Source organism: Arthrobacter sp. CAN_A212 (genome assembly GCF_015752345.1).
Classification (GTDB): Bacteria; Actinomycetota; Actinomycetes; order Actinomycetales; family Micrococcaceae; genus Arthrobacter_D.
On record NZ_JADOUT010000006.1, the window covers coordinates 1 to 57,671 of the forward strand.

Consider the following 57,671-nt stretch of genomic DNA (forward strand, 5'->3'; position numbering starts at 1 on the left):
TCCCCGTCACGCAATTCCAAAGCCCTCGCCAGATAAACCATGGATCAAGTCTGACAAAGATCAGACACAAAGGAACCAACGACACGCTACACTAGCTGCAGCCGTCCGGTCCGCAGGCTTCGCCGTCGGCGGATTGTGCGCCGGCGCGGGCAGGACTCACCAGAGTCAACGGGTTGGCTTCCTTCCACGCGGTGTCGAGCGCCTCGGCGAACAGGTCCGTCGGCTGCGCACCGGAGATCCCGTACTTCCGGTCAATGACGAAGAACGGGACGCCGCTGATGCCGAGGGTCTGAGCCTCGGCGACGTCGTGACGCACGTCGTCCGCGAACCGGTCGGAGCCCAGCGTGTCGCGCACGTCCTGCTCGGCGAGGCCGATCCCGGCTCCCAGCTGCACCAGGAACTCGGTGTCGGAGGTGTCCTTGCCCTGTTCGAAGTGTGCGGACAGGATGGCTTCCTTCGCCTGGTCACCCAGACCCTGGGACTTGGCCAGGTGCAGGAACCGGTGCGCCGTGAAGCTGTTGCCCACCACCACGTCCTCGAAACGGAAATCCAGCCCCTCGCCCGCCGCCGACGCGGACAGGCTGTCCCACATCGCGCGGACCTGATCTTCGGGGATGCCTTTGCGCTCGGCGAGGTACTGCTGTTCGGTCCCGTCATAGTGGTCCGGGAGGTTCGGGTCCAGCTGGAAGCTCTTCCAGGTCACGGTGACCTGTTCCCTGTGCTCAAACCCCTCGAGGGCCTTCTCGAACCGGCGTTTCCCTACGAAACACCACGGGCACTTCAAATCTGACCAAATTTCAATCTGCATATCCGGCACAACGCGGGGGTGGCTCCGGGGTATTCCCGGGACCACCCCCGCAGCCAGCTGGGACTAGACGGCCGCCAGTTCCCGGCTCTCGTGCAGGTAACGGGCGTAGGCCGGAACGGTGAGGAAGGTGGGGAACTCCTCGCCGAGGGCCACCTCCTCGAAGATGGCGCGGGCGTCGTCGAACCGGTCCCCGTCGAAGCGCTCCACCGCCTCGAACTCTTCCTCCAGGAGTTCAGCGACCCAGTTGTGGGTGATCATTTCGCCCTCATCGGTGACGGCGCCCGAGTAGATCCACTGCCAGATCTGCGACCGGGAGATCTCGGCCGTCGCCGCGTCCTCCATCAGGGAATTGATGGCCGCAGCCCCGATGCCGCGCAGCCACGACTCGATGTACCGAACCCCCACCTCCAGGTTTTCGCGGATCCCGGCCTCGGTGATGACCCCCGGGGTGCCGGCGATGTTCAACAGCGCCTTGGCATCGGGTACGACGTCGTCGCGCAGCTTCCCCAACTGGTTCGGCTGCTTGCCCAGGACGGCGTCGAACACCCCCATGGCCACCGGAACCAGGTCCGGGTGCGCCACCCAGGAGCCGTCGAAGCCGTCGTTCGCCTCCCGGGTCTTGTCGGCCCGCACCTTCTGAAGCGCGACGGCGTTGGCCGCTTCGTCCCGCCGGTTCGGGATGTTCGCTGCCATGCCGCCGATCGCATGGGCTCCACGACGGTGGCAGATCCGGACCAGCTGCTCGGTGTAGGACCGCATGAACGGGGCGGTCATGGTCACCATTGACCGGTCGGGCAGGACGAAGCGCGGTCCCCGGGTCCTGAAGTTCTTGATCACCGAGAAGATGTAGTCCCAGCGGCCGGCGTTCAGGCCCGCGGCGTGTTCGCGCAATTCGTAGAGGATCTCCTCCATCTCGAACGCCGCGGTGATGGTCTCGATCAGGACGGTCGCCCGGATGGTGCCCTGGGGGAGTCCCAGGAGTTGCTGGGCCTGGACGAAGATGTCGTTCCACAGCCTCGCTTCCAGGTGGTTCTCGATTTTCGGCAGATAGAAGTACGGTCCCCGCCCCTGGCTGATCAGGGTGCGCGCGTTGTGGAAGAAGTACAGGCCGAAGTCCACCAGGCCGCCGGCAATCGGCGTGTTGTTGATCAAGAGGTGTTTCTCGGGCAGGTGCCAGCCGCGGGGGCGGACAACGATTGTCGGCCGGTCAGCACCGAGCCGGTACTCCTTGCCCTCCGGGGAGGTGAAGTCGATCCGCCCGGCCAGCGCATCGCGCAGGTTGAGCTGCCCGTTGATGACGTTGGACCAGCTGGGGGTGGACGAATCCTCCATATCGGCGAGCCACACCCTGGCGCCCGAATTCAGGGCATTGATGGTCATCTTGCGGTCCACCGGCCCGGTGATTTCCACCCGGCGGTCCTCCAGACCGGGAGCGATCGGCGCCACCTTCCAGCCGTCGTCGTCCCTGATGTGTTTGGTCTCCGGGAGGAAACGCGGGTCGGTGCCGTTGGAGATCCTGGCACGGGACTGCTGCCGCAGTTGCAGCAGCTCCTGCCTGCGGCTGGCGGTCGACTGATGCAGCCGGCGCAGGAATTCGAGGGCCTCAGGGGTGAGGATTTCGTCCTGGCGGCGCACGGCCGGCGCCGTCAGGGTAACGCCGTTGAGGGTGATCAATTCGTTCATGGTGTGCCTCCTGGAAGAGTGGGGCCCAACGATCGAGTCAACAGAAGGAGCAGGTATCCGGGTGGAAGGTGGCCACTTCTGTTGACTCGATGCAAGGCAGGGGTGAGACGGTTAGTGGAACTGCTGTGCCTCGGTGGATCCGGCCAATGCAAGGGTGCTGCCGGTCGGGTTCAGTGCGGTGGCGATCTGGTCGAAGTAGCCCGTTCCCACCTCACGCTGGTGTTTTGTCGCGGTGTACCCGCGGGACTCGGCAGCGAACTCCCGCTCCTGCAGTTCGACGTACGCGCTCATGCCGTTGCGGGCGTACCCCTCGGCGAGGTCGAACATCGAGTAGTTCAGGGCGTGGAAGCCAGCCAGGGTGATGAACTGGAAGGTGAAGCCCATCGCTCCGAGCTCCCGCTGGAACTTGGCGATGGTCGAGTCGTCGAGGTGCTTCTTCCAGTTGAACGACGGCGAGCAGTTGTAGGCGAGCATCTGGTTGGGGTGCTCCGATTTGATACCCTCCGCGAACCGGCGCGCCAGGTCGAGGTCCGGGGTCCCGGTCTCCATCCACAGCAGGTCAGCGTACGGGGCGTAGGCCCGGCCCCGGGCGATGCAGGCGTCAAGGCCGTTGCGCACCTTGTAGAAGCCTTCGGGGGTGCGCTCGCCGGTGATGAACGGCTGGTCCCGCTCATCCACGTCCGAGGTGATGAGGGTTGCGGCCTCCGCGTCGGTACGGGCCACCACCACCGATGGCGTGCCCGCCACGTCGGCGGCCAACCGGGCAGCGTTGAGGGTGCGTACGTGCTGCTGCGTCGGGATGAGCACCTTTCCGCCGAGGTGCCCGCACTTCTTCTCGGAGGCCAACTGATCCTCCCAGTGAACGCCAGCAGCGCCAGCCTGAATCATCGACTTCATCAGCTCATAGGCGTTGAGTGGTCCGCCGAAGCCGGCCTCGGCGTCGGCGATGATGGGAACCAGATAGTCCTCCACCGTCTGGACGCCCTCCGCGAAGTCGATCTGGTCGGCGCGGAGCAGCGCATTGTTGATGCGACGCACCACAGTGGGTACGGAGTTGGCGGGGTACAGAGACTGATCCGGGTAGGTGTGTCCGGAGTTGTTCGCGTCCGCCGCGACCTGCCACCCGGAGAGGTAGATGGCCTTGAGTCCGGCCTTGACCTGCTGCACCGCCTGGTTCCCGGTGAGGGCGCCCAGGGAGTGGGTGTAGTCCCCGGTGCGTGCTTGGGTAGTCAACTGGCTCCACAGCTTCTCGGCGCCGCGCCGGGCCAGGGTGTGCTCCTCCTGGACCCGGCCGCGGAGACGGACGACGTCGGCCGCGGAGTAGTCGCGACTGACGGACTCCCAGCGGGGGTTGGCTGCCCATTCGAGTTCCAGTTCCCGCTCCGTCGAACCCTCGGTGGCGGATGGTGTTCCCTGGTCCTGTGTCATTGCATTCTCCTTTGAATTCCCGGTGCCGTTGGTGTCTTGGGCTTCGTAAAACCAACCTTTCTCTCTTTTCAATCACCTTTCTAGAGAAAACCTGTGGCAAGAAACGCACTTCTTGGCGTAACCTCAATAAATGACGAAGATGAGGACCACGTCCACCTGGAACCGACCCGGCCCCGACGCTTCCGGTAGCAGTTCGCCGGTGGCGCCTGAGGAGCTGGACGTGATCAGTCTGGGGCGCCGGATCCGCCACCTCCGTAAAGCCAAGGGCATGACGCTCGACGATCTGGGGGCGCTGGTGGGGACGGTGGCGTCCCAGCTATCGCTGATCGAGAACGGCAAACGGGAACCCAAGCTGGGCATGTTGCAGGGTCTGGCCTCCGCCCTCGGGGTGGGTATCGACCAGCTGCTGGGTGCTGAACCGCCGACCAGGCGGGCCGCCCTGGAGATCGAGCTGGAAAGGGCCCAACGCGGGCCACTCTACGGGTCCCTGGGGTTGCCAAAGGTGCGGATCTCGTCCCGGCTGCCCATGGAGGTGCTCGAATCCCTGGTGGGCCTCCAGAGCGAATTGGAGCGGCGTCTCAACGAACAGGTCGCCACGCCGGAGGAAGCACGGAGGGCCAACGCCGAACTTCGGCGGGAAATGCGCCAGCAGAACAACTATTTCCCCGAGCTCGAGGCCGAAGCGCAGAAGGTCCTCGACTCGGTGGGACACACCACCGGGCCCATGTCGCAGCACCTGATCGCCGACATCGCTGCCCACCTGGGGTTCACACTGCACCATGTGGGGGACCTGCCGCACTCCACGCGGTCAGTCACCGATCTGAAGAACCGCAGGATCTACCTGACCCAGTCGCAGCGGACCGACCACGACCCGCGCTCCGTCCTGCTGCAGGCCCTCGGCCATTACGTGCTGGATCACCAGACGCCCGAAAGCTACCGCGAGTTCCTGCGGCAGCGGGTCGCGACCAACTATTTCGCTGCGGCACTGCTGCTCCCGGAGAAGCCAGCCGTGGAGTTCCTGCAGCGGTCCAAGGCAGCCAAGGAGATCGCCGTCGAGGACATCAGGGACGCCTTCGCGGTGTCCTACGAAACGGCGGCGCACCGGTTCACCAACCTTGCCACCGAGCATCTGGGTATTCCCACCCACTTTCAGAAGACCCATGAGAGCGGGATCATCTACAAGGCGTACGAGAACGACGGCGTCACCTTCCCCCAGGATCACACCGGAGCCATCGAGGGCCAACCGTCCTGTAAACGGTGGACCTCGCGGGTGGTGTTCGAGGTGGCCGACAAGTTCCGTGCCTACAACCAGTACACCGACACTCCCAGTGGCACCTACTGGTGCACGGCGCGCACCGAGCGGTCGGCGGCCGGCGAGTTCTCACTGAGCATCGGGGTGCCGTACGCGCACGTGAAGTGGTTCAGGGGCAGGGACACCCCCATGCGGGAGAAATCCTTCTGCCCCGACGAGGCGTGCTGCCGGCGGCCGCCGTCGTCGTTGGCGGAAAACTGGGCGGGCCACGCATGGCCCAGTGCCCGGGCACACTCGCACCTGTTGGCCGCGATGCCCCCCGGGGCATTCCCCGGCGTCGACGAAACCGAGGTCTACACCTTTCTCGAAGCCCACTCGGGCTAGATCGTCAGCACTATCCACACCTAGCGCAGGAGACACCATGGAAACAGCTACCGCAGACCTGTACGACGAGCTCGGAGAGACTCTCCAGTCGGTCCCCACCCAGTTCCAGGACCTGGGCCTGACGAAGGCTTTCAGCGGGCGGGTCAGGACCGTGAAGTGCCACCACGACAATGTGGTGCTCAAGGCGGTCCTCTCCACGCCCGGTGCGGGCGACGTCCTCGTCGTCGACGGCGGTGGCTCACTCGAGCGTGCGCTGATGGGCGATATGATCGCCAAAATCGCGCTGGAGAATGGGTGGCACGGGGTGATCATCAACGGAGCCGTTCGGGACCGGGCGGTCCTGGCCGGCCTCCCACTCGGAATCAAGGCGCTCGGCAGCAACCCCCGCAAGAGCGCCAAGGAGGGGGCCGGTGATGTTGATGTGCCCGTCACCATCGGCGGAGTTCTCTTCACCCCCGGCGTCACCGTCTACGCCGATGAGGATGGCATTCTCGTGGAGGAACCGACGCGGTAGCGCGCTCGCTGATGCAGCGGCCGGCCGGGACGCAAGAACGTCTGCAACAAAAAGTGGTGGCCACCCGTTCCCGGGTGGCCACCACTTTTTGGTGGCTAACTGTTTTAGCTGCTGCTAACCGTGGTTACGGGTTGCAACCGCCGTTGTTCTCGGTGTAGCCATCGAGACGCTGGATGAAGGCTGCCATCGCGTCACGGGCGACTGGCTGAAGGCGCTTGTACTCGCCGTCAGGGAAGCCGGTGGTGATTTCATTCTCAGCCATCCAGGAGATCTCCCGGTGGAACTGGTCGTTCACGGGAACATCCGGGAACGGTGCAACCTGGGGTGCCTCGTAGTCCTCGGCGTCCGCAATGCTGCAGTACTCGCCAGCGAAGCGGTTCATGAACGCGGCCATGGCGTCGCGGTTGACGGGTGCGAGCGGACGGAAGGTGCCGTCGCTGTAGCCGGTCGACAGGCCGGTTTCAGCCATCCATGCCATCTCCTTGTAGAACTGGGTTTCAGGAGTGATGTCAGCGAATGGTGAGGTGGTGGGCTCGGCGTAAGCCGGCTCACCGGCCAGGCGGTAGAGGAACGCCGCCATGGCATCGCGGTTGATCGAGGCGAGCGGGCGGTAGGTGCCGTCGCTGTAGCCGTTGGTCAGACCCTGGTCAGCAAGCCAGTTGATGGCATCTTCGTGAAGGTTGCCAGCAACATCAGGGAAACGGAGCTCGTCAACCTGCAGGTCGAGGATCTCATCCTTCAGACCCGTTGCGTTGTGGTGGTGCAGGAACAACGCGCGGGCGTCGGTGACGCCTTCCTGGCGGTTGACGCCAATCGTTGCACCCTCGGCGGCAATGAACACCGTGTCGGGGGTGACGCCTGCGAACCACAGCTCAGGCTCGGTAACGTTGAAATCGATCCATTCGGTTGAGTCAACCGGACCGTTCTCGCCTTCTTCGTCCACGTTGAATGGACTGAATGTCGACACCCGGTACTGAATCGGGGCTGAAGCTTCCAGATCCAGATCAAGCGCAGCAGCAGAAATTGGGAAGGTGACGACGTTGGTATCGAAGGTATTTGTGTCAACGTCACCAAAGACGCCATTGGCGAAGGTCTGAGCCAATGGCACCGGGTTACCCGCAGCATTCACGGGGCCAAGTGAACCGTCAGCGTTCAGGATGTAGACCTCAAACAGGATGAGGTCCAGGTCGTCGAGGCGGCGCGTGAAGCCCACGTAATCTGTTTCGCCGTCGCCATCGGTGTCGAATTCAACCTCGATGCTGCTATTGCCGCCAAGCTGTGCCCAGTTCTGCCAGGTGCTCACTCCGATGTTCAGGACGCCGTCGTCAGCCGAGCCTCCCGATGCAACCTCGGCGGGAACCGTTGAGGCAATCCCGACCGAACGCAGGTCAAGGGAGTACAAAGACTCCAGTGGACGCTCGTCGGCCCGAGGGCTTTCGGCGCCAAGAACCAGCGGGGTCACGAGGGAGAGGTAAGTTGAATCCGCGCCGCCCTGTGCGAGGCCGCGGCCCTCCATCGTTATTGTGGTCTCAAGCGTTGAAGCGTTCTCGAACAGGATCTGCGATCCAGCCGAGATTTCCGAGGTGGGCTTTGGGGCCGAGTAGACGGGAACGCGCAGGGTGTTCACTTCACTCGCGAACTGAACGCGGCCTGAAACGTCGGCCAAGTATTGACGGGGGACACCGAGCTGGGTTTCCTCAGCGGCCGGATCGATCGTCTTTGCCAGTGCGGCGGGATCATCGATGGTCAGTGTGACGTCGACTGTTGCCGTGCCGTTGGCTGGGACATCGAAGGCGTTGGTGAGGGTTCCCGGTGCGAGTACCTGTGGGGTCACAGTGATCTCGGCACCTGGCATCGTAGACGCCTCCAGGTAGGACGCGCTGTAGCGAATCACTTCGTCCGACTTGTTCTCGACGGTGATCTGCTTGGTCATGGTCGTGGCTTCGCTGCCCAGTTCCAGAACGCCGAAGTTCACCGAGGTCAGTGATGGCTGCTCTGTTGCGTAGGCGAGGACCGGGGTGTCGAGTGCCAGTACGGCGTCGACGCGTCCGGAACCCACGCGGTTGGGGGCGTACTCGACGCCTTCGTCAGTCACCAGATCGGCGATCGCCGTGTTCATGATCATTGACTTGATCTCGTACGGGTTGAAGTCGGTCTCTGCGTAGAGCAGGGCGGCGATGCCAGCCACGTGTGGGGCTGCCATCGAGGTGCCGCTCTTGACCGATGCGCCGGTTCCGGTGCCCACCTGGACTGAGCCAGTGGATACGCCGGGGGCCGCGACGTCGGGCTTGACTACTCCGTTTGAGCCGTGCAGGCCGCGGGAGGAGAAGGCTGCCAGCGTGTCGAGAGCCTCGGAGCTGCCACCGGCAGTCGCCTGGTACTCGGAATCCAAACGGATTTCCAGGGTGCCAGCTTCTGCGGCCGGTTCCAGCTGCTCGGAGAACTCGGCGTTGAACTGAACGCCGGGGATGGTGGCGTTGCCGCCGATACCTGATTCGAAGACCGAGCGAGGCGAGTCAAGGACCACACCTGCTCCGCCTGCGGCTTCAACGTTGTTGAAACGTGTGACGGAGCCACAGGGGAACGCGCCGTCCTCTTCCCACTGCAGCCACACCCATTCGCCATCGAAGGTGCCCGGCGCGAAGGGGGCGCAACCAAACGCATTGGCGGGGTCAGCCTTGACGACAGTACCGGTGAGCTCTTCCTCGGATGCGGTGGAGTAGTCGAAGTTGACGCTGTACTGGCCAGCGGCCTGTCCGACGACGTCGTCCGGAGCGAGCACATCGGCCCGGTCCAGGGTGATCTGCGAGCCGACGCTGGCAGCGACGGTCAGGGCTGACTCGGAGCTGCCGGGGGAGCCACCGATGTCGTAGACATCGCCGCTGTTGCCGGAGGAGACAACCGACAGGACGCCCTGAGCGGTGAGTGCGTTGACAATGTCGTTTTCGGGATCGTCATAGGCGGGGAATGCTGCGCCGAGTGACATGTTGACAACCTGTGCGCGGTCATCGAAGTTGCCGTCGCCGTTGGGGTCAAGCACGAAGTCGAGGGCCGATCCGACTACTGCGCTGGAGCCCGTGCAGCCGAAGACGCGGAGTGCGACCAGCTGGGACTCGGGAGCGGAGCCGGGGCCGATCCGCATGGCGTTGACGCCGTCGGCGTCGAGGGTGCCGTAGTCGCCCTCGAAGGTGGATCCGTCATCGTTTACGCCGTAGCCGGAGGAGGTGCCGGCGACGTGGGAGCCGTGGCTCTGGCAGTCGAGGGGGTTGAGGTCTGGCTGAGGAATGTCATTATCGGGGTCGCCAGCGTTGTAGTCGTCGCCCACCAGGTCGTAGCCGCCAACGTACTTGGCAGCGTCGAAGAGTGCGGGGTCAGGAACCAGATCCGCCTGTGCCTGCTCGAAGGCCTCGATGGTTCCCGGTCCGCCGAAGCCGGCGTGGGTGTAGTCGAGTCCGGTGTCGAGGACGGCGACGGTGATGCCGTCGCCGGTCTGATCGCGTGTGGTCCAGGCATCAAGTGCACGGGTGTCGATGTCCGCGCCCTTGTTGGTGACGGTCTTCGGCACGATACCGGTGATTTTCACGACGTCGGGGCGGGCAGCAAGTGCCTTGATGGCCTCGGCGTCACCCTGGATGGCAACACCCGGGATGGTGTTGGTGGTGGTGTAGAGCTGAGAGGCTGATGCCTCGGCCGCTACGTCGTCAGCCTGAGCCTGGATGCCGGCCCTGATGTTCAGCACATCGCTGGTCCGATTGACCGGGGACTGGATTCCGTCGCGCACCTCGACGGGCTGCGTTTGTTCGAAGGCGCCTTTTCCGGCGAACTGGACGTAGGCAGCCGTTGGGCCCGTCCGGTCCGCCAGTTCGCTACTGACCTTCAGTTTTTCGGGGACCGCCTGGAGCTCGATTCCCTCAGCTGTGGGCTCACCCGATGACGGTGATTCCAGAGCTGAAGCAGGCGCCCACATGCTGGAAGCCAGGACAAGCCCTGTTAGCGAAGCCAACACAGCCTTTCCCGTATTCCGGTGGTATGACTTGCTCATACTTCTCCTTAGTGAGGCTCAGTCATGGCCACCCGCTGAGATCTTTGATTAGCTCCCCGCAAGTACTGCTGACACGGCCGTGACAGATGTGAGTGACATTCCTGGTGTGAACAAGTTGCGTCAGCAGTAGTTGATCTGTGGATGCCGGACACCCGGCCCCCTCCACCCACACCACTTTTCTGTGTAGTGGGTCACAAGTCAACGGGTAGCACACAAAAAACTTAGTTAAGTTAGGCAATTTCCTGATAATTGCCTGAGAACAGCATCGCGTCACACAATTGGTGACCAGAATCGGGGGTCTAGCGGCGGAGCGCGCGGTCTTTCAATCGACGGTATCGGCGCCGTAGCAGGGCAACCAGGCTGGCGTCGCTGATCGACTGCTCGAGGACCTGCACGCGGTCGACGAGGTGACGATTCGTCTCGAGGATCTGCCGTAGCAAGTCCTCCGAGTAGTTCTGGCGTTCGTGCAGATGGTCAAATTCCCGCTGCTGGTAGGCCGTCTGATAGAGCACCGCGCCCAGGCCTGACTGGCTGACGTGCTCCTTGAGGTGGTGTTCGCGGACACTCTGGTCCAGTCGTTTGTGCTCGGAGTCCTCGACGATGACACTGTTGCCCAGATCTCCGATCGCCTCCCGGCGTTGGTTCCAGTAGGCCAGCGGGACCTCGTCGATGAATCCCAGCGTGTGCTGCTGCAACAGGCGGAGCTGGAATTCCCAGTCACCGACTACCGAGAGGGATTCGTTGTAATAGCCGATCTGATCGTGAATCGCGCGGCGATACAGCACCGAAATGGGGACGCAGCGGTTGTGCCGGATGGTGTCGAAAAGGGTGACCGCCTTGAGCGCTGGCTGGAAAATCTCCCGGCTGACCTCCTCGATGGTCCCGTCGGTGATCCGCTCGAACACGATCTCGGTGCGCACAGCAACGCCGGCGTCGTCGTGCTGGGCCAGGTACGCGAGGGTGCGTTCGAGGAACGTCGGGTGCCACTCGTCGTCGTCGTCGTGGATGGCGATGTACTCGGAATCCGACGCCCGGATTCCGGCGTTGGAGGCGGCCTCCATCCCCAGGGAGGTGTCGTGATGGATGACCTGTACCCGGTCGCCCAGACGTGCGCGGTGACGCTCCACGACCGGGTCCACTTCGGCGCGGTCGCCGCCGTCATTGACGACGACGACGGTCCAGTCCGTGACCGTCTGCTGGAGAACGTCCCGGAGGGCTCTGTCCAGTAGCAGCGAACGGTTCCGGGACCGCATGATGATGGCTACTGACGGTGTGGGTGCAGTCGGCACGGGCAGTCCTTAGGGGTTTCGGCGCGGGCGCAGCCGCGATCGTAATGAGGCAAGCTTGCGAACCAGCGTGAAGCTGCTGGAGTTGAACCATCCATGCAGCTCGGCGCGGGCGGCGGACGCCTGGCCCTCGAGATCCTCGCGGACCTTGCGCAGCTCGCCGAGCTCGGCGGACATGGGCAGGAAGACCACCCTCGCTGCTCCGGCGTCGGAGGCCCAGGACCCCTCCACCTCCAGCCGGTGCGCCGGGTCCGGTGTCGGGGCTTCCACTGGCTGCCCCTGCAGGGCCCGGACCACCAGGTCCCACCAGGCGGCGGATTCCGCGACCTTCCGGGGGCGAATGGAGTGCACGTGGGCGGCTATCTCGTCGCGGCGCTGCCAGGCTTCGCGGATGGCGGCTCCGACCGATCCGGCCAGGAGGGATGGCAAAGGCAGCGCGAAGTCGGCGAGCCCCCAGTTGGCCATTGCCCCGCGCAGTCGGACATCGCTGTACTCATCGAGGGACAGAGCGACCGTCGGGACACCGCCGTCGAGCGCAAACACCACCGGGTGATAGCGCGAGGTGATCACAAGTGCTGCCCGTGCGGTCAGGGCCGCTGTGTCGCGGGCGGACGCGATGTGACGTGACTCGACCCGGGCGGTCATCGCCGCCGCAATCTCGGCGTGGAGCGTTTCGTCGACACCACCCTCGCCTTCCACCGCCATATGGGGCAGGAGGAGGACGGGCACTCCGGATAGCTCCGCGGCGTCGTTCAGGATCTTCGCGGCCGCGGCCACGAACTGACCGCGGGGGCAGGCGCCGGTGCTTCCCGAAAAGGTCCCCACCAGGTAGGAGCCCGCTGGCGGTGCGGTGTCTGCCGTTGCTGCGTCTGGGGTGGTGGTGGCGAGGAACGATGCGTCGTCGAGGCAGGGGGCCACCGTGGCACCCGCCAGCGCACGGCCCAGGGTCAGCGAACTGTCCTCCCGCGCACCCACCAGTGCGGCGCGGGGGAGCATGCGTGCTGCGACATCGCGGTCGGCGCCGTAGAGAAGGGGGCCGATGGTCTGGCCGGCAATCACCACGGTCTTGCCGAGGTGGTGGGCAATCTCAACTACTGCCGCCCGCTCGTACAGCAGCCAGCCGTACACGGAGTTCATGTTGCCCCCGCCAGCGATCAGCACCGCATCGCAGCCGCCGAGCGTGTCGATCAGGCGGTGGACCTGGTCATCCGGTGCGAGCCCGTGCGGCTCGCCGGCCAGGAAAGACCGAATGTCGGTCAGGTACCGCTGGTAGTCGGCGTACGGCCACGGGAATTCGATCGTCGGGGCGGCGTCCGTGCCGAACCGCACGGTGGTGTCCTCAACGTTCCGGCTCAGCAGCACGACGTCGTTGACGCCCCGTGCAGCGAGCTCATCGACAGCGGCATGGGTCATCGCGTCATCGCCCACGTGGTAGACGTGCTGCCCGATGTCACCCAGGATGGCTACCCTCATGCGGAGGTCCCGGCGGCGCCGCCCTGCCAGACGGCGTCGAACGGTGCGTGCGAGGAAAGCCGGTTCTGGATAGCCCTGGTGACAAACGCTTTGGCGGTGCGGGCCGCGTCCAGCGGGGTCGCGCCCTTGGACAGTTCGGCGGCGATGGCCGCAGCGAGGGTGCAGCCCGCGCCGCTCACCGCCACGTCGCCCACCTTCGGGGCGCTCAGCAGCTCAAGGGTGGTGCCGTCGTAGTACACGTCGACGGCGTTCTCGCCCTCCAGCCGGATTCCGCCCTTGGCGACGACGACGGCGCCGCTGAGCTCGTGAATCCGTTTCGCCGCCTCCTGCAGATCCTCAATGGTGTTGATGGACATGCCGGAGAGCGATTCGGCTTCGAAGTGGTTGGGAGTGACGACACTCGCCAGCGGAAGGATGTGCGCCTTCAGCGCCTGATCGGTGTCGAGCGCGGCGCCAGGTTCCTGCCCCTTGCAGATCAGCACTGGGTCCAGCACGATATTCCGCCACGGCTGCGACTTCAGCGCCGTAGCGACGGTGTCGATGGTGGCGGGGGTGCCGAGCATCCCGATCTTGACGGTTTCCAGCGGGTAGCAGGTCTGCACCGCTTCCAGTTGGTCGGCGATGACCTGTGGCTCCACCGGGACGAAACGGTGATTCCAGTTGTCCTTCGGGTTGAACGACACAATGCAGGTCAGGGCCGCAACTCCGTATACCCCCAACTCCTGGAAGGTCTTCAGATCCGCCTGGGCACCGGCGCCGCCGGTGGCTTCGGATCCGGCGATGGTGAGCGTCACGACTGGGGCAGGGTTAGTTTGCGACATTTGTACAGTCTGCCCATTTTCTGTCGGGGCGGCCAGTTCAGGCTCCGCCCGCCGACCGTGGCAGAATTGAACTGCCCGGGGGCAGCCGGGCATCAGTGCTAATACAGCGGACCAAAAGCGTTCGCGAACCACTTCGATGAATGAGATGACGTTGACTCAACTGCAGGAAAAGACCCGCGCCAAATTTGCCTCCTCCGGGAGTACCTACTTCGCCATCATGCTGGCGACCCTCGCCGTCGTCGTCCTGCTGTCCAACATTGGTGCCTCCAAGGGTGTGGTGATCGGACCGCTCTTCGACGGCTTCAGCATCATCACCGATGGTGGGTTCTTCCTCTTCCCGCTCGCCTACATCCTGGGTGACGTGATCAGCGAGGTGTACGGGTTCAAGGCCGCACGCCTCGCCATCGTGGTGACGTTCCTGTTGTCGGCCTTCGCATCGCTCTGCTACCTGATCATCATCGCGCTCCCCGGATTCGACGACGACTTCGGTACGTCAAAGCAGGCAGCGCTCGAGGGGGCGCTCGGGCCGGTGCCACTAATTGTCCTGGCCTCGCTGCTCGCCTTCGCCGTGGGTCAGACCCTCAACGCCTGGGTGCTGGTCAGGCTGAAGGGCCGGTTCGGTGAGCGTGGCCTGGTGGGCCGCCTGCTCGGTTCCACGGTGGTCGGTGAGTTCGCCGACACCCTGATCTTCTGCGCCATCGCCGCATCGGTCATCGGCATCACCACCTTCGGTGGGTTCCTGAACTACCTGCTGTTCGGGTTCCTCTACAAGACCTTGATCGAGGTCCTGTTTGTGCCAGTCACCGCGATGGTCATCCGCTGGATCAAACAACGCGAGCCAAGCTACGCCGCTTCCTAGGAGCGCCCGCGGAGCCGCGAACGAACCGCCGGAAAAGTGCCGAAGCCGCAGACGAGTGGTGGGGCGGCCACTCGTCTGCGGGTCAAGCACTTTTCCGGCGGAGCAGGCTGGCCCGGTGCAGGGCGTTGGCGATCCGTCGCCTCAGTTCGGCCTCCCGAAACAGGTCTGCCCATTCAAGACGAACGAACTGCCAGCCGTCCTCCATCAGCGCCTTCTCCCGCCGGCGCTCTTCGAAGAGCACCTCGTCGGTCGGCGCATACGCGAAGTACTTGATCCGTCCGTCAAACTCCAGGGCCAGCCGCAGCTCCCGCCAGGCGAAGTCCAGCCGATGATCACCGTGCCTGGTCCTCACCTGTACCTGCTGCTCGGGCATCGGCAGTCTCATCTTGCTGATGAAGTGCCTCGTCAGGGTCTCACCAGGCGACTCTGCCAGTGCGCTGGCCTGACCGATCACCTTCCTCGCCCTGGCAATGCCCTGATGGCCGCTGAGTTGAGGGGCTATGTCCTGCATGTCCTGCCGGTCTCCGCCAAGCCTCAGGGCATGATCGGCAATGATGAGCGCCTGCCGGTAGGGAAGGATCCGGGCACAGTCCACCACGGTTCGTTCCAACGATGTGATGTGGAGACCTTTCCGGCTGGACACAGCCTGGGGCGGCAGCGGCGAGTGGTGGGCCCGGATGTCTGGGCCATGCCCGTGCTGTGAGGTGGGGAAGCCCTGGGTGAGGTGGATGAGGTCATCCACGTTCCAGAGGTACAGGCCATGGATGCGGGCCGCGGAGGTGTGGCTGTACACCGGCGGTGCTGAAGCGACCCCCAATAGCGCATGATGATGGGCGTAGATGCGGTGCAGCGCCCGCGTCTCGGCTGACTGCTGCTCCCAGAAGTGGCCGGGGACGTAGCATCCGCGACGCAACCTGATCAGGTCCCCCGACTGGACTAGCCGGGCCACCTGCCGACCGCTGATCAGCCGGTCAGCGAGTTCCTCGGTGGTCCAGGGAGTCGTGGAGGCCCGCAGCCAGGGTGGGCACTGGGTGTTCATGCAGCCAGCATGCGCCGATCCTGGTCCGCGTGGTCCGACCGGTCCGGAAATGTGGACAACTCCGAGGGATCGGTGGCTGGGTAGGGGCAGTGAGTCGAATTGCGGGGCGCTGGAGTCTCATAGGGGGCAGGTGTCTGAGAGAAAAGTGCTGACCGTGCAGGAACGCCGTTGCCTGACCACTGACCTGCGGTTTGACCACTTTTCTGGGTGGAAAAGGCCGGTGCTAGGCGTAGTAGCGGCCCAGCACCTCCGCCTTGAAGTCGAAGAAGGTGCCGTCCTCGATCGCGTCGCGGGCATCGTCGACCAGTTTCACGATGAAGCGTTCGTTGTGGATGGAGATGAGGGTGGCCGAGACCATTTCCTTGGCTTTGAACAGGTGGTGGATGTAAGCGCGGGTGTAGTTGGTGCAGGTGTAGCAATCGCACCCGTCCACCAGCGGGGTGAAGTCCTTCTTGAAGCGGGCGTTGGACAGGTTCCACCGTCCGTCGGGAGTGTAGAACGCCGAATTCCGGGCGACGCGGGTGGGGGAGACGCAATCGAAGGTGTCGGCGCCGTTCTCGATCCCCGTGAAGAGGTCATCCGGTTCCGAAATTCCGAGCAGGTGCCGCGGCTTGTTTTCCGGTAACTCGTCGGCGCACCAGCCCAGGATGGTCCCCAGATTCTCCTTCTCCAGTGCTCCGCCGATGCCGAACCCGTCGAAGTTCATGCCACCGAGATCGCGGGAGGCCTTCCGGCGGAGATCTTCATACTGGGCACCCTGGATGACCCCGAACAATGCCTGGTACGGCTTCCCCACTCGTTCCTCGGTCAGCCGGTCGTGTTCGGTAAGGCAACGCTCGGCCCATAGGCGGGTGCGCTCAAGGGACTCCTCCTGGTAGCCACGGGAATTCATCAGGGTGGTGAGCTCATCGAACGCGAACATGATGTCGGCGCCGAGCTGGTGCTGCACCTGCATCGAAATTTCGGGGGTGAACCGGTGCCGGTCTCCGTTGAGGTGGGACTTGAACCACACGCCGTCGTCGTCAATGTGGGCCAGACGCTCCTTCCCGGCGGCCACCGCATGGTCGGAGCTGCCGGCGTCGGCGACGTTCATGGTGATCACCTTCTTGAACCCGGAGCCCAGGCTCATCACCTGGAAACCACCCGAGTCGGTGAACGTGGGCCCGTTCCAGTTCATGAAGCGGCCCAGCCCGCCCGCCTCGTCAAGGACGTCCGGGCCAGGCTGCAGGTACAGGTGGTAGGCGTTCGCCAGCAGGGCCTGCGCGCCGAGGTCCTTCATGGACTCGGGGAGCACCGCCTTGACAGAGGCCTTGGTGCCGACGGCGATGAACGCGGGGGTACGGATCTCGCCGTGCGGGGTGGTGATGGTGCCCGTGCGGCCGTGCAGCGGCCCGCCGGTTGGGTCACTCAGGCGCTGGTCGACGGTGAAGGAGAACGAGGGTTGCTGAGTATCAGTTGGCACCAACCCATTTTGCCAGCAATTACCGGGCTGACTTGCTCCTGTGCTTGAGGGTGGAGGTGACCAGCGGGTCGGCATTCGGGTAGTGGTCGCGCCGCACGGCCTCCCAGCCGTCCCAGACCTCGTGCAGGGCTTTGGCTCCCAACTCGTACGTCGAGGCGATCACCAGGTCCGAGGGTTCGTCACGGACGCCTTCGGTCAGCGGCTGCTCGGCGAGGATCAGGAGCCCGTCACCGTGTTCGGCGTACTGGGCGACGGTGAGCCCGAGCTGGCGTTCGGTCCTGAACCACACCTTGCCGGTGAGCTCCTGCCCGCTGGGCAGAGTCAGGGCGTAGGAGTCCCCGGGGTCGCCGACCGCGGTGGCCCCCACTTGTTGCACCAGGGCGCGCCCGTCAGCGGGGGTGCCGGAGAAGAAGGCTGTGTGTCGGTTGGTGTTGGGGCGGCGTTCCAACGCGAACCGCAACTGCTGAAGGAATGAGATCCATCCCTCGGTGATGTCCTCATGCCAGTCCGACAGGTCCGACCCGGGCTCCGGCTGGCCCCGTTCAAGCGTGACCTCAGTGCCGTCGGGGCCGGGCGTCAACCGGAAGGTGTCGCCGTCCTCCAGGGCCAGCGAGAGGTGGTCGGAGCCTTCAGCGACACCGGGGGAGAAGTAGATGAGTCGGATTTCCTCGGCCAGGCCGTCGTAATCCCAGCCGTGCCATTGAGCGACCTTCGCCGGTTCGCGGAGCATCACCCAGATCTGGCGGGCATCGGCGTTGATGTGGACACTCAGCGGGTTGGCACCGCCACCGGAATGGGTGTCGGTGCCCGCTGCGGGGGCTGATGAGTGATTCATGGCGTCACTCTACTCCCGCGGGTGTTACCGCTCCAGAGCGAAAAATTCCCTACAGCGCGCGGATTGCGACGAGTTCGTTGTGGATCCGTCGGGCCAGCTCCTCGGCGGTCAATGTCTCGGACCCGCCGTGCGATCGCAGGTACAGGAGGGCGGTGAGGCGCACCACCCGCCAGTCCTTCTCGGCCCTCGTATCGCCGGCCGCTGCTGCCCGGTTGATCTCCGGATCGTAGAGGTTGGGTGCGTTGAGCTGGCGCTGCCGGACAGCCGCCGCGAGCTTGGCCTTGAGCGGATCGGTTTCGGCGTCGTCGGCAGTCCGGAGCGACGCCGAGTAGGTCTCCGCGCGGTCGGTGTCGCCGTCGTCGAAGGCCAGATACGACGCGAGTGCCAGCGCGCCCTCAATCCACTTCCAGCGACCGAAGTTTCCGTCGAAGGGCAGCGGGGTGAGCAGATCGCAGACCCGCCGGGCGTTGGCGACGTCGGCAAAATCCACCAGGAGGCTCAACGCGAGGTCGTGCACATCCTGCAGGTTGCTTCCCGATTTGAAGTTCATGCCGCGGGTGAGGCGTTCGGCGATGCCCTGAAGGTGCTCGCTTTCGGGATGGACCGACACGACATGCGCGATCACCGCCTCGGGGGTCCCGTCCTGGGCGGGGATGGACCCGGCGGCGACCTCACGGTCGTCGACAGCAACCTGGACCTGTGACCCCGTGGCGATCCGCAGGGTGTCTCCGGAATCGAGCGTCGCGACGACGACGGCGGGAGTCCCGTAGTCATCCGTCTCGATGTCGGTATCGACCACCTCGGCGGCGTCCGTGCCGTCGGGGCCAATGATGTGGTGACCGGCGGCGACGGCCTCGGCGTTAAGCCGACGCACCCGCGTCGGCTTCCGGGATTCGTTCACCGCTTAGCGTCCCCAACCGGCGTAGGCCAGTGCCTGGCGGAGCAGTCCGCCGCGTCCGCCGGAGAACTCGGACTGCACGCCTGGGCTCAACGCCTCATCGGGTGTCATCCAGGAGAGTTCAAGGGCGTCCTGCCGGGGCTGGCATTCCCCGGTGACGGGAATCAGGTAGGCGAGGGCGACGGCGTGCTGTCGGTCGTCGGTCATCCCGGTTTCGGACGGCGACGGGAAATACTCGGCGACGGTAAAGGGGACCGGGCAGGGTGGCAGCTGGGGGAGGGCGAACGGTCCCAGGTCCTTCTCCAGGTGGCGGACCAGCGCCGCGCGGATGGTTTCCCGATACATGACCCTGCCGGACACGAACGTCCTGACCATCTCGCCCTGGTCGTTCGCCTGCAGCAGCAACCCCACCTCGGTCACGTAGCCGAGTGAGTCGCAGCGCACCGGAACGGCCTCCACATACACCATGGGTAGGCGGCGGCGGGCTTCGTAGAGGTCATCTTCCGAAAGCCACCCGGGATTGGGGTCTGGTGTGCGAACGTTCATACCTTTGTTTTATAGCAGACACGGGCACGACGGCGGACGGCGCGCTGCGCTTCGGCCATTGGCTGAATCTGATGACACGACCGTTAACCCCCGCAACCGGGTGCCGTTGGGTGCTGACGGGACAATCGCCGGGTCAGCCGGAGGGTAATCGCCTTAGCCCCGTGACCCCGCCCGTGACTCCGCCCGTGACCCAGCCCCGTGGCCCCGCCCGTGACCCAGCCCCGTGGCCCCGCCTCGGCCTCAGGAGTTGGTTCAGCGCCGAGCCTCGCGCCCGGGGTCAACCTCTGGCCGTTTGGCAATACGGACCGGCCGGCCAGCGCCGAGGTCCACGGTCAGGTGGCGGTCGGCGTCGGTGACTCGTCCGGCAAAGCCGGCCGCCTCGACCCGTTCACCCAGCACAGTCAGGTCTCCCGCGTATTCAAAGCCCACCTCGAACTCCTGGCGCGGTGCCCGCCGTACAGCCACCACCCCACCATTCTTCGCCAGAAAGTCCACGGGCCCGTGACCCGGAAGATCGCTGGCGTCTCCGGCGTCCGGGGTGGCGGCCCGTACCCGGGCGCCCATGTTGGCGAGCACCCCGGCCGCGCCCGCAGTGTCCGGCGTGCGCCAGATCGTCACCACGGTCAGGGCCGGGTCGGGGCCGGTGGGAAGCTGCCGCTCGCCGAGCCCGGCATGGAAGGTGAGCGGGGGTGCCGATACCCGGACCCTTGGGACGCCGTCGGGATCGTTGACGACCTCCGCCGCGGTGCCGCTCACGCGGGTACGCTGGGCGAAAACTTCGAGGTCCCCCACCTCGAACCCCAGGGTCGTCGACGCCCCGCCAGGCCCGGACGGGCAGAGCGTGATCCGCCCGCCGCCGGCATCGAGCACCATCCACCCGTTTCCCTGGGCGGCCCGGGCCAGCCCGAGAGCGACAAGCACGGCGCCCAGCCGCCCGGGATCAGGTGTGTGGAGCAGAGGGTGGACCCGCAGCATCGGTTGTTCTCCAGGTTCGGGGTAGGGACTCGACGGAGCTCAGGGGATTACAGTAGCCCCATGAAGGCCGAACTGCCCGAACTGTTGGTCCCCGATGCTGACGCGTGGAAGGCCTGGCTGGAAGCCAACCACTCCACCTCTGGCGGTGTCTGGCTGATCCTGCACAAGAAGGGCGGGTTCGTCACCGAGTTGACCTACGCTGCCGCCCTCGATGAGGCGCTCTGCGTGGGGTGGATCGATGGCCAGGCGCGCCGGCGAGGCGACGAAAGCTCCCTCCAGCGGTTCACGCCCCGCGGCCCACGCAGTATCTGGTCGCTGCGCAACATCGGGTACATCGAGCGGTTGACTGCGGAGGGGCGGATGAGGGCGGCCGGGCTCGACGCCGTCGCCGCGGCGAAAGCGGACGGCAGGTGGGAGCGGGCCTACGCCGGGCCGGCGTCGGCGGAAGTTCCCGCCGCCCTGGCAGAGGCCATCGCCGCCGACCCCAACGCACAGGCGATGTTCAACGTTCTGACCTCCCAGAACCGGTACGCGATGATCTTCCGGCTCAGTCAGCTCAAGACCGAGGCGGCCAGGGAACGGAATATCGCCAGATTCGTGGCGATGCTGGCCCGCAGCGAGACGCTCTATCCGCAGCGGAAGCTCCCTTAGAGCCCCGCCAGACCGCATCGGAATAATTACGTCACATTTTCGTGACTAATTCGACGGCGAACCGGTGTAAGGTGATCCTTAGTTCATATCCAAAGTTCACCCCTGGAGACCACCCCATGCACAATCGATTTGCCGCCGTCGCGGCCGGTGCCACCATCCTCGCCCTCGTCGGGTGCGGAACGACCACCGAGCCCGCCGCCGAATCCGACACCTCACCCGCCGCCACCGAGCTGGAGAGCGACAACACGTTCACCCTCTACTCGGGACGGGACGAGGACCTGATCCAGCCACTCATCGATCAGTTCGAGGAAAGCAGCGGCATCGAGGTGGACGTGCGCTACGGCAACACCGCCGAACTGGGTGCACTCCTGCTGGAGGAGGGGGAACAGACCCCCGCCCAGGTGTTCCTCTCCCAGGACGCCGGTGCGCTCGGCGCCCTCAGTAGCGCGGGGCTGTTCACCACCCTGCCTGAGGACGTCACCGCAACCGTCCCCGACGGATTCACCTCCACCGACGACAGCTGGGTGGGAATCACTGGCCGTGCCCGCGTCATCGTGTACGACGGCGAGACGCTGGAAGCCGACGAGGTCCCGGCCACCGTGGATGAGCTGACCGACCCCGACTGGTCTGGCCGGGTTGGCTTCGCGCCCTCCAACGCCAGCTTCCAGGCCTTCGTCACGGCCTACCGGGTATTGAAGGGCGAGGAAGCCGCGGATGAGTGGGTAGCGGCGTTGGCCGCCAACGAACCGCAGATCTTTGAGAACAACGGCGCCGTCCTGACCGCCGTGAACGAGGGAGTGGTCGAGACCGGGCTGATCAACCACTACTACTGGTTCCGCCAGGCCACCGAAACCGGGGAGGAGAACATGCGCGCCCAGCTGTCCTACCCTGAGGCTGGCGACCCCGGATCGATTGTCAATGTCACCGGCGCGGGGATCCTCTCCAACGCCGGCCAGGACGCCGACGCTCTGGAGTTTGTCGAATTCCTCGTGTCCGCCGACGCCCAGCAGTACTTCGTCGAGGAGACCTTCGAGTACCCGCTGGCCGAAGGGGTCGAGGCTCCCGAGGGGCTGCCCGCCCTGGATTCGCTGGTCAACCCGGATCTGGACCTGTCGGACCTCGAATCGCTTGAGCAGACCCAGGAGTTACTGAGCAAGCACGGCCTGATCTGAACCTGATCAACTATTGGTAGCAGGTGACCCACGAATGACCCTCACCCGAACGGAACGTGCCAGCGCTAAGCCGGCGCGTTCCGTTCGTGTGCCCAGGTCGGCTCCACCGGTCTGGCTGGTGGTGCTGGCGGGAGTGTGCGCGGCGACGGCCGCCATCCCCCTGGTCTACCTGGTGGCGCGGTCCACCGACGCCGGGTTCGCAAACCTGGCCGACACCCTGCTGCGGGCACGGGTCCTGCAGCTCACCCTGAACTCGGTGCTGTTGGCGGCGGCAGTGACGCTCACCTGCCTGGTGGTCGGAACGGCCTCGGCCTGGGTGCTCACGCGGGTGCGCATCCCGGCGCCGCGCTCCATGCTCCTGATCTCCGCGCTGCCGCTCGCCGTCCCGTCCTACCTTGCGGCCTACGGGTGGCTGGTCTGGCTCCCGACCCTGGACGGGTTCTTCGCGAGCTGGATGATCATGACCGCGGTCTGCACCCCGTACGTAACCCTGCCGGTCGCCGCCGCCCTCCGCGGGACGTCGGGGGATCTCGAAGCGGTGGCCCGCACCCTGGGGCGTGGGCCCTGGGGCGCTTTCCGTGCCGCCACCTGGCCCCGGGCACGACCCGCCGCGGCGGCCGGTGCCCTACTGGTCGCCCTGTACACCCTTTCCGACTTTGGGCTGGTCTCCATGCTGAGGTATCAGACCCTGACCTGGGGCATCAACTCGGCATACGGGGCGAGCTTCGACCGGAACCAGGCAGCACTGCTCGCGCTGATGCTGGTCGTCCTGGCTCTCACGGTGGTCGCCGGAGAGAAGAGGTTCCGGGGCCAGGTCACGGCGGGGGCCGGGCGGGGAAGGATCGCGCTCGTCCGTCCCGGACGGTGGCTGCCCGTCGCGATGGCCCTGGTGCTCAGTGCTGCGTTAGTGAGCGTCGTCGTCCCCGTGGGCGGTCTGATGAGCCGGCTCCTGGAAGCCCAGACGCTCCGGGAGATCGACACCGTACGCCTCGTCGAGGCCATCGGGGCAACCCTGGGCCTCGCGGTCGCCGGTGCGCTTGCCGCGGTGGTGCTGGCCCTGCCGATCGCAGTGCTGGCCGCCCGCTACCGGGGACGCCTGGTCGCCGCGGTGGAGGCGGTGGGGTTCCTGGGGCACGCTCTGCCCGGAATCGTGGTGGGGCTGGCCCTGGTGTTCTTCGCGCTCGCCGCCGTCCCCGCCCTGTACCAGACGGTGGTGGTCCTCGTCTTTGGCTACGCCGTCCTGTTCATGCCGAAGGCGATCGGGACCATGCGCAGCGGGATCGCCGCCGTGCCCGGAAATCTGGTGGACGTGTCCCGGATGCTGGGCCTGTCACCATTGCAATCATGGTGGCGGGTGACCGCCCGGCTGGCGCTACCCGGGATCGGCGTCAGCGCGCTGCTGGTGGCCATCTCGGTCATGAAAGAATTACCTGCGACGTTGCTGCTGCGGCCCACGGGAACTGCCACCCTCGCCACCGAACTCTGGTCCCGCACCACGGTGTTCGAATACGGGGCGGCCGCACCCTATGCTGCCACCCTGGTGCTGCTCGCCGCCGTCCCCGCGGTGGTGCTGTCCGGATTTCGGGGCGTCGCGAAGGAGGATCTGTGAGCTGGGTAACCATTGACGGGTTGAGGGTGACCTACGGGAGTGCCGCCGTGCTCGACGGTGTGAACCTGCAGATCCCGCGGGGCGCGCTGACCGCCGTGCTGGGTCCGAGCGGCTGTGGCAAGACCACGCTGCTGCGGGCCATCGCCGGGCTGCTCCCAGCCGCAGGCGGCACCATCCGCGTCGGAGATAAGCTGCTCTCCTCCGCGACCGTCCAGTTGGCCCCCGAAAAGCGCGGTGTCGGCTGGGTCCCGCAGGATGCGTCGCTGTTCCCTCATTTGTCGGTGGGGGAGAACATCGGTTTTGGCCTCAAGCGGGGCCCTGGACGGGCAGGCCGGATCACGGATCTCGCCGCAATGGTGGGCTTGGCTGATTTCGTCGATCGCGCGCCGTCCCAGCTGTCGGGTGGTCAGGCGCAGCGGGTGGCCCTCGCCCGGTCGTTGGCTCCGCGCCCCGACCTGATTCTCCTCGATGAGCCCTTCGCCGCGCTGGACCCCCAGTTGCGTTCGACGTTGCGGCGTGAGGTCTCCGACCTGTTGCGCGGGCAAAGCAACACCAGCCTGCTGGTCACCCACGACCAGGAAGAGGCACTCTCGCTCGCCGACTACGTCGCAGTGATGCGCGACGGCCGGATCCTGCAGTGGGGCACCCCGTGGGAAGTTTACGAACGCCCGGTCAGCCGCTGGGTGGCGGCTTTCGTAGGCGACACCGTGGAACTTGATGGACACTGGGCCGATGGGCAGGTGCAGTGCGTGCTCGGGCGGGTGGATGCAGAGACCGCAGACGGCACAGCACCGGTGGACGGGGCGGCGGTTTCCCTGATGCTGCGGCCGGAATGGCTGCAGGTCACATCCGGAGGGTCCGATGCCACAGTCACTTCGGTCGCCTATGCCGGCCATGACGCACTGGTAAGCCTGGAGCTCCTGTCAGGGGCGACGGTGCGGGCACGGGTTGCAGCACCTGGCCTGCCGCGGCGGGGTGAGAGGGTGTCGATCGGTATCAAACACCGCGCGCTCGCCTACCCTCGCTCATCCGCCGCCGCGCGGGTGGAGCCGGCGGCCACCCGGTAGCCAGCTTCCAGGATCATCCACGCCTGCAGTTGTGTGGAGAGCTGGGCTCCCCCGGGTGCGGCGGCCTCTCCCGTTCCGGCCGGGAAGGTCAACAGGTCGGGGGCTCCGCCGGGACGAACCCCCCTGAAGCGATGAAAACGACGAGGCGATGGCGCTGTCTCGGCAGTCCGTCCGGCCCAGAGATTCTCGGACGTCGCCGTCACCAGGGTCTCGGCGGTCCGCCGGGCGGAATCCGGGAGTAGGGGGTTGAGCGCGGCGAAGGCCAGATACCGGACGAGGATGCCGGTGAATAGTCCGCCGTCCCCGGCCCCATGGGTCAGCAGGACACCCTCCGTGCCGAGTTGGCTGTCAACAGCGGAGACCAGGTCCGCGGCCGTGGCAAGGTTGGCTGTTCCTCCCAGTTCCAGTAGCGCTCCCAGCACCGGACCCTGGTTGTAGGTGTAGACGGTCGGGACCAGCGTCGCCCGTCCAGCCTTCACCCTGATCCCATCCAGGTACAGCCCGGTCTGGCCGTCCCGCAAACGCTCACCGAGCCAGTCCACAAGTTCCTGCCCCCGCTCCGGTTGTCCGCGACGGGCGAAGAATAGTGCGGCGGGTCCGGTGGCCGGGGTGTTCTTGAAATCGCGGGAAGTATTCCAGTAGAGGCCGCCGCCCAGGTCAGCTGTGTGAGCGGAGCGCAGCGCCCGGTCGAGGGGTGCCAGGGCCCGCCCTCCTCCGTCCCGGACCTGACCCATCCGGTCGACGGCGAGGGCCAGCCAGGCCATGTCGTCGTAGTAGGCGTTGGTCCACCGCAGACCATTGCGCAGGTGGATTCCCCGTAGCAGCCGCAATGCGGTGAGCGCAGACCGGGCCGCCGCGGAAGAGCTTCCCCGGTCCGCCTCGCGCAGCGTCTCGTCCACCAGGACGTCAAGGTACTGTGCCTGCCACCAGTAATGCCAGGGGGAGCGAGTTCGCTCCCGGGGGTGCTGCACGGCACCAAGGTGGGTAAACGGCAGCCCGAACAGGCGGTGGCCGAACCGGGACCTGACGGACTCCGCCGCAGCCCGCGCACGATGATCAGCCGTACGGATGGGGTCATCCTGGCGCGAAGTGAGCATAATTCCACCCTAGCCGGACGGCCCGGCGCCGGTATTGAGCACTCTGCCAACCCCAGCGGACCGCGGGTGCAGTATGGGCTGGGTCACAGTAGTGTTTGGTTGGCATCAGGTTCGTCCTGCGCACCAGATACTGACAGAACGCCCAACGCCGCCAGAAGCTTGAGGAGACACCATGGACATCACCAACACTGTTGCCCTGATCACCGGGGGCGCTTCCGGGCTGGGCCAGGCGACTGCCAGGAAACTTTATGGCGAGGGCGCCACCGTGGTCCTGGTCGACCTGCCCCACTCGTCAGGTTTAGAGGCAGCCGCCGAGCTGGGTGAGCGGGCCGTGTTTGCCCCCGCAGACGTGACCGATCCGGCGCAAGTCCAGGCCGCCGTCGACACCGCCGTCGCGCTGGGCCCCCTCCGCACCGTCGTCAACTGTGCGGGGATCGCCACCCCCGGCAAGGTACTCGGACGCGACGGTGTGCTTCCACTGGAGGATTTCGCCAGGGTCATCAACATCAACCTGATCGGAACCTTCAACGTCATCCGGTTGTCTGCGGCGGCGATCGCGGCGACCGAGCCGGTCAGCCCTCCCGAAGGGTCCCCCGAGCGGGGGGTCATTGTGAACACTGCTTCGGTGGCGGCGTTCGATGGTCAGATCGGTCAGCCAGCGTACGCCGCCTCCAAGGGCGCGGTGGCGGCGATGACCCTGCCGATCGCCCGGGAGCTCGCCCGCTCCCTGATCAGGGTGGTCACCATCGCACCGGGGATCTTCGAAACCCCGATGATGGCGGGCCTGCCCCAGGAGGCCCAAGACTCCCTGGGAGCCCAGGTGCCGCACCCGTCCCGGCTCGGCCGCCCCCATGAATACGCGGCCCTCGTTTCACACATTCTGCAGAACCAGATGCTGAACGGCGAAACCATTCGCCTCGACGGCGCCATCCGCATGGCGCCAAAATAGCTGCCCCCGCAGCCCACGAAAGGAACAGCTCAATGGAGAGCACCCTCCCCACCGCCGACTTCATGGGCTTCGAGTCCCTGCTCAGCCCGACGGAAAGCGCCAAACTCGCCGATGTCCGTGACTTCCTCGACAAAGAGGTGTCGCCGAACGCGGAAGGCTGGTGGAACCGGGCCGAATTCCCCATCGAGGTGCTACCCAAGCTCGCCGCCCTGAACCTCAGTACCCCGGTGCAGCAAGGGTATAGCTACCTTTTCGGCGGCATGGTGATCGCCGAAATGACGCGGGCCGACACGTCCCTGGCAACCTTCTTCATGGTCCACCACGACCTCTTCGTCGAGGCCCTGCACGAGTTCGGATCCGAGGACCAGAAGGCCCGGCTACTGCAGGACGCCATGGATCTGAAGATCACCGGCGCGTTCGCCCTCACCGAGCCGCTGCACGGATCCGATGTGGCCGGCGGGCTGGCAACCACTGCAACCCGCGACGGTGACACCTGGGTCCTCAATGGGGCCAAACGGTGGATCGGCAACGGAACATTCTGCGACTACATGCTGCTCTGGGCACGGGACACCGCCGACGGAAGCATCAGGGGGTTCATCCTCGATGCTTCCCTGCCGGGGGTAAGCCGCACCCGGATCGAGAACAAGATCGCACTGCGTACCGTCCAGAACGCTGACATTGTGCTCGACGGTGTGCGCGTGCCCGAGGCGGACCGTTTCGCGGGCATCAACACCTTCGCCGACACCCGGAAGCTCCTCCTCGGTTCCCGGATCCTGGTGGGCTGGCAGGCGGTGGGCCAGCAGCTTGCTGCCTTCGACGTCGCCCGCCGGTACGCGGTGGAACGGCACCAGTTCGGCCGCCCGATCGCAGGGTTCCAGCTGGTGCAGGACCAGCTGGTGCGGATGCTCGGCAACACGACAGCGAGCCTGGGAATGATGGCGCGGGTGGCGCAGCTGCAGGAGGATGGCGGCGGTGACATGCCGCAGGCGGCTCTCGCCAAGGCATACACCACGGCACGGATGCGTGAAACCGTGGCGCTGGGGCGGGGGATTCTCGGCGGTAATGGCATTACCACCGAGTTCCGGATGGCCAAGATCTTCGCTGACGCCGAGGCCATCTACACCTACGAGGGCTCCTACGAGATCAACACCCTGATCGTCGGGCGTGCCATCACCGGGCTCTCCGCAATCAACTAGGCCGCGCAACGCCGGTACGTCCCGCGGGCGCGGGGTATATCGTGGGGCTACCTGCGAGGTCGGAGCCCCGCCAGTCACGCCCACTCCCTTGAGACGAGGTGCCGATCAAGCGTTTCCGCATCGGCCACTACCTGAAGACGAGCCTCTGGACCATCCCGCTGCTCTTCATTCTTGGTGGGGTCGCGATATCTCTCATCACCACGTCGATCGATGACGGAACACTGATTCCCGAGAGCGTGACCGGTGACGCTAACGCTGCTATGCAGATCCTCTATCTGATCGCCTTTGCCATGCTCACCATGACCGGGCTGGTGTTGTCACTGGTGGTGGTGGTGGTCCAGCTCGCCATGGGAGTCTTCTCCCCTCGCATCGTCAGACAGATCCTCCAGGACCGGCCAAGCCAGTGCGCCATCGGGCTGTTCGCTGGGACGTTCGCCCACTCGATTCTGTCCATGCGCTCGGTGAAGACCACCGCAGACGGCGGGACCGTGCCCGGTCTGGCGGTTGTCGTGGCAATGGTCCTGGTCTTGGGTTGCATCGGCACCCTGGTCTGGTATTTGAACCATATCGGGCAGTCGCTGCGGACCGCGGCCCTGGTCGGGTGGGTGGCCAGAGGCACCATGAAAACCCTCGACCATGTCTACCCGGACCCTGGCACTGAAACGGACCTTGATCCAGAACTGATTGTTACTCCGAGCGCCGGAGTGATGTTCGCCGTGGACCACAAGAAACTCGTCACCCTCGCTGGCCGCGCCGGATGCCAACTCGAGCTGCTGTGGGCGGTCGGGGACTACATTCCCACGGGTTCCGCTCTCTTCCGGATTGTCGGTGACCAGGGTGCACTCTCGCGGCCCGGCGTCGTGAGGGCGGTGGCGATCGGCCCGGAACGCACCATGAACCAGGATGTTGCCTACGGCCTCCGAATGCTCGTGGACATCGCCATTCGTTCGCTGTCCTCGGGGCCTTTCGAAGACCCCACCACAGCGGTTCAGGCCATCGATCGGATCCACGACATCCTGCGGCAAGTCAGCCGCCGCCCGTTGCATTCAGGGCATTACGACGACGACGGCGGTACCCTCCGGCTGACGGTCCCCACCATGCTGTGGGACGGTTACGTGCGGCTCGGGTTCGACGAAATCCGGATCGCCGGGTCGGGCTCCCCCCAGGTGGCCAGACGGCTGCGGCTGGCCCTGGACGACCTGATGGAGGTGACCCCCGCCGACCGGCAGCAGCCGTTGAAGTACCAGCGGGAGCTGCTTGATGGCAGCGCACGCGCCGCAGCCTCGTCGAAGGCGGACGGAAAAGCGGCACTGGTACCCGACGCGTCCGGAATCGGTTCCGCGGCAGACCTCGTGACCGCTCCCCACGAAGATCGCCGCTGAAGCAGGCCGGAACAGGCCGGACCACGCCTGGAGGGCCCGACGGTGGCAGACTTTGGGGATGCCCTCCTTCCGCGCGCAACTCGACATCCTGGGTCTTCTCCCAGGGCACGCACCCGAAGTTGTCATGGAGTCAGCGGAGGAGGCCCTTGGCGCCGCCCACCTGGTGGAGGCCAAGCAACTCGATGTGGTGGCGGGGGTCCCCCGGATCACCCTGCGTTTCCTGGTGGAGGAAACCGACTACGAGACCGGCGCCAAACAGGCCGTGCAGGCTGCGGTGAAGATGCGCCATGCCGTCGAACAGGTCGCTACTGTCGGGCCGTTGCGGGTTCTCCGTCGTCGAAGAAATCGATGGGAGGGACTGTAGCCATCTGGCGCGCCCGCAGCTCGCGCCGGTAGGCATGGTCCACCCGGTGGCGCCGCGACCCGGCGGAAATGATCAGCAGGAAAGCCCCCAGCCCGGCGGCGAACGCGACCGGGATGGACTGGGGGTCACCGAGCAGCCGCTCGGGAACAATCAGGACCAGACCCCAGACGACGGCCAGCGCGACGGCGATCCGGCCCCGATCGGTCATGCAGACGGCCATCGCGGCGAGGGTCAGCAGGATTACCCCGATGAGCGCCCACCGCTGAGCGCCGAATTCCAACCAGTCAACGCCGAGGGTGGTCAGCACCGCAGCGGTATGCACGGTCGCGGTGACGCCGGTCCAGCCGAGGAAGAGGCCCAGCGGTATGTCCACGAGGAGGCCTTCCGGCCGGGTCTGCGCCGGGTAGTGGTTGAGCCAGCGTAGGGAAGCCAGCAACATGGCCAGGAGCAGGAAGATCAGCACCAGGCTCAGCGCGGGCATGCCCCGCTGGACGGCCACCGCCCAGCCGAGCGTCACCAGGAGGGCAACCACCACTGCCCAGCCGAGCCCCCGGTGCCGGGGGCTCCGCTGGTGGGCGGGCAGCCACTGGTGGATGGTGTACCCGATCAGACTCACACCGATCAGCAGCCACGCATAGGCTGCCGGGGCGGCCGGCGAGACCAGGGTGGCGGCAGGATCAAAGGTCCCCAAAGAGGCCTCACGGAGGTCCGGTCCACCGAAGGCGCCAGCTACCTCGGCCGTCCCCAGGACGGCGCCGATCGTCACCACGGTGACGACAATCCGCCGTACCAGATCCGGGTCCCAGGAGCCAATGTGTCGAATCACCGACGACCCACCCGCCGCCGCGCGGGAAGCCGTCACCCGGACCGCCGCCGTCGTCGACCCGGTGGATTTCTTGCCGGCAGGCTTCGGCGCTGGAGGTGCTCCCGGCTTCGTTCCGGCCGGCGAGGTGCGGGCTGACGTGGCGGGTGGTGGTCCCGGGTAGGAGCTGCCGGGTCCGGCGTCGTCGGAAGGAGCCACGGCGCCGGTATTTTTCGGACGCGCGGCACGGAGCCGCTCCAGCACCGGAGAAGGCGCCTCCGCTGGTGCCTCGGATCCGCTGGAATCTGGGGTCCCTGCAGGCAACCTAGTCGGTTTGGCTGGCAGCCGGGGGGTGGGCGGCGTCGGGGTGCTCATCGGTTGTCTTACCCTTCCGGCGTTGCTTGAGCGCGAGGAATGCAGCAATTACAAGTCCCACCAGAGTACCTATCCCCATTCCGAGGAGGGCACTCACCCACAACGGGAAGCCCGTGGTGGCATCGGTGACATACCCCAACATCACCAACCAGCAGGACCATAGAATACCTCCGACGGCGGCGCACGCGAGAAACGGCCGCAGCGGAAGGTCGGCGATCCCGGCCGCTGCCACGCCCGCGGTCCGGCCCGCGGGAAGGAATCTGAGGGCGATGAGACCGGCGTAGGTGGGAGACTTGCCCGCCTTCTCCACTGCCGTGCGGATGCTGCGGTGAATGGCGCGACCCCACCTGAATTTGTCCAGCCACGAGGTCAACCGGTTGCGGAAGAGCAGATACAGGATGATGTCGCCCAGCCAGCTCCCCAACGTGGCTGTCAGCAGGGCGATGGGGAGGAGCAGCGTCCCCTCGGAGGCCATGGTGCCCGAGGCGATCACCAGGAACTCTGAGGGCACAGCGGGGATGAACACGTCGACGACGACGACTATGAAGGTCAGGGGATGGAACAGCGGCGACCATGCTCCGAGATCGGTGAGATCCACTTTTCCAATCTACAGGGGACCGGTGGGGTGAGGTCTAGGGGGTGGAACGGCTCCTAGCCGAAGTCCTGCAGGCTCAACCGGCTGTCGAAGCGCCGTTCGGCGCCGCTGAGCGGGTCGGTGAAAGCGATACTTTTGGCAACGAGTTGCAGTGGCTTGCTGTAGTCGTCGGGGGCCTGGGGGAGCAGCACCGGGTAGAAGGGGTCGTTCAGGATCCCCAGTCCAAGACCGGCCATGTGCAGGCGCAACTGGTGGGTCTTCCCGGTGTGGGGGGTGAGGCGGTAGCGGCCCCGGCCATTGCGTTCCTCCACCAGGTGCACCAGGGTTTCGGTGTTGGGTTCCCCGTCCACCTCCTGGGCGAGGAGGTACGTGCGGCTCTTGACGATGCGGCTGCGGACCACCCGCGGCTGCGCCATTAGGTCCAGGCTGGGGTCCACGGGGGCGGCAGCCTCATACTCCTTGGAGATGAGCCGGTTCTCGAAGAGTAACTGATAGTTTCCGCGGGTTGCCGGGTTGGTGGAGAAGAGCAGAATGCCGGCCGTCAGCCGGTCGAGCCGGTGCATGGGGATCAGGTCGGGCAGGTCCAGTAGGACGCGGAGCCGGACCAGCGCGGATTCCGCGACGTACCGGCCGCCCGGCGTGGTGGGCAGGAAATGCGGCTTGTCGACCACCAGCAGGTTTTCGTCCTGGTGCAGGATGCCCACCTCGACCGGGAGCCGCTCCTCGACCGGCAACTCCCGGTAATACCAGACGAAGGTGTGCTCGGTGAGGGGCGTGGTCCGGGTGAGCCGCTCCCCGTTCAGGGCAACCACCTCACCGCGATCGAACCGGGTGGCGATGCCTTCGGGATCGACGTGGTCCCAGCGGTCCAGAATGTAGTCGAGCGCAGTCCCCCAGGGGCCCTCAGAGGGCAGGCGCAACCGGGTGGCGTTGACACCGTTGCGGACGGGGAGGGGGGATTGCATCACCTATCTAGGGTACGCGTGTGCGGTCCCCGGGCTGCCCGGTCTTAGTTGCACCCCACAATCCGGTACAGCGACGCCTCCCCTTCGCGGTCCACCAGCTCAAAGCCGCCCGCCAGGGAGAGGTCAGTCAGGCCGGCGAAGGGAACCACCTGCCCGCCGTGCACGGAAGCCGTCCCGAAGTCCAGCACAAACGCTGTGTTGGTGCTGCGCACCGCGTCGCAGACCGAAGGGTTCAGCCGCATTGTGTCGAGATAGCCGAAGACGGTGCGGGCCTCCTCGGTGGCGGGATTGGTGCCGTAGGGGAGCAGCGACTGCCGGCCGGCGAAGGCGTAGGACAGCGAGGCGCCGGTCAAGGGGTTACCCGCGATCACCGCATCGGCTGGGACCTGCTCCGGGAGCCGTTCCAGCAGCGTCAGCTCATCGATGGTCAGCAGCCGGGAATCCTCGGTGTACCGGTAATGGAAGGCTGCCTCACTGACTGCGCGCTGTACCGCGAAGAGCGGTGCGACCGCCAGGCCGATCACCACGAGGACCGCCGACGCCGCCGGGAGGAACCACGCGGGCTCGGGGCTGCCCCGCCGGGCGCGTAGGCTCTGCAGACCCAGGATCAGTGTCTGGGCCAGTGCGACCCCGCCGATACTGGCCACCAGGATCCCCGCCGGCGCGAGCATGGCACTGATCCGGAAGTAATCGTTGTACCAGACGCCCGCGACAATCCACCGCAGTGTGGGGGCTTCCTGCCAGCTGCCGAGCACGAACAGTGCGCCAGCCACGAGGTACATGGCGATGACCCAACGATGGCTGCGCAGGTAGAGGACGACGGCGGCACCCACCGCGGTGAGCACCGTGACCAAAAGTGCCACCGGTCGTCCCAACGGGCCGTGGAACAGCACCTCCGAGACGGCTCCTCCAGCGTCGCCCATCTGTGCCCAGTTCTCGGCGCTGCTCCGTGCGGGCCGCACCGTCATCCACAGCACGGCGGTGAGCACCAAAAATGCCGCAGCCCCGGACGCCGCGGCCAGCCGACGTCGGCCGCTGCTGTTCCGGATCCGGGCGAACGCCACCGAAAGAACGGCCGGGGCAGCCAGCGCGAGGAGCCCCAGCAGGGACGAGGGGTGTGCCAGCAGCAGTCCCGGGAGGAGGCCCAGGAGCAGCAGGGCACTCCCGGAACGGGTGAGGGACACCTCGGTACCCGCGCGGATCAGCTGGATCACGAGTCCCAGCGCGGCGGGAAGGATGGCGATGGACAGCATGAACGGGTAGACCACGCCGAACTCGAGGAGCAGGTAGGGAAAGGAGCTGTAGGCGGTGGAGAGCACGCCTGCAACCAGGAGGGGAAGCGCGCGTTCACCGGTGAGACGGCTGACCAGGAACAGGCAACCGACGCTCCAGATGCCGGTGATCAGCACCAGGTTGGTCACATTGATTGCGGCGGTGAGGGGGATGCCGGCGGTGGCGATCACCAGGGAGACCACGGCGTGCCATCCCGCAGGGTAGAACGTGCCCTCCCGGGTTCCCAGGTACCCCAGGGTCAACGACGACGAATTGGCCGTTTCGGTGATGTACCGCAGGGCATTGAGGTGGAAGATGTTGTCGTGGGACTGGGCGATGTTTTCGGGTGCGCCGAACATCCAGAACATCACCGCAGCTACCGGCACCGCAGCAACGGCCCACGCGGTGAACACCAGCCACCAGCGGGCGGGCGGCTCGGCAGGCACGGGGGGACCATGAATCAGGTGCCCGAACTGTCGGCGCAGGAACCAGAGCGCTCCGGCGACAACCGCTGTGACGGCCAGCACCGGCGGTAGTGACCAGCCCACGCCGGCGAAGGCTGCGACCTCGGCGGACAGCACTACTGCGGTGATGCTGAAAGGCCCGGCGAGGGCCAGCAGGGTCAGCCGTCGCAGACCCAGCGCGGCACCCCAGGCCAGGCCGGGTCCAAACACGACGGCGAGTGCCACCACGAACGCCGGGAGGGTCGCTGCCCAGCTCATAGGCCCCCTCGGGTGATGGTCGGTGAACTCATCCGGCGGCCGCCGTGCTGGCGGGCTGGCAGTATGGGCAGTAATACAGGTCGCGCAGTTCCAGTTCGTTGTCCCCGAGCTGTTCCAGTGTGACCCGGGTGCCGCAGCGCAGGCAACCGCGGTGTTCCCTGCCGTACACCCACAGGGTGTTCCCCCTCAGATTCCCGGTGGTCGCCCGGGTGGACCGTGCCTTGTTGGCCTCCAGAAGTTTCTTCGCCAGCGCCACCATCCGGGGGAGGTCCCTGACTCCCGCCACCGGGGTCAGCGGGTGGACCCCGGCGAGGAAACACAGCTCACACCGATACACGTTCCCGATCCCCGCCAGGTTCCGCTGGTCCAGCAGGGCCAGCCCGATGGGGCGGTCCGGCTGGGTGCGGAGCCGGCGCAGCGCCTCCTCGGGATACCAGTCCGGGCCCAGCAGGTCCGGACCCAGATACCCCACAGCTTCTTCCTCGGCGGAGCGGGGGAGAACCTTCAGGAAACCCAGTTCAAAACCGACCGCTGCGGAGTCGGGGGTCTCCAGGATGCAGCGCGCCTTGAACGCCGGACGGCGCCACTTGGCCCCCTTGGCGTAGATATGCCACAGGCCCTCCATCTTCAGGTGCGAGTGGATGGTCCACCCGTCCTCGCCGCCCACCCGGATCAGCAGGTGCTTGCCCCTGGCCACCACGTTCTGCACCGTTTCGCCGGTGAAGTCCACCGTCGCGAACTTCGGGACCCGGATATCGCACCGGGTCAGTGTGCGGCCCGCGAGGGCCGCGTTCAGCTCGCGTGCCGCCCGCCAGACGGTATCCCCCTCAGGCACGAATCCTCAGTCCCCGCGGGGTGGAGTAGAAACCCGCAGCGGTGAGCGCGCGGCCCACCTCCGAGTCCAGCACCGGTTCCCCGTTGACCTTCTCGATTGCCATCTTCTCGGCCGCGCCGCGGCGGATGATGGCAACCAGGGCACCGGCCGCGGCGTGCAGCGCTGCCGAATCCTCGGTGAACGCCAGCACCGTCTTCCCGCCCCGCTCGACATACAGGGCCAGGCGCCCGTCCTGCAGAATCACCAGCGCGCCAGCTTTCCGGCCCGGACGGTGCCCGCCATCGGAGGAGGGCCACGCCAGAGCCGCCCCGTAGGGATTGGCCGGGTCCGTTGCCGCGAGGGCGATCGAGGACCGCACGACGCCGGGGTCCTCACCCGGGCGCCGTTCCTGCTGGGCGTCGGCGCCGAACGAGCGGAGCCGGTCAACGGTTGCGGGAACCGCGAACTGGGCGGCGCCGAGGTGTTCGATGAAATACCCGCGCCGGCACCGGCCCATCTCTTCGAGCCGGGCCAGGACTTTGTATTGCAGGCCGAAGCCGCCGGGGGTACCCTCGCTACCCACCGAGCCGCGGGTCACAACCCCGTACCGGTCCAGGAGGAGCTCGGCGGTGGCGTGCGCGTGGACGGTGGTCTCCGCTTCCACGGGTGGCAGCATGGTCCACCGTCCGGCCGCCATCGGCGGGGTGCTGCGCTGGTAGCCGCGGGCGCCGTCGTCGGCCCCTGACATCCGCAGGGAGGAACCGGTCAGCGATGCCCCGGGGGCACGACCGAGCCGTCCCAGACGGGAGGATCGCGCGCGGGGTGGGGCGGCACGCTGTTTGTGGGCGGTCTTGCCGCCGGCGAGCAGGCTGCGCACCGGAGTGAAGGTGTCGTTGCTGATCCGCCCGGCCCACACCAGTTCCCACAGGGCGTTGACCACCTCGGTGTCATTCAGGGGCGCTGTGGAGTCCAGGGACTCCACGAGCTGCCGGAAGAAATACGCGCCGCCCCGGTTCAGCAGCTCGAGCAGGTTCAGTTGCAGGGCGGAGGGGTCGAACACGGGGTCGGGGCGGAGGGTGAGCGGCGCGTTTTCCGCGAGGTGCAGAGCAATCCACCCGTCGTTGCCGGGCAGGGAACCGTCACCGGACCAGACCACCTCCCCGGTAGCCGTCAGCTCGTCAAGCATCGCCGGCGTGTAGTTGGCCACCCGGGACCCGAGGATCAGCGGTTCCCAGGCGGACGCGGGGATAGGCACCCCTGAAAGCTGGTCGACGACGGTGGCTACACCGTCAAGTCCGCGCAGGGTGGACCCGACATGCTGCCAGGCGGGAAGGAACCTTCCGTAGGCGGCGGGATCCACCGGTTCCACTTCCTGCCGGAGCGCGGCCAGGGAGCGGCGGCGGAGCCTGCGGAGCACCTCGACGTCGCACCATTCGCTGGGGGCCGCGGTGTGGGTGGTCTCCGAGGTGCTCTCCGGGAGGGAGGCAACCGGGCGGAACTCGCCCTCCACTACCCTGCCGTCGGCGGCGAGGCGTTGCAGGGCGGTCAGCACCACGGCAACACCCAGGCCCAGGCGCTGCGCCGTTTCGACGACCGTGAACGGCCCGTGGGTGCGAGCGTAGCGCCCCACCAGGTCCCCAAGGGGATCCGCGACAGGTTCAATGAACGCGAGCGGAATCCCCATCGGCAACGGGACGCCGAGCGCGTCGCGCAGCCTGGCGGCATCCTCGACCGCGGACCAGCGTTCCTCACCGGCGACGAACACCTGCAGCGCACGGTTGGCCTGCACCAGTTGTGTGAGCAACGGGCCCACCAGGTCGATGGCCGGGGTGTCGCCGGATTCTTCGGGAGTTTCGAAGCGCTCGGCCACCTCGCGGGTGGTCAGGGGCCCGAGGAGTCTGAGCAGGTCTGCCACCCCTTCAAGCCCACGCACCAGGCGGTCCGGGGCGAGACGCTGCAGTTCGCTTTCCGTGGAGGCGATCACCCCCGGGTCCAGGAGCTCACGCAGTTCGGCCCGTCCCAGAAGCTCGTTGAGCAGGGTGGGGTCCAGGGAGAGGGCGGCTGCCCGCCGTTCGGCCAGGGGCGAGTCCCCCTCGTAGAGGAACGACGCCACGTAGCCGAACAGCATGGAGCGGGCGAAGGGCGACGGCTGGGAGGTGGTGGTCTCCACGATCCGCAGTTCCCGGCGTTCAATGCTCGCGGCAATGTCCTTCAGGGCGGGTAGGTCGTAGACGTCCTGCAGGCATTCTCGGACCGTTTCGAGCACGATCGGGAACGTAGGGTACTTCCGGGCGACGTCGAGCAATTGTGCGGAACGCTGCCGCTGCTGCCAGAGCGGGGACCGTTTCCCCGGGTTCTGGCGGGGCAGCAGGAGGGCGCGGGCCGCACACTCGCGGAACCGTGAAGCGAAGAGGGCCGAGCCGCCCACCTCGGTGGTCACAATCCCGTCCAGCTCCTCGGCGTCGAACAGGAACAGCTCCGCCCCCGGCGGCTCGTCCTCCATCAGGGGTACCCGCAGCACGATCCCGTCGTCGGAGGCCATCGCCGAGCCGTCCATGCCGTACCGCTGCTCGAGGCGTGCCCCGACGGCGAGCGCCCAGGGGGCATGCACCGGCATGCCGAACGGGCTATGCAGAATGACCCGCCAGTCGCCGAGCTCGTCGTGGAATCGTTCGACCACCAGGGTTCGGTCGTTGGGCACGATTTCGGTGGCCGCCCGCTGTTCGGAGAGGTAGGTCAGGAGGTTGCCCGAGGCCCAGTCGTCCAGGCCGATCGCCTTGCACCGTGCCTGCGCGTCCTCGGGGGAGGCGAGGGACGTTTCTCGGACGAACGCGCCGACCGCGCGGCCCAGTTCCACGGGGCGGCCGAGAGAATCGCCTTTCCAGAACGGCAGCCTGCCCGGCTGTCCGAAGGCGGGGGAGACGAGCACCCGGTCGTGGGTGATGTCCTCGATCCGCCAACTGGTGGCGCCCAGGGCGAACACATCGCCCACCCGGGACTCGTAGACCATCTCCTCGTCGAGTTCACCGACCCGCCGTCCACCCTGTTTGCCGCCGGTCCCGGGTTCGGCGGAGCCCACCAGGAAGACGCCGAACAGGCCGCGGTCGGGAATGGTCCCGCCGGAGGTGACAGCCAGGCGCTGGGCGCCAGGTCTGCCGGTGATGGTGCCCTCCACCCGGTCCCAGATGATCCGCGGCCGCAGCTCGGCGAACTCGTCCGAGGGGTACCGGCCGGCGAGCAGGTCGAGGGTCGCGTCGAACGCCGAGCGGGGCAGGGTGGCAAACGGTGCGGAGCGGCGGACGACGTCGAACCATTCCTCCACGTCGATGGTGCCCAGGGCTGCGGCCGCCACCGTCTGCTGCGCCAGGATGTCCAGGGGGTTCGCGGGGATGTAGAGGGGCTCGATCTTCCCGGCGAGCATCCGCTCCACGGTGACCGCAGTGTTCACCAGGTCGCCGCGGTGCTTGGGGAAGAGGACACCCTGGGATACCTCACCCACCTGGTGCCCTGCGCGGCCCACCCGTTGCAGACCGCTGGCCACTGAGTAGGGCGACTCGACCTGGACCACCAGGTCAACGGCACCCATGTCGATGCCCAGCTCCAGCGACGACGTTGCCACCACGCAGCGCAACCGGCCGGATTTGAGGTCATCCTCGATCAGCGCCCGCTGGTCTTTGGACACCGACCCGTGGTGGGCCCGCGCCAGGAGCGGCTCAGTGCCGTCGGTCTGGCCGGCCTGGCCCATTAGCTGGGCGGGGGGCGCCTGCTCAGTCCGCTGCCCCGCGGGCCGTCCGGCGGCTGGGTCCGATTCGTCCGGTCCCGCAGCCCGCAGGGCTGCCGCTTCCAGCCGCTCGGCATGGATCTCGTTGAGGCGGGCGGTCAGCCGTTCGGCCAGCCGGCGGGAGTTGGCGAACACGATCGTCGAGCGGTTCGCCTGAATCAGGTCGACTATCTTCTCCTCGACGTGGGGCCAGATGCTTCCCTGCGGGACGGCCTCTGCGCCGTAGGCGTCGTCGTTGTCAGCCTCATTGCCCCCGTTTTGCGTCGGCGGCCCGCCCAGCTCGGTCATGTCCTCCACCGGCACCGTGACGGTGAGGTCCCACTGCTTTTTCGAGGGCGGGGCGACGATCTCCACCGGTGCATTGCCGCCCAGGAAGCGGGCCACCGTTTCCTTCGGTTCCACGGTGGCGGATAGCCCGATCCGCTGCACCGGCTTCTCCAGCAGCGCATCCAGCCGGGCCAGTGACACCGCAAGGTGTGCACCGCGCTTGGATCCCGCCACCGCGTGGACCTCATCGACGATGACGGTGTCGACGTCGGTGAGGGTTTCCCGCGCCTTGGACGTCAGCATCAGGAACAACGATTCCGGGGTGGTGATCAGGATGTCCGGGGGCCGGGTCAGCAGGGCCCGCCGGTCCGCCTGCGAGGTGTCGCCGGACCGCACCCCCACCGTGATGGACGGCGCGGGCAACCCCAACCGTTTGGCCGTCTGGGTGATCCCGATCATGGGGGCACGCAGATTGCGTTCGACGTCGACGCCGAGGGCCTTCAACGGCGAAATATAGAGGACCTTGGTGCCGCGCTTCTTCGCCGGCACGCCCTTGGTCGCCGGTTTGTCCGTGGCCGGTGTCCCCTTGGCTGGCGGCCCGGAGTCGTCGGTGCCGGCGGCGATGAACTTGTCCAGTGCCCACAGGAACGCCGCCAGGGTTTTGCCGGAGCCGGTGGGTGCGATCACCAGGGCGTTCGACCCCGCCGAGATAGCGTTCCAGGCCCCCTCCTGCGCGGAGGTGGGCGCGGCAAAGGCCCCGGCGAACCACTGATGGGTCGCGGGGGTGAACTTGTTCAGCACCGAGGTCACCGGTTTATCATCTCGCAGCCTGCTGACATTTTGTGACGCAGCGGGCGTAGGCTCCCGCGCCGCGGGCAAATGCGGGGTAGCTTTCAAGGTAGGACGCCCTGCTGCAGGAGGAAAGGCTCATACATGAGTGGCCAGGTAGGCAACAACTGGGTCCCATTGGCCGGAGTATCGGTGCTCTTTGTGGGTGGTGCTGTCGCGAGCTTGCTCGCGGGTGACAGCACCGGGGCCGTGGCCGCCTACTTCGTCGTTGCGACCCTGGTACTGATCCTCGTCGCCGGGCCGTGGCTGGTGCGCAACCCGCCGGCGATCAACGCGAACACGGGCACCTACCTGGTGCTGGCCGTCGCGTTGGAGCTGGGAGCCCTGCTCGGCGGATCAATCGGGGTGCTGCGTGGTCTTGGCGGGTGGATCGTGCTGGGCCTGGGCCTGGTGGCCTACGGCCTGCTGGAACGCGGCCGGGTCATGGTGACGGCCGGGGTTTTCGCCGTCGTTGCCGGCGTCGTGGCCGTCGTGGCGCACCAGACCTGGCTGACGCTGGCCCTCCAGTTGCTCACCGCCGCTGTCTTCGCCCTCGCGGCGGGGCGGCTGCGGCACCTGTTGCTGTCCCAGCGACACGCTACCGAGTCCGTCCCGGTTGCTGCCGCGGGCTAGCCCACCCAGCACCGACCTGCCCGTGCCGGCCGACTACTTTCGGAACGGCGCCCGCGGCATTGCTAACCTGCTGCATTCCTACATGGCAGCCATCGGGCCGATGGTCATCAGGACGATGTCCTCGGCTGCGCAACCAACCGATTCCTGGAGCGCGATCAGGGAATCTGTGGCGCCCGGCGGATAGATGCGCACACCGGTGGTGTCGGTGAGGTCGCAGGCGTCCCCGTAGTTCTGGGCATTCGTCTGCAAGAGGGTAGAGATTGCCGATTGGCCCGGCTCCAGGACCACGGTGGGGACCTCGACGCCGGGTTCCCGGTCAGCGGGGGCGCCCACCTGTGCCTCAGCCGCATCCACGTAGGACACGCCCGGGTAGCCGGTCATGGTGCATTCCGCGTCCGAGGTGTTCGAGAGGATGAGGGTGCGCTCCACCGTCCCGGCGCCGCCCGCACCCATGGGGGTCTCCACCACCGCGGAGAGATCTGCCGCGGCGCACATCCCGGCCTCGGCCGGCTCGGTAGCAGACGGCCCCTCGGAGGCTTCCGCGGTGGGGGTGGCAGAGGTCGCCGGTCCGGGAGAGGCCGACTCGCTTTGTGCTTCGGTGGGCTCTTCCGCCGGCTCTTCAGAGGACTCGGCCGAGGTGCTGACCTCGGCCGCGGGCGCAGTGGTGTCCTGGACGGCGGGGTCTGATGTTCCACAGCCCGCGAGTAAAGCGATGGTGCTCAGGGCCGCGAGGACGGCAGCGGCTTTGGACGAAGTCCGTGTGTGGATACCCATTGACTCACCATCGCCGTTGATCGCCCCTGCGTCAATCGGCCGCGGTACTTCGCAGCCGATTGACGCAGGGATCGTTACGGACAGTTACTTGGTGCTGCGGGTCCGGACCAGGGCCAGTACGCCAGCGACCAGGCCGAGCAGCCCGGCGGCGAGAGCCACCCAGAGGACCGGCTGGTTGGTGGTGGACTCGGTGGCGGAGGCCTGCTCGGCGTCAGCAGCCTCGGCCTCGTCGGCCGCTTCCGTGCTGTGATGTCCGCCCTCTTCGGTCTCGGCCGTGGTGACGAAGGACGGAGCGGGGCTCTCGGGCTCCTCCGCGCCTTCCTCGGCGACCTCATCCCAGCTGGACACACTGCCATCAGAGTAGGTCTGGATGGCAGGCAGCGTCACGGTGGTTCCTTCCTCCGGGAGTCGCCCGACCGACAGGGAGAAGATCTGGTATTCGTCGGCCGTGAGCTGGTCTTCCTCACTGTCCGCCGTCCAGATCACCGACAACACACCCTCGGTGACGGTGGCGCCATCGATTTCCACGGGCTCCGGAAGTTCGCCACGGACTACTTCGGCGGTCCAGCCCTCGACTGGCTTTGCCCGGACCGAGGTGAAGGGTGAATCGGTCGGCAACTGGACCTCAATTTTCTCGGTCAGTGCGGTGTCCGACTCGCTGGGCACCGAAAAGTTGAGCTGCGTGTAACCGCCGGCAGTCGTGCTGGCCGGGCTGACGTTCACGTGTGCTGACGCTGGGCCGAGGCCTAGCGCCATGAGGCCGGCAGTGGTGACGGCGAGCGCGGAGGTGGTGACAGTTCGGCGTGCTGAAGTCTTCATGGAATTGCCTTTCTGGATGCTGTCCGGGCGCATGGCGCTCTCAGGCAGCGAAAAATGGGTGGGGTGATGTGTGCACCCCGGCCGTCCGGTGGATCAGGCGGGGGAAAGAGCTGGGACGGTCCTCAACGGTGGGCCACGCAGCGGCGGAACGTCCCGGAAGGCTCGGGCGGACCGGCGGACGGGGGCGGGCGGAAATAGCGGGATCCGCGGTGCTGGGACGGGGCCGACGACGTCGGGCAGCCTCAACAGTGGGACAAGCCAGGACGCTGCCAGCCGTGCCGCGGACTCGCCCCGTTGCAGCATGAACCCGGTGGCGACGACGGCCAGCGCATGGAGGGCGAGCATCCACACGTCGGTGTGGGCGGAGGCCGCATGGGCGTGCGCGCTGTTGGGGAGGCAGCTGACTGACTGGACGGCGTAGTGCCGGGCCGGTGCGGCGACGCAGGCTGAAGTGGTGGAGGCGAGACTGAAGGCAGTGTGCAGGAGCCACTGACCCAGCCCGAGAACCAGAAGGAGGGCGGGTAGCGATAGAGCCTTTTTGGCGATGACAGTCACTGCTAAGAGCGTTGCCGAACCCAGCACGGCAACGATCAACGGGGCGGGGAGATGTCCCCCACCGATCACGTGCGCCCCGGCAGCAAGGGAGAGGACAACCACTGACGTCGCCAGAGAACGGGCCAGGCGGGAGAAAGGCGATGCGCCGTTCATAGTTCCCCCTGGATCAAGTGGTTGTCCGCACTTTTACTGCAGCTGTTGGGCTACCCGCCCCACCTAAGAGTATTCGACGCGGTGGGGTGCTCGGCTTGGTGGAACGGGGCTACTCGTGGTGGTAGGGCCGACCGCCGGCAATCTCCTGCGCACGGTAGAGCTGCTCGGCGAGGATCAACCGCACCAGCTGGTGGGGAAACACAAGGGGGGAGAGGGACCACACCAGATTGGCCCGGGCATGCACCGACGGGTCCACGCCATAGGCTCCGCCAATAATCATGACCACCGTGCGGGCGTTATCAATGGGTTGCTGCAGGGTGCGGGCCAAGCCCGGCGAGTCCAGGGCTTTGCCCCGTTCGTCGAGCAGGATCACAAAGTCATCGACCGTGAGTTTCGCCAGCAGCCGCTCGGACTCTTCCCGGCGGGCTGCATCGTTTTCCCGCGACGAATGAGCGATCAGCTGCCAGCCCAGGTCGAACGGCTTCTTGAGGCGCTTCTCGTACCGCGCGATGCCGTCGCTGACCCACGCCTCGTGCTTCTTGCCGACCGCCAGAATCTTTAGTGCCACAGCCCACACGATACAAGGAGGGGCCCGCCGGTGGAGAATGAGGTGATGGCCCACCGACAGCGCGAAACGGCTCGCGTACCGGAAGACAAGACCTGCGTATCCTGCGGGCGACGGATTCAATGGCGGGCCAAGTGGACCTCGAACTGGGACGAGGTCCGCTATTGCTCCGCCGACTGCCGACGCCGCGGGGTGACCCAGATTGATCAGGAGCTGGAAGCCCGGATCCTCACCCTGTTGAGGGCGGCATCGAGCATCGGCTCGGCGGACGCCGCGCACGCGGTGGGTGGTGACGGCTGGCGGGACCTTGTCGAGCCCGCGCGGCGAGCAGCCCGGCGGCTGGTGAGCACTGGCCAGATCCAGATCGTCCAGAACGGGTCAGTGGTCGATCCGTCCACTGCGAAAGGGCCCTTCCGTATCCGTAGGACGCGGTAATTACGCCTGAATTCACGTCAGACATCGAAACCTGTCGATGCCATACAGTATTGTGGCTCCCACGAGGACCACTCACATCACGGGCTTGAAACTAGGGGCGACACATGACGAATCATTCCGACGAGCGTGCGGACCGCGTGCTTCCTGCTGTGCTGTTTGTGTGCGTCAAGAACGGCGGTAAGTCCCAAATGGCTGCCGGCCTGATGAAGCATGAGGCGGGCGTCCAGGTCCTCGTCTCATCGGCCGGTATCAAGCCGGGTGCGGCAATCAACGCCCTCTCGACCGAGGTCCTGATTGATCTGGGTATCGATATCAGTGGCGAAAAACCCACGCTGCTTACCGAAGACAACATGCGTGCCGCGGGACTTGTCGTGGTGTTGGGGACCGAAGCCCAGGTGCCTGCCGTTGACGGGGTTGCAGTGGAGGTGTGGGACACCGACGAGCCCTCACTGCGGGGAATCGAAGGCCGCGACCGGATGGAGTTGGTCCGTGATGACATCCACGCCAGGGTCCGGGATCTCAGGGACCGCCTGCTCCCAGCGGACTAGTACCGGGCCAAACAGGGCGGTCTGTGGGCGGTAGCTGGCCGAGCGGCGTCGTACTCGGTGGGATCCGGTGCCGGCATCATCGATCAGTTAAAGCGAAAGGCCCTCGAATCTCCGGTAAACCAGGAGATCGAGGGCCTTTCTGAGTGGCGGTGACGGTGGGATTTGAACCCACGTTGGCTTTCACCAAACAACATTTCGAGTGTTGCACCTTCGGCCGCTCGGACACGTCACCAACGCGTCCACACTACCGGCTGGCGGGCCCAAGCCCCAAAACGGCTAGAGGTCGACGACCTCGTTCTTGCCTGGATCGGCGCGCTCGCCGGTGATCAGGCCCTTGGCGATCTTGAATGCCGAGACGATCTTCGGGGAGTCGAGGGTCCAGTATTCGGCGGTGTCGGCGTCGACCTTGATCAGGGCAACCGATGTGTCGTCCTTGCCGTTCTCGAACCATGGCTCCACCGACGCGCTCCACAGCTCGTCGATCTTCGCTCGGTCCTTTGTCACAGAGGCTGTGCCGGTGATCGAGACGTAGCCCTTGCCGCTGCTGACCGAGACGTTTACCTGAGGGTTGGTGCGAATCTCGGCGGTCTTTGGTGATGGGTCCTCGGTGAAGAACCACAGATCGCCGTCGAACTCGGTTTTCTGTACGGCGAGTGGGCGGCTGACCAGCTGGCCCTCACCGTTGATAGTGGTGAGGATCGCGATGTCCGCGTCCTTCAAGACCTTGTGAAGTTCTTTCATGCCATCCTGCTGCGCGTTCATCAAGTGCTCCTTAAACTGTGCGGCTGTACCGGATTTAGTCAGCCTACGCACTACCTTTGTTCAGCGACACCGACTCAGCGGGGAGCGAAATTGATTACCGGCTCGGCGGCCTACCGTTCCCGGCGGTGGGCAGCGAAAAAGCTGCGCAGCAGCTCGGCACATTCATTCTCACGCACCCCAGGGATGACCTCGGTCCAGTGGTTGAGCCGCCGTTCGCGGAGGACGTCGAAAACCGACCCGGACGCCCCGGCCTTGGGATCCCAGGCCCCGAACACCACGCGGGGAATACGTGCCAACACGGACGCCCCGGCGCACATGGCGCATGGCTCCAGCGTGACCACCAGGGTGCAGTCATCCAGCCGCCAACTGCCTGTGGCCGCCGCCGCACGCCGCAGGGCCAGCACCTCCGCATGGGCGGTCGGGTCGCCGGACGCCTCCCGCTCGTTCCAGCCGGTGCCCAGTACCGTTCCGTCAGGGCCGACGACGACGGCGCCGATCGGCACGTCAGCCGTCTGTTCGGCCCGCCGCGCAGCGTCAAGGGCGAGGCCCATCCACAGGGAATGGAGTGGGCTGGCTCCGGGGGAGGTTCGAGGCATGTCCCCAATGATACTTTTGAGCTATGCGCGTACTGGTTGTAGATCATCCCCTTGTAGCCCACAAACTCACAGTCCTCCGGGACAAGGACACGGCTTCACCGGTGTTCCGGCAGCTGACGGAGGAGCTGGTCACGTTGCTCGCCTACGAGGCGACCCGCAACGTCCGGGTGGAACCCGTCGAGATTGAAACCCCCGTGACAACAGCCATCGGAACCGGACTCGTGAAGCCCACTCCACTGGTGGTCCCGATTCTCCGCGCTGGCCTGGGCATGCTGGAGGGAATGACCCGTCTGGTCCCCACCGCCGAAGTGGGCTTCCTGGGCATGGCCCGCAACGAGGAAACCCTGGAGGCCATCACCTACGCCGAACGGCTGCCCGATGACCTGACCGGGAGGCAGGTCTTTGTTCTTGATCCGATGCTGGCCACCGGCGGCACCCTGCGTGAAGCCATCAAGTTCCTCTTCAAGCGCGGCGCGGCCGATGTCACCTGCATCTGCCTGCTGGCTGCACCGGAAGGACTTGCAGCCCTGCAGGCAGAACTCGAGGACGCGAAAGTCACCATCGTTCTGGCCTCCATTGACGAGAAGCTTAACGAAAACGCCTACATCGTGCCGGGCCTCGGCGACGCTGGCGACCGCCTGTACGGCGTGGTCGGCTAGCTCTTCCCAACGGAGCTCCTCGCCCGGGTTGGGTCGGCAGTGTGTCTCCCAACCGCGGTGGGAGTGATCATCCCTCGCGCGAGCGCTGGCCACTCTGGACGAATATCGCGTTTCTGGACGTAGGTGTGGACAAAAGTGATACTCGCAGCAGGCTTAGGGTTGCCCACGAACAGTTTGTCCAGCCCGAATGTGGGCAGCAGTATGCCCAATAATGCTTTGTTACTTGCGCGTAAAGGAATGTGACGTGCAATAATCGGTAACGTGTTTACCCACTCATCGGCATCTCCAGCCGCATTCTCCACAGCAGGCGCCAAGCCTGCCCGTGGGGCGCGCTGGTGTCGAATGCACGCGTAACGGCTCACCCCCACCCGTACGCACTCCTAGTCCAACGGCGGGCTCCATTGAAGCCATCTCGACCGGGCACACCCCCGCATTCGTGCCGTGATGACGGCCATTCACGTAGAGGCAAGCAATATGTCAGTAGCATCTGGATACGTCCACATCTCACTTCGCAACGCTCAGAATCGCGGCACGCTCCAGGCCCGCTCCTACCAGCCGCGGCCGTCCTTTGTTCCCTATGGTGAACTGCCCGCGCAGGACCCGCCGACGCCAAAATATCGGCCCCTGCAGGCGGTGCCGGGCTCAGCCGACGGCTCACACACTGACACGGCACCCACCCCTGTCGTCACCCCGAACGGGATCCCCGGACCGCAATCGGTCAGCGGAGACACCACCGCCCGCGGCTTTGTCCTGTATGTGGCACTCGACGAGGAGACCGCCGCCGCGAACGGAACAACCCTGACCAGGCTGGCCCAGGATGTCCGGGCCCACGTCCGCTCCCTTGTACCGCAGGCCCAGAGTCACGCCGCAGTGGCGCTTGCCCCGGCGGATGCCGTCGGCAGCGATATCGACGTCGTCAGGCAGGCCCTCGGCGATCCGACAGTCACCCGCCGGGCACCTGCGGCCCCCGCCCAGCCGGCCGCGTCGCGTCCGACCGGGGTGCTGATCGATCTGTCCCGCCGTGAGGTCCATCTCGATGGCGACACTCTGAACCTGACTTTCAAAGAGTTCGAGCTCCTCAACTACCTCGTCGAAAATGCGACGCGGACGGTTGGTCGCGAGGAACTCCTTAGCGGGCTGTGGCGCAACGCCGAGGAAGTACCCAACGAGCGAACGATCGACGTCCACATCCGGAGACTGCGTTCCAAGCTCGGCCGACTAGCCAATACGGTTCGGACGGTTCGCGGCCAGGGCTACCGGTTTTACGAGCATCCCGAAGTAATCGTCTGGGCTGCCCCCGAATACTCCATTTAGACCGTCAGAGGTTTTGGCTCCGTGGAGGGGTTCCCAACCCGTGGCGTAAATGGTAGCCTTCGGAAATCTTGTCATTGGGACGACTGTTGGGAGTCTGTCGTCCACGTAGATGAGATGAGCCGGGTAACCAGTGGCTGCAGAAGCGGAAGATTTCACCATTCCCTGCGCCCGGTGGGCGTGGGGCGGTGTTTAAAGAGGCGGTAGTAGCTGCCAGTTCCCTGTTAAGAAAACGCCACATTGGGGACATGTATGAGTGGGGACAGCACCCGAGGCCAGCTGATGACACAGTTGGAGGATTTCCTCCAGCATGGAGTCTCCGTGGTCGTCGAGGGACAATTCGGGTCAGGAAAGACCGAGTCTTTACGGGCGGCATCCCTTTCGCTCGAATCCGACAGCCATATCGTCCGTCTTCGAGGGACGCCCCGGGGCAGCGGAACCGCATACCTCGCACTGGGAGAACTCATCCGGGTGCCTGCGGGCTCGACCCTCCACCCGGCGACCGTTTTCGCCCAGCTCTCGGCCAGGCTGCGGGACTTGGCCACTGACCGGCCGGTCATCCTGCTGATCGACAATTTCGATTTCCTGGACCCCGAGAGCCGAGCCCTGTGCACCATGGTGCTGGGAATGTCATCGGTCACACTTCTCGTGTCCTGCAACCGGGTAGACGACAGCCCGGAATTGCGGGCAGCAGTCAATAGCCGGTCCATCGAGCTCCTGACCCTCACGCCCTTGTCGGTGGACGAGGGCAGGGACGTGATTACACGTGTCCTGGGTGGACCGGTCTCCACCTCGGTGGCGAACTCCCTACACGCGCATTCCCGGGGGAACGCCCGGATTCTGGCCATGCTCTGCGCCCACGCACGGGAAAACGGCAACATCGCCCTGGTCGACGGGCGATGGCGGACTACCCCGCACTACTCCGAACCTTTCACCAGCGGATCCCTCCGCAGCGGTCTGGCTGTGCTGCAGTCACGGCTCAATAGTGCTGAGCGGGCTGCGCTGGAGATCCTCGCCGCCGCCGGGTCCGTCCACATCGACGTCCTTGCCCAGCACTGCGACATGGGGGCACTGGAACGACTGCAACGCGAGGGCATGGTCGAGGCGCGCGACGGTGGAAACACGTATTGGCTGCATAGCAAAGGCCTCGCCCACATCCTGCGGCAAACCCTGGGCACAGCCAGGAGCCGTGAGGTTTGGTCAACAATTGTCGAGCCCGGGATGGCGCAGCGAGGGGTGCGGCCGCCCGGTGCCAACATCGTCTGGGCATTGCAGCGCGGTATTGAGGTGAATGACTCGGCACTGCTGGCCGCAGCCGACGACGCACTGCGGGCCTACTCGCCACGAATAGCGCTCGACCTCGCCTCAGCGGTCGCAGCGCAAACCGGATTGGCCCAGCGGGTCCAGGCCGAAGCGCACTGGTTCCTTGGACAGTCCGAGGAGGGCAGGAAAGCCCTGCCTGCAGTTGCCGCTGACGTTGCAGGGGCACCCGGAGCGGTAGTAGGCGAAGCCGACGTCGGACGACTCTTGCAGTCCGTCTTTGCTGCCCGTGAGGCTTCGCTGGAAGAGGTCGGGGGCGACACCGTGGCGCAGTTGCTGGTCCTGCGGCGCACCGGCGACTATCGGGCAGTGCTTGATCTCTTTCGCTCGATTACCCTCCCTGCGTGGCCCGACGCCCGCTACCTGGTGACCATGGTCGCCGCCGAAGCCCATGCGGTATGCGGGGACTCGGCCCGTGCCCGCATGCTCACTATTGAATGCGGGCTGGTGTACCGCAGCGTGCGCTCCGCGGTGGTGCGGGAGATTGGTGAGACCGCCCACTACCGGGTGCTGTTCCTCAACGGCGAGTGGCGCGGTCTCACCGACATCCTCAGCCAGAATGTACTCCGGCGCCCAGGTCGGCTTCTCTTCGGGGAACAGTCCACGCTCCTGCTGCCAAGCCTGGTTTCCCGGGAACCACGTGACGCGGTGATCGGTGGGGAGCGTGGCGTGCGGATTCCTACCGACACGTTTGGCTGGTTCGCAGCCCGATGCGCCGACCTCTTCGGAGAACCGGACGACCATGGACAGGTCGCCGCCGGGTTCAAGGAACTTGCTGGACATGGGAGGCTGGCGGGGCTGCTGGGCCTGCAGCTCTTCGCGCTCGGATCCATGGTGTTAACACAGGGCCAGCACAACGCGGACGCCACTCCCGACCACGGCTTCAACGAGTTGGATCTCAAGCGTCTTGAACGGTGTGCCCGATCCACCACGGGGCCTCTCGCCCGCCAGCTGGGCCTGCTCGCCGATGGTGTGCTGTCAGGAGAGCCGATCACCCTCGTCAGGGCCGCGCAAGCAGCAGCCCGGCAAGGCAACACCGCGTTGTCGGGGGTGGCCGCCACTCTGGCGTCCCGCGCAGCGGGCAGGGTCAGGCAGCCTGACGTCCAACGGGCAGCCCAGGAGCTGGTCCCCGGACCTGAGCTTCACCTTGACCTGCAGGCAGAGACCGAGGTGCTGACGCGCCGGGAGCGTCAGGTGGTTGATCTTGCGGTGTCCCGCAGCAAGAACTCCGAGATCGCGGCGCTGCTGGGAATTTCCCCGAGGACCGCCGAGCGTCACCTGCAGAATGCGTACCGAAAACTGGGGGTCTCGACCAGGGAGCAATTGCGGCAGGCACTGCTGCCTCTCGACGACGGTGCAGAATCGGGCGGTGCATGACCAGCCAGCCCCGCACGGATAACCTCAAACGAAGCATTCTCGACGAGGTACTTCACGCAGCGGGACGCGAGTTGGTGACCGACCGAGGAGGCGGGTTGATTCTGACCACCTCTACCGTCTTCGGCGGAGACTTCCTGCTTGCGCGCATCCTGGCATCCGCTGCCCCCGGCTGCACGGTGAACGTGCAGGGCAGCGAGCCCTTCGCGGATGTCTCGTATGCCCCGCTGGCACCCCTCCTCCTCGATTCGCCCGACATCAACTTCCAATCGGAACTTGAAGTGCTGTCCGCTGTCCGGGACCGTATCAAGCGACTGGCCGATGGGGGCAGTTGCGTGGTGGTGGTGCGTGGCCCCGAGCACCTCGATTCGTCGAGCATTGCCATCCTGACCAGGCTGGCGGAATCTCCGGAGATTGGACTGCTCATTCGAAGCGGCCCCCGTAGCCAGCTTCCCCTGGACCTCGAACTGTCGCTGGCGGACGGCTTCATCGACGAGGTCCAGATCCCGGTACTCTCCCCGGCAGACGTCCGGGAGTACTTCGGGACCATTTTGGGAGCGACGCTGCCGATGCTTTCCAGCACCCTGGTGTGCGACGTGATCGGGGGAAGCCCGGTGTTGCTGGAAATGGTCTCCCGGGATGAAGAGTTACAGCATCTGATCGAGGTCCGCGACGGTGTCTGGATACTTCCCCGGGAACTGACCCTGACCGATCGAATGGCTGAAAGGATCTTCAGCCTGATCGCCGACTACGGTCAGGAGGAAACCGATGTCCTCCTCACAGTCGCCCTCGCCCACCAGATTCCGGTGGACGTGGTCGTTGATCTGTGGGAGGTTAATGCGGTCAACGACCTGCTTCTGGAGGGTGCGCTGACCCGGGTGGAAGACGCCGGACAGATCTGGCTGCGTGCCTCCCCACCCATCCTTGGAGCGGCCATCCGGCACCGGATCGAACCGTTCCGGTCGCGGCGCCTCTGGGAGAACGTCAACCAGTACCTCAGTAACCTCTCCAATACCCCTGGCGTGATCCACCGGGTGATGTGGAAGCTGTCAGTGGGGGTGGTCGTCGAGGACCGGGAGGTTCTCATCGCCGCCACACTGGCTAACCGCCTTGACCAACCGGACACCGCCGAACTGCTGCTGCAACTGCTCCCGTCCGACTTGACCGTTGACGAGGCAGGGATCGTCGCAGCCGCCGAGGTGCAGCGGGCACGGGCCGAGTTCTATGACGGCCGGACAGATCTCGCGCTGTCCCGCATCCGCCAGCTCCTGATGGGAGACCCTGGCCCTGAGGTGCTTGCCTCGGTGGTCCACTTTGTCTTCCAGCTCAATCTTGCCACCGGGATGGGCGCCTCCACGCTGGTGCAGGCGATCCGGCGTCGGTCCGCTGCAGCGTCAACGGGGGAGACCTATGAGAGCACGCTGATGCTGCGGCTCGGCAGCGACCTGCTGCAACTCGTGGCGGGCACCATTCCGGAGGAACCGGTTGTTGAAGCGGCAGGGCTGCCCGACGATCCGGATGAGGCGATGTGCTGGCACGTCGTCGCAGGGGAGTTGCACTACCGCCGTGGGGATCTTCACGCTGCGGCCGCGGAGTTCACGCGCGCCCTCGACATCATCCTTGAGGAAGATTGTCTACGGAACTACGGCGGGTATGTGGTGGTGCGGCTGATGTTCCTGTTGGCCGGCGGTGGGTTTTGGGAGGACCTGGCGGCCCTCCAGGCCAAGCTCACGCATGGCATGGCGCCGTGGGTGAAACGGTCTATCGGTTTCTGGGAGCTGGTGGTGGGCCTGACAGAGCTTCGTCGTGGACGGCCGGTGACGGCCCTCGTCCATCTGCGGACTGCCGTGGTGGTGCTCCGGGGCAGGGACATCAAGCGGTTCAGGCCACTGGCCAACGCGCTGGCCGCCTACACGGCCTGGCTGATCGGAGATCCCAGCCTTGAGGGGTACGTCGCGGAATATGACCGGCTCACTCACCTGGGGCCACCCGAACGCCTGATGCTGGCGGAGGCCTACATGGCGGTGGTCCGGGAACCACCCGATTCCCCGTTGATCCGTCAGCGCAACGCTGTGACGGCTGAGGTGGCGAATCCCCAACTCCGCACCGAACTGACCGTTCTGGGAGTGCAGGCTGGTGCGCCCGACGCCATCTCCAGGGCCATCCACTGTTCGGCAGGGCTGACTGATCCACGTGCCCAAAGCCTGAACACGGTGTTGAGCGCCCTGGCGGAAGGGGATCCGGCCCGACTCATCGAGGCAGCGGAGTTTTGCCTCGCCCATCGGCAGGAGTTGCTGGTTCCCGTCTGTCTGGGGGTGCTGCTTACCCAATCAGCTGGCTCGAACGGCAAGGTGGTCAGGAGTGCATCGAAACTGCTGGGGCAGCTCGATCCTGAACTTCAGCGGGCGCACCCACAACTGGCGGCCCTCCGCCAGGCCACCCGTCTTACCCCTCGTGAGACCGTTGTTGCCGCAGATGTCGCCGCCGGAAAAACCGCCCGCCAGATCGCGAAGGAGCAGGGAGTGTCCATCAGGACCGTGGATGGGCACGTGGAGAGTATTCTCACGAAGCTGGGTTTGTCCTCACGCAAGGACATCGGTAAGCAAGATCGCTAGGTACCCGCAGCCACATTTCAAAAACTACGTAAGCGCCACGAAAAGTCAGGTAGTACCTGCGTAGAGAAGCTCAGCCATTCACGGCATAGATTGTTTTCAGGGAAGAAATTCCCAGGTCGGTGCAGACACCAGCACTGAAGCTTAGAGCCGGAGGCGGCTAAGGGACTCCCCAACGATCCTCGCCGCCTCCGCCTCCGCCAGTGCGGAGGTCAGCATCGACCGAGCGGATAACCGACCGCTGACCCACAGATCGGGGCGGTTTCCCGGGGCGAGAGCCGGGAAGCCGCTCTTTCTGTTTTAACCCGGCGTCCTGTCAGCAACGTCAAACCCCATAGACTTCAGGCCATGGCATCCCATCACCTGAAACGACTTATGCTGCTGCGGCACGCCAAATCGGACTGGCCCCGCAACGTCGAGGATTTTGAGCGTCCCCTGAGTTCCCGCGGGCACCGGGATGCCCCGCTTCCCGGTGCGTGGATGGTGGAGCACGACGCTGTCCCGGACCTTATCCTCTGTTCCTCGGCTCTGCGGACGCGTCAGACCTGCACCTGGATTTGCCAGGAGCTGGGCGACAAGGCGCCCACCCCCAAGCTCGAGGACCGCCTCTACTCTGCGACCGCCACGGACATCCTGGCACTGATCAATCACGTGCCGGCAACGGTCACGAGCCTCCTGGTCATCACCCATATGCCGGGCGTCCAGGAGCTGGCCATGCGGTTGGCCTCAGCGGACTCCGACGAGGATGCGGTGATGGAAATGGCAACCCACTACCCCACGTCGGGGCTGTCGGTGCTCGAGCATGACCGGCGCTGGAGCGAACTGGATGGACGCGACGCGGTCATGACCGACTTCGTGGTGCGGCGGGCCTAGAGGCCATACTTCTCGAGCAGGCGCAACCAGACTTCGCTGATGGTCGGGTAGGCGGGTACCGCGTGCCAGAGCCGGTCCAGCGGGACCTCCCCCGCAATCGCTATGGTGGCGGCATGCAGCAGTTCTGCTACGTCTGGCCCGGCGAAAGTCATCCCGACGAGGACCCGGCGATCCTCATCAACGACCATCTGGGCCCACCCCTGATAGCCATCCGTGTGCAGGGCCGATCCGGCCACGGCGATTTCCAGCGACGTCTCGCTGACGGTGAGTCCGGCTTCCCGTGCCTGCTCGACGGTGCGCCCGGCCATCGCGATCTCGGGATCGGTGAACACCACCTGGGGTACGGCGTAGCGGTCAGCTGACGCCGCGTACGGGCTCCAGTCCTCGACGGTGTCGCCGAGGGTACCCGCCGCGCGTGCCGCGATTGCCGAGCCGGTGACGCGGGCCTCGTATTTGCCCTGGTGGGTCAGCAGGACCTTGCCCGCCGCATCGCCGACGGCGTACAGCCAGTCCGCGCCCTCGACCCGGCCGGACTGATCGGTCACCAGGTTCCCGGGGTCGAGGTCAAGGTCTTCCAGGCCCAGATTTGCCAGCGCCGGACGCCTGCCGGTGGAGACCAGGAGCTTCTCGGCGGTCACCGTCTTGCCTCCGCCGAGGGCGATCGTGAATGAACCGCCTGCTGGCTGCCGCACGGACTCAGTGGCTGTGTCAGTCAGGACGACGACGCCGTCGCCTTCCAGCCCCTTGCGGACCAGGGCACCAGCAGGCTGCGGGTAGTTGGAGAGCAGGCCGCTTCGGGCGATGATGGTGACCTTTGTCCCCAACCGGGCGAAGGCCTGGGCCAGTTCGGCGCCTGCGACGCCGCCGCCCAGGACTGCCAGCGACTCGGGCACCTGGGTGGCAGAGGTGGCTTCCCGTGTACCCCAGAATTCCACATCGTCCAGGCCGTCAATGGGCGGGGTGGTGGGTGTGGATCCGGTGGCAAGGACTACCGCCACGCGCGCGGTCAGGTCAGTGGCGTCGTCGTTGTTGTCCCTCACCTCGACCGATCGCTCACCCGTGAGCCGCGCCGTTCCCCGGACCAGGGTGATGCCGCTGTCCCTGACCCAGTCGGCCTGCGAGGAATCGTCCCAGTTGGAGGTGAACTCGGTGCGACGGTCCAGGACCTGTTGGGCGTCGAGGGTGCCGGTGACTGCCTCCCGCGCACCGGCGACCGAGGATGCGGCCTTCAGCGCGGTCCCGGGGCGGAGGAGGGCCTTGGACGGCATACACGCCCAGTAGGAGCATTCCCCGCCCACCAGCTCGGATTCGATCAGCGCGGCGGACAGGCCAGCCTGCACCACACGATCCGCTACATTCTCGCCGATAGCGCCGGCGCCAATCACGATTACGTCGAAGTCATGTGAGTCAGTCATGCCTTGAGCTTTTCACCGTCGGTGCCGCGGGGCAACCTCTGCGGGCTGCGGGCAAAAGAAATGCCCTCCACCTGTGGGGGAGGGCATTTCATCAAACCGTGCGCGCGAAGGGACTCGAACCCCCAACCTCCTGATCCGTAGTCAGGTGCTCTATCCATTGAGCTACGCACGCATCGCCGTTAGCTAACGTTGTGTCACTGCCGTTTTCAGGCGAACCACGCGGTTATTGGCCGTAGATAACTTTACAGCTATTGCCGACCTACGCCTAATTTGCCGGACCCCAGGGGCTGATCGAGGAGGCAGGGGCTTCCCTGGCCCGTTCGTGACTAGACCGGTCTACGTGACCTTAATCACATTAAGTGCTCTTGACACGGCCAAGTCACCGTGAATTCTAGGGAAATATCCAGGAAGACCCCGGTGGAGCCCTCGTGACGGTGCTCAGCGCCTGAGTGACATGGACCATAGCATCGTTACACCACCGACCCAACGAAGGGACATGTTATGGGCGATCCCGTACGCCAGCTGGTTGATGACCACCACCTGAACGCAACTGATCAGGGCACGCAGGCCCCTGCGCCGACCACTCACGCTGGATTGATCGCGTGGGTTCAGGAAGTTGCCGATATGGTCCAGCCTGAGCGGGTGTATTGGGTCACCGGATCCGTTGAGGAGAACAAGGCGCTCACCGACGAACTGGTGGACGCTGGAACCCTCCGGCGCCTTAACCCTGAAACGTTCCCCAATTCCTTTGCGGCCTTCTCTGATCCAGCGGACGTGGCACGGGTTGAGGAGCAGACCTTCATCTGTTCCCAGAACGAGCGTGACGCGGGGTTCACCAACAACTGGATGGACCCCGACCAGATGAAGGAGAAGCTGAGGGGACTCTTCACCGGTGCCATGCGCGGCCGCACTATGTACGTGATCCCGTTTGTGATGGGTCACCTCGATGCCGCCAACCCCAAGTTCGGTGTCGAAATCACCGACAGTGCCTACGTGGTCAGCTCCATGCGCATCATGGCCAACATCGGCACCGAGGTGCTGGCACGGATGACGGAGCTCAACGCCGAGTACGTCCCCGCGCTGCACTCCCTCGGTGCGCCCCTCGCCGAGGGTGAGACGGACGTGCCCTGGCCGTGCAACGCCGACAAGTGGATTGTCCACTTCCCGGAGGAGCGTTCCATCTGGTCGTTCGGTTCCGGATATGGCGGCAACGCCCTGCTGGGCAAGAAGTGCTACGCCCTGCGGATTGCCTCGGTGATGGCACGGGATGAGGGGTGGCTGGCGGAGCACATGCTCATCCTCAAACTCACCTCCCCGGAGAACAAGACCTACTACGTGTCGGCCGCATTCCCCTCTGCCTGCGGCAAGACCAACCTTGCCCTGCTGGACCCCACCATTGAGGGCTGGAAGGTTGAGACGCTGGGCGATGACATCACCTGGATGCGGTTCGGCGACGAAGGCGAACTGCGGGCCATCAATCCCGAAGCCGGCCTGTTCGGCGTCGCGCCCGGCACCGGCTGGCTCACGAACCCCAATGCGATGCGCGCGATCGCCAAGGGCAACTCAATCTTCACCAATGTTGCCCTGACCGATGACGGCGGCGTGTGGTGGGAAGGGATGACCGCCGAGGTGCCCGATCACCTGACCGACTGGCAGGGGAATGAATGGACGCCCGCGTCGGACAAGACAGCGGCCCACCCGAATGCCCGGTTCTGCACCCCGATCGACCAGATCGACATGCTGGCCGACGAGTTCAACCACCCGGAAGGCGTGGAAATCTCGGCCATCCTCTTCGGCGGCCGACGGAAGACCACAGTGCCCTTGGTCACCCAGTCGCGCGACTGGACCAACGGCATCTTCATGGGCTCCACCCTCTCCTCCGAGACCACCGCGGCGGCAGCAGGCGAGGTCGGCCGGGTACGCCGCGACCCGATGGCAATGCTGCCCTTCATCGGGTACGACGCCGGTGACTACCTGCGCCACTGGATCACCCTGAGCGGCAAGGCCGACCAGGACCGGTTGCCCAAGATCTTCCTGGTGAACTGGTTCCGGCG

General features: G+C 65.9%; 47 protein-coding genes and 2 tRNA genes (1 of these 49 running past the window's edge). 20 read left to right on the plus strand and 29 right to left on the minus strand.

Annotated features, from left to right (window positions below; all coding sequences use genetic code 11):
- Positions 1 to 91: 91 nt before the first annotated feature.
- From IWX64_RS06645 to aceA, 3 genes are all read right to left on the minus strand, one after another.
- The gene (locus IWX64_RS06645; protein ID WP_196866371.1) at positions 92 to 808 is read right to left on the minus strand and encodes a DsbA family oxidoreductase; all 717 of its coding nucleotides are present in this window, start codon (positions 806 to 808) and stop codon (positions 92 to 94) included.
- Positions 809 to 871: 63 nt separating this feature from the next.
- Positions 872 to 2,491: a malate synthase A gene (gene aceB / locus IWX64_RS06650; RefSeq protein WP_196866372.1), complete on the minus strand. Its 1,620-nt coding sequence runs from the start codon at positions 2,489 to 2,491 to the stop codon at positions 872 to 874.
- 111 nt (positions 2,492 to 2,602) lie between these two features.
- Entirely contained in the window at positions 2,603 to 3,919 is a 1,317-nt protein-coding gene (aceA, locus tag IWX64_RS06655; protein WP_196866373.1) for an isocitrate lyase, read from the minus strand.
- Between the two features lie 130 nt (positions 3,920 to 4,049).
- Here aceA and IWX64_RS06660 point away from each other — a divergent pair, with 130 nt between their 5' ends.
- Positions 4,050 to 5,555, plus strand: coding sequence for a helix-turn-helix domain-containing protein (locus tag IWX64_RS06660; RefSeq protein ID WP_196866374.1), 1,506 nt, complete (start codon positions 4,050 to 4,052; stop codon positions 5,553 to 5,555).
- Positions 5,556 to 5,592: 37 nt separating this feature from the next.
- The gene (rraA, locus tag IWX64_RS06665) at positions 5,593 to 6,069 is read left to right on the plus strand and encodes a ribonuclease E activity regulator RraA (protein ID WP_196866375.1); all 477 of its coding nucleotides are present in this window, start codon (positions 5,593 to 5,595) and stop codon (positions 6,067 to 6,069) included.
- Between the two features lie 124 nt (positions 6,070 to 6,193).
- Here rraA and IWX64_RS06670 read toward each other — a convergent pair whose 3' ends face one another.
- The 4 genes from IWX64_RS06670 to thiD all read right to left on the minus strand — a co-directional run bounded on the left by IWX64_RS06670 (position 6,194) and on the right by thiD (position 13,691).
- Positions 6,194 to 10,111 (minus strand): S8 family serine peptidase, encoded by a 3,918-nt coding sequence (locus IWX64_RS06670; RefSeq protein ID WP_196866376.1) that lies wholly within the window; start codon positions 10,109 to 10,111, stop codon positions 6,194 to 6,196.
- A 299-nt stretch (positions 10,112 to 10,410) separates the two neighbouring features.
- Positions 10,411 to 11,400: a glycosyltransferase family 2 protein gene (locus IWX64_RS06675; RefSeq protein ID WP_196866377.1), complete on the minus strand. Its 990-nt coding sequence runs from the start codon at positions 11,398 to 11,400 to the stop codon at positions 10,411 to 10,413.
- Positions 11,401 to 11,409: 9 nt separating this feature from the next.
- Positions 11,410 to 12,870: a polysaccharide pyruvyl transferase family protein gene (locus tag IWX64_RS06680; protein ID WP_196866378.1), complete on the minus strand. Its 1,461-nt coding sequence runs from the start codon at positions 12,868 to 12,870 to the stop codon at positions 11,410 to 11,412.
- Positions 12,867 to 13,691, minus strand: coding sequence for a bifunctional hydroxymethylpyrimidine kinase/phosphomethylpyrimidine kinase (gene thiD, locus IWX64_RS06685; RefSeq protein ID WP_196866379.1), 825 nt, complete (start codon positions 13,689 to 13,691; stop codon positions 12,867 to 12,869). Before thiD ends, IWX64_RS06680 begins: the two co-directional genes overlap by 4 nt.
- A 145-nt stretch (positions 13,692 to 13,836) precedes the next feature.
- Here thiD and IWX64_RS06690 point away from each other — a divergent pair, with 145 nt between their 5' ends.
- A complete protein-coding gene (locus tag IWX64_RS06690) occupies positions 13,837 to 14,550 on the plus strand; it encodes a queuosine precursor transporter (protein WP_196866380.1) in 714 nt (237 codons plus the stop codon).
- Positions 14,551 to 14,632: 82 nt separating this feature from the next.
- On the opposite strand, the gene IWX64_RS06695 is transcribed toward IWX64_RS06690, so the two are convergent.
- The 6 genes from IWX64_RS06695 to IWX64_RS06720 form a co-directional block, all read right to left on the minus strand.
- The gene (locus IWX64_RS06695; RefSeq protein WP_196866381.1) at positions 14,633 to 15,589 is read right to left on the minus strand and encodes a type IV toxin-antitoxin system AbiEi family antitoxin domain-containing protein; all 957 of its coding nucleotides are present in this window, start codon (positions 15,587 to 15,589) and stop codon (positions 14,633 to 14,635) included.
- A gap of 223 nt (positions 15,590 to 15,812) precedes the next feature.
- On the minus strand, positions 15,813 to 17,126 hold the full coding sequence (tgt, locus tag IWX64_RS06700) for a tRNA guanosine(34) transglycosylase Tgt (RefSeq protein ID WP_442859035.1): 1,314 nt from the start codon (positions 17,124 to 17,126) through the stop codon (positions 15,813 to 15,815).
- The gene (locus tag IWX64_RS06705; protein WP_196866383.1) at positions 17,071 to 17,886 is read right to left on the minus strand and encodes an SRPBCC domain-containing protein; all 816 of its coding nucleotides are present in this window, start codon (positions 17,884 to 17,886) and stop codon (positions 17,071 to 17,073) included. Before IWX64_RS06705 ends, tgt begins: the two co-directional genes overlap by 56 nt.
- A gap of 49 nt (positions 17,887 to 17,935) precedes the next feature.
- Positions 17,936 to 18,787, minus strand: coding sequence for a DUF6707 family protein (locus IWX64_RS06710; protein WP_196866384.1), 852 nt, complete (start codon positions 18,785 to 18,787; stop codon positions 17,936 to 17,938).
- 3 nt (positions 18,788 to 18,790) lie between these two features.
- On the minus strand, positions 18,791 to 19,330 hold the full coding sequence (locus IWX64_RS06715; RefSeq protein WP_196866385.1) for an NUDIX hydrolase family protein: 540 nt from the start codon (positions 19,328 to 19,330) through the stop codon (positions 18,791 to 18,793).
- A 252-nt stretch (positions 19,331 to 19,582) separates the two neighbouring features.
- On the minus strand, positions 19,583 to 20,305 hold the full coding sequence (locus tag IWX64_RS06720; RefSeq protein WP_196866386.1) for a VOC family protein: 723 nt from the start codon (positions 20,303 to 20,305) through the stop codon (positions 19,583 to 19,585).
- Between the two features lie 60 nt (positions 20,306 to 20,365).
- Between IWX64_RS06720 and IWX64_RS06725 the strand changes: the two genes are divergently transcribed.
- From IWX64_RS06725 to IWX64_RS06740, 4 genes are all read left to right on the plus strand, one after another.
- Positions 20,366 to 20,956 carry a YdeI/OmpD-associated family protein gene (locus IWX64_RS06725; protein ID WP_196866387.1) on the plus strand — a complete coding sequence of 197 codons (591 nt, stop codon included), beginning with the start codon at positions 20,366 to 20,368 and terminating at the stop codon, positions 20,954 to 20,956.
- Between the two features lie 116 nt (positions 20,957 to 21,072).
- A complete protein-coding gene (locus tag IWX64_RS06730; RefSeq protein WP_196866388.1) occupies positions 21,073 to 22,128 on the plus strand; it encodes an iron ABC transporter substrate-binding protein in 1,056 nt (351 codons plus the stop codon).
- Between the two features lie 34 nt (positions 22,129 to 22,162).
- Entirely contained in the window at positions 22,163 to 23,737 is a 1,575-nt protein-coding gene (locus IWX64_RS06735; protein WP_196866389.1) for an ABC transporter permease, read from the plus strand.
- Positions 23,734 to 24,804, plus strand: a complete 1,071-nt coding sequence (locus tag IWX64_RS06740; protein ID WP_196866390.1) for an ABC transporter ATP-binding protein — start codon at positions 23,734 to 23,736, stop codon at positions 24,802 to 24,804. The genes IWX64_RS06735 and IWX64_RS06740 overlap by 4 nt, the downstream gene beginning before the upstream one ends.
- On the opposite strand, the gene IWX64_RS06745 is transcribed toward IWX64_RS06740, so the two are convergent.
- On the minus strand, positions 24,753 to 25,901 hold the full coding sequence (locus tag IWX64_RS06745; protein WP_196866391.1) for a glycoside hydrolase family 76 protein: 1,149 nt from the start codon (positions 25,899 to 25,901) through the stop codon (positions 24,753 to 24,755). The genes IWX64_RS06740 and IWX64_RS06745 overlap by 52 nt on opposite strands.
- 172 nt (positions 25,902 to 26,073) lie before the next feature.
- Here IWX64_RS06745 and IWX64_RS06750 point away from each other — a divergent pair, with 172 nt between their 5' ends.
- The 4 genes from IWX64_RS06750 to IWX64_RS06765 all read left to right on the plus strand — a co-directional run bounded on the left by IWX64_RS06750 (position 26,074) and on the right by IWX64_RS06765 (position 29,792).
- On the plus strand, positions 26,074 to 26,850 hold the full coding sequence (locus IWX64_RS06750; protein WP_196866392.1) for a 3-hydroxyacyl-CoA dehydrogenase: 777 nt from the start codon (positions 26,074 to 26,076) through the stop codon (positions 26,848 to 26,850).
- Positions 26,851 to 26,882: 32 nt separating this feature from the next.
- The gene (locus IWX64_RS06755) at positions 26,883 to 28,046 is read left to right on the plus strand and encodes an acyl-CoA dehydrogenase family protein (RefSeq protein WP_196866393.1); all 1,164 of its coding nucleotides are present in this window, start codon (positions 26,883 to 26,885) and stop codon (positions 28,044 to 28,046) included.
- 98 nt (positions 28,047 to 28,144) lie between these two features.
- Complete coding sequence (locus IWX64_RS06760; protein ID WP_196866394.1) at positions 28,145 to 29,428, plus strand: DUF2254 domain-containing protein; 1,284 nt, start codon at positions 28,145 to 28,147, stop codon at positions 29,426 to 29,428.
- 58 nt (positions 29,429 to 29,486) lie between these two features.
- The gene (locus IWX64_RS06765) at positions 29,487 to 29,792 is read left to right on the plus strand and encodes a hypothetical protein (RefSeq protein ID WP_196866395.1); all 306 of its coding nucleotides are present in this window, start codon (positions 29,487 to 29,489) and stop codon (positions 29,790 to 29,792) included.
- Here IWX64_RS06765 and IWX64_RS06770 read toward each other — a convergent pair.
- The 6 genes from IWX64_RS06770 to IWX64_RS06795 form a co-directional block, all read right to left on the minus strand.
- Entirely contained in the window at positions 29,734 to 30,813 is a 1,080-nt protein-coding gene (locus IWX64_RS06770) for a hypothetical protein (protein WP_196866396.1), read from the minus strand. The two genes, IWX64_RS06765 and IWX64_RS06770, sit on opposite strands and share 59 nt — an antisense overlap.
- Positions 30,814 to 30,919: 106 nt before the next feature.
- Positions 30,920 to 31,567 (minus strand): DedA family protein, encoded by a 648-nt coding sequence (locus IWX64_RS06775; RefSeq protein WP_334683190.1) that lies wholly within the window; start codon positions 31,565 to 31,567, stop codon positions 30,920 to 30,922.
- A 53-nt stretch (positions 31,568 to 31,620) separates the two neighbouring features.
- Positions 31,621 to 32,529: a pseudouridine synthase gene (locus IWX64_RS06780; protein WP_196866475.1), complete on the minus strand. Its 909-nt coding sequence runs from the start codon at positions 32,527 to 32,529 to the stop codon at positions 31,621 to 31,623.
- 44 nt (positions 32,530 to 32,573) lie between these two features.
- Positions 32,574 to 34,523, minus strand: coding sequence for a DUF6541 family protein (locus IWX64_RS06785; RefSeq protein WP_196866397.1), 1,950 nt, complete (start codon positions 34,521 to 34,523; stop codon positions 32,574 to 32,576).
- A 28-nt stretch (positions 34,524 to 34,551) separates the two neighbouring features.
- A complete protein-coding gene (locus IWX64_RS06790; protein WP_196866398.1) occupies positions 34,552 to 35,358 on the minus strand; it encodes an Fpg/Nei family DNA glycosylase in 807 nt (268 codons plus the stop codon).
- Complete coding sequence (locus IWX64_RS06795; protein ID WP_196866399.1) at positions 35,351 to 40,195, minus strand: ATP-dependent helicase; 4,845 nt, start codon at positions 40,193 to 40,195, stop codon at positions 35,351 to 35,353. Before IWX64_RS06795 ends, IWX64_RS06790 begins: the two co-directional genes overlap by 8 nt.
- A 123-nt stretch (positions 40,196 to 40,318) precedes the next feature.
- Between IWX64_RS06795 and IWX64_RS06800 the strand changes: the two genes are divergently transcribed.
- On the plus strand, positions 40,319 to 40,846 hold the full coding sequence (locus IWX64_RS06800; RefSeq protein ID WP_196866400.1) for a hypothetical protein: 528 nt from the start codon (positions 40,319 to 40,321) through the stop codon (positions 40,844 to 40,846).
- Between the two features lie 78 nt (positions 40,847 to 40,924).
- Here IWX64_RS06800 and IWX64_RS06805 read toward each other — a convergent pair whose 3' ends face one another.
- The 4 genes from IWX64_RS06805 to rlmH form a co-directional block, all read right to left on the minus strand.
- The gene (locus IWX64_RS06805) at positions 40,925 to 41,620 is read right to left on the minus strand and encodes a DUF4232 domain-containing protein (RefSeq protein ID WP_196866401.1); all 696 of its coding nucleotides are present in this window, start codon (positions 41,618 to 41,620) and stop codon (positions 40,925 to 40,927) included.
- 84 nt (positions 41,621 to 41,704) lie between these two features.
- Complete coding sequence (locus IWX64_RS06810; RefSeq protein ID WP_196866402.1) at positions 41,705 to 42,439, minus strand: YcnI family copper-binding membrane protein; 735 nt, start codon at positions 42,437 to 42,439, stop codon at positions 41,705 to 41,707.
- A gap of 93 nt (positions 42,440 to 42,532) precedes the next feature.
- On the minus strand, positions 42,533 to 43,147 hold the full coding sequence (locus IWX64_RS06815) for a hypothetical protein (RefSeq protein ID WP_196866403.1): 615 nt from the start codon (positions 43,145 to 43,147) through the stop codon (positions 42,533 to 42,535).
- A gap of 109 nt (positions 43,148 to 43,256) precedes the next feature.
- Positions 43,257 to 43,715, minus strand: coding sequence for a 23S rRNA (pseudouridine(1915)-N(3))-methyltransferase RlmH (gene rlmH, locus IWX64_RS06820; protein WP_196866404.1), 459 nt, complete (start codon positions 43,713 to 43,715; stop codon positions 43,257 to 43,259).
- Positions 43,716 to 43,760: 45 nt separating this feature from the next.
- On the opposite strand from rlmH, the gene IWX64_RS06825 reads away from it, so the two are divergent.
- Together IWX64_RS06825 and IWX64_RS06830 are read left to right on the plus strand one after the other, a co-directional pair.
- Positions 43,761 to 44,147, plus strand: a complete 387-nt coding sequence (locus IWX64_RS06825) for a DUF3253 domain-containing protein (RefSeq protein WP_196866405.1) — start codon at positions 43,761 to 43,763, stop codon at positions 44,145 to 44,147.
- Between the two features lie 104 nt (positions 44,148 to 44,251).
- Positions 44,252 to 44,695, plus strand: coding sequence for an arsenate-mycothiol transferase ArsC (locus IWX64_RS06830; RefSeq protein WP_196866406.1), 444 nt, complete (start codon positions 44,252 to 44,254; stop codon positions 44,693 to 44,695).
- A 144-nt stretch (positions 44,696 to 44,839) separates the two neighbouring features.
- On the opposite strand, the gene IWX64_RS06835 is transcribed toward IWX64_RS06830, so the two are convergent.
- The 3 genes from IWX64_RS06835 to tadA all read right to left on the minus strand — a co-directional run bounded on the left by IWX64_RS06835 (position 44,840) and on the right by tadA (position 46,053).
- Positions 44,840 to 44,927: transfer RNA gene (locus tag IWX64_RS06835), tRNA-Ser, on the minus strand.
- A 44-nt stretch (positions 44,928 to 44,971) separates the two neighbouring features.
- Positions 44,972 to 45,457: a pyridoxamine 5'-phosphate oxidase family protein gene (locus IWX64_RS06840; RefSeq protein WP_196866407.1), complete on the minus strand. Its 486-nt coding sequence runs from the start codon at positions 45,455 to 45,457 to the stop codon at positions 44,972 to 44,974.
- Positions 45,458 to 45,567: 110 nt separating this feature from the next.
- Positions 45,568 to 46,053, minus strand: a complete 486-nt coding sequence (tadA, locus tag IWX64_RS06845) for a tRNA adenosine(34) deaminase TadA (RefSeq protein WP_196866408.1) — start codon at positions 46,051 to 46,053, stop codon at positions 45,568 to 45,570.
- A 23-nt stretch (positions 46,054 to 46,076) separates the two neighbouring features.
- Between tadA and upp the strand changes: the two genes are divergently transcribed.
- The 5 genes from upp to IWX64_RS06870 all read left to right on the plus strand — a co-directional run bounded on the left by upp (position 46,077) and on the right by IWX64_RS06870 (position 54,202).
- The gene (gene upp / locus IWX64_RS06850; protein WP_196866409.1) at positions 46,077 to 46,712 is read left to right on the plus strand and encodes a uracil phosphoribosyltransferase; all 636 of its coding nucleotides are present in this window, start codon (positions 46,077 to 46,079) and stop codon (positions 46,710 to 46,712) included.
- 474 nt (positions 46,713 to 47,186) lie between these two features.
- Positions 47,187 to 48,026: a winged helix-turn-helix domain-containing protein gene (locus tag IWX64_RS06855; protein WP_196866410.1), complete on the plus strand. Its 840-nt coding sequence runs from the start codon at positions 47,187 to 47,189 to the stop codon at positions 48,024 to 48,026.
- A gap of 279 nt (positions 48,027 to 48,305) precedes the next feature.
- Positions 48,306 to 50,720 (plus strand): helix-turn-helix transcriptional regulator, encoded by a 2,415-nt coding sequence (locus IWX64_RS06860; RefSeq protein WP_196866411.1) that lies wholly within the window; start codon positions 48,306 to 48,308, stop codon positions 50,718 to 50,720.
- The gene (locus IWX64_RS06865) at positions 50,717 to 53,332 is read left to right on the plus strand and encodes a helix-turn-helix transcriptional regulator (protein WP_196866412.1); all 2,616 of its coding nucleotides are present in this window, start codon (positions 50,717 to 50,719) and stop codon (positions 53,330 to 53,332) included. Before IWX64_RS06860 ends, IWX64_RS06865 begins: the two co-directional genes overlap by 4 nt.
- A 345-nt stretch (positions 53,333 to 53,677) precedes the next feature.
- Complete coding sequence (locus IWX64_RS06870; RefSeq protein WP_196866413.1) at positions 53,678 to 54,202, plus strand: SixA phosphatase family protein; 525 nt, start codon at positions 53,678 to 53,680, stop codon at positions 54,200 to 54,202.
- Here the strand turns inward: IWX64_RS06870 and IWX64_RS06875 are convergent.
- Together IWX64_RS06875 and IWX64_RS06880 are read right to left on the minus strand one after the other, a co-directional pair.
- On the minus strand, positions 54,199 to 55,617 hold the full coding sequence (locus tag IWX64_RS06875; RefSeq protein WP_196866414.1) for a dihydrolipoyl dehydrogenase family protein: 1,419 nt from the start codon (positions 55,615 to 55,617) through the stop codon (positions 54,199 to 54,201). The two genes, IWX64_RS06870 and IWX64_RS06875, sit on opposite strands and share 4 nt — an antisense overlap.
- Positions 55,618 to 55,716: 99 nt before the next feature.
- Positions 55,717 to 55,789: transfer RNA gene (locus tag IWX64_RS06880), tRNA-Arg, on the minus strand.
- Between the two features lie 329 nt (positions 55,790 to 56,118).
- Between IWX64_RS06880 and IWX64_RS06885 the strand changes: the two genes are divergently transcribed.
- Positions 56,119 to 57,671, plus strand: partial view of a phosphoenolpyruvate carboxykinase (GTP) gene (locus IWX64_RS06885; protein WP_245345755.1) — the 5' portion only. The gene runs 313 nt beyond the window's last position; only the first 1,553 of its 1,866 coding nucleotides appear in the window; its start codon is at positions 56,119 to 56,121; its stop codon lies off the right edge, out of view.

Bases quoted from the DNA above. Each gene is read 5' to 3' on its own strand.
- IWX64_RS06745 (WP_196866391.1), bottom strand. From the start codon at position 25,901: ATGCTCACTTCGCGCCAGGATGACCCCATCCGTACGGCTGATCATCGT.
- IWX64_RS06680 (WP_196866378.1), bottom strand. From the start codon at position 12,870: ATGAGGGTAGCCATCCTGGGTGACATCGGGCAGCACGTCTACCACGTG.
- upp (WP_196866409.1), top strand. From the start codon at position 46,077: ATGCGCGTACTGGTTGTAGATCATCCCCTTGTAGCCCACAAACTCACA.
- thiD (WP_196866379.1), bottom strand. From the start codon at position 13,691: ATGTCGCAAACTAACCCTGCCCCAGTCGTGACGCTCACCATCGCCGGA.
- IWX64_RS06800 (WP_196866400.1), top strand. From the start codon at position 40,319: ATGAGTGGCCAGGTAGGCAACAACTGGGTCCCATTGGCCGGAGTATCG.
- IWX64_RS06755 (WP_196866393.1), top strand. From the start codon at position 26,883: ATGGAGAGCACCCTCCCCACCGCCGACTTCATGGGCTTCGAGTCCCTG.
- IWX64_RS06660 (WP_196866374.1), top strand. From the start codon at position 4,050: ATGACGAAGATGAGGACCACGTCCACCTGGAACCGACCCGGCCCCGAC.
- IWX64_RS06705 (WP_196866383.1), bottom strand. From the start codon at position 17,886: ATGAATCACTCATCAGCCCCCGCAGCGGGCACCGACACCCATTCCGGT.
- IWX64_RS06730 (WP_196866388.1), top strand. From the start codon at position 21,073: ATGCACAATCGATTTGCCGCCGTCGCGGCCGGTGCCACCATCCTCGCC.
- tadA (WP_196866408.1), bottom strand. From the start codon at position 46,053: ATGCCTCGAACCTCCCCCGGAGCCAGCCCACTCCATTCCCTGTGGATG.
- IWX64_RS06825 (WP_196866405.1), top strand. From the start codon at position 43,761: ATGGCCCACCGACAGCGCGAAACGGCTCGCGTACCGGAAGACAAGACC.
- IWX64_RS06805 (WP_196866401.1), bottom strand. From the start codon at position 41,620: ATGGGTATCCACACACGGACTTCGTCCAAAGCCGCTGCCGTCCTCGCG.
- rraA (WP_196866375.1), top strand. From the start codon at position 5,593: ATGGAAACAGCTACCGCAGACCTGTACGACGAGCTCGGAGAGACTCTC.
- IWX64_RS06670 (WP_196866376.1), bottom strand. From the start codon at position 10,111: ATGAGCAAGTCATACCACCGGAATACGGGAAAGGCTGTGTTGGCTTCG.
- IWX64_RS06720 (WP_196866386.1), bottom strand. From the start codon at position 20,305: ATGCTGCGGGTCCACCCTCTGCTCCACACACCTGATCCCGGGCGGCTG.
- IWX64_RS06810 (WP_196866402.1), bottom strand. From the start codon at position 42,439: ATGAAGACTTCAGCACGCCGAACTGTCACCACCTCCGCGCTCGCCGTC.
- IWX64_RS06780 (WP_196866475.1), bottom strand. From the start codon at position 32,529: ATGCAATCCCCCCTCCCCGTCCGCAACGGTGTCAACGCCACCCGGTTG.
- IWX64_RS06715 (WP_196866385.1), bottom strand. From the start codon at position 19,330: ATGAACGTTCGCACACCAGACCCCAATCCCGGGTGGCTTTCGGAAGAT.
- IWX64_RS06750 (WP_196866392.1), top strand. From the start codon at position 26,074: ATGGACATCACCAACACTGTTGCCCTGATCACCGGGGGCGCTTCCGGG.
- IWX64_RS06765 (WP_196866395.1), top strand. From the start codon at position 29,487: ATGCCCTCCTTCCGCGCGCAACTCGACATCCTGGGTCTTCTCCCAGGG.
- IWX64_RS06735 (WP_196866389.1), top strand. From the start codon at position 22,163: ATGACCCTCACCCGAACGGAACGTGCCAGCGCTAAGCCGGCGCGTTCC.
- aceB (WP_196866372.1), bottom strand. From the start codon at position 2,491: ATGAACGAATTGATCACCCTCAACGGCGTTACCCTGACGGCGCCGGCC.
- IWX64_RS06690 (WP_196866380.1), top strand. From the start codon at position 13,837: ATGACGTTGACTCAACTGCAGGAAAAGACCCGCGCCAAATTTGCCTCC.
- IWX64_RS06840 (WP_196866407.1), bottom strand. From the start codon at position 45,457: ATGAACGCGCAGCAGGATGGCATGAAAGAACTTCACAAGGTCTTGAAG.
- IWX64_RS06695 (WP_196866381.1), bottom strand. From the start codon at position 15,589: ATGAACACCCAGTGCCCACCCTGGCTGCGGGCCTCCACGACTCCCTGG.
- IWX64_RS06830 (WP_196866406.1), top strand. From the start codon at position 44,252: ATGACGAATCATTCCGACGAGCGTGCGGACCGCGTGCTTCCTGCTGTG.
- IWX64_RS06855 (WP_196866410.1), top strand. From the start codon at position 47,187: ATGTCAGTAGCATCTGGATACGTCCACATCTCACTTCGCAACGCTCAG.
- IWX64_RS06645 (WP_196866371.1), bottom strand. From the start codon at position 808: ATGCAGATTGAAATTTGGTCAGATTTGAAGTGCCCGTGGTGTTTCGTA.
- IWX64_RS06870 (WP_196866413.1), top strand. From the start codon at position 53,678: ATGGCATCCCATCACCTGAAACGACTTATGCTGCTGCGGCACGCCAAA.
- IWX64_RS06865 (WP_196866412.1), top strand. From the start codon at position 50,717: ATGACCAGCCAGCCCCGCACGGATAACCTCAAACGAAGCATTCTCGAC.
- IWX64_RS06725 (WP_196866387.1), top strand. From the start codon at position 20,366: ATGAAGGCCGAACTGCCCGAACTGTTGGTCCCCGATGCTGACGCGTGG.
- IWX64_RS06860 (WP_196866411.1), top strand. From the start codon at position 48,306: ATGACACAGTTGGAGGATTTCCTCCAGCATGGAGTCTCCGTGGTCGTC.
- IWX64_RS06875 (WP_196866414.1), bottom strand. From the start codon at position 55,617: ATGACTGACTCACATGACTTCGACGTAATCGTGATTGGCGCCGGCGCT.
- IWX64_RS06815 (WP_196866403.1), bottom strand. From the start codon at position 43,147: ATGAACGGCGCATCGCCTTTCTCCCGCCTGGCCCGTTCTCTGGCGACG.
- tgt (WP_442859035.1), bottom strand. From the start codon at position 17,126: ATGCCGACCCGCTGGTCACCTCCACCCTCAAGCACAGGAGCAAGTCAG.
- IWX64_RS06785 (WP_196866397.1), bottom strand. From the start codon at position 34,523: ATGAGCTGGGCAGCGACCCTCCCGGCGTTCGTGGTGGCACTCGCCGTC.
- aceA (WP_196866373.1), bottom strand. From the start codon at position 3,919: ATGACACAGGACCAGGGAACACCATCCGCCACCGAGGGTTCGACGGAG.